This window comes from Pasteurella bettyae CCUG 2042, from assembly GCF_000262245.1.
Classification (GTDB): domain Bacteria; phylum Pseudomonadota; class Gammaproteobacteria; order Enterobacterales; family Pasteurellaceae; genus Basfia; species Basfia bettyae.
This window is the reverse complement of record NZ_AJSX01000047.1, coordinates 1-57671: the sequence shown is the minus strand read 5'-3', so window position 1 is coordinate 57671 and position 57671 is coordinate 1. Positions and strand designations below refer to the sequence as shown.

General features: G+C 36.1%; 57 protein-coding genes, 2 pseudogenes and 1 riboswitch (1 of these 60 running past the window's edge). Of the genes and pseudogenes, 35 read left to right on the top strand and 24 right to left on the bottom strand.

The window, feature by feature from the left end; translation table 11 throughout:
- The 8 genes from HMPREF1052_RS10260 to raiA all read left to right on the top strand — a co-directional run.
- A protein-coding gene (locus HMPREF1052_RS10260) for a GspE/PulE family protein (RefSeq protein WP_005761784.1) crosses the window boundary here: on the top strand, positions 1-584 show its 3' end. It extends 814 nt beyond the left edge of the window; 584 of the gene's 1398 nt are visible here — the last part of the coding sequence; its start codon lies beyond the left edge, outside the window; it ends in the stop codon at positions 582-584.
- On the top strand, positions 581-1795 hold the full coding sequence (locus HMPREF1052_RS10255; protein WP_005761717.1) for a type II secretion system F family protein: 1215 nt from the start codon (positions 581-583) through the stop codon (positions 1793-1795). Before HMPREF1052_RS10260 ends, HMPREF1052_RS10255 begins: the two co-directional genes overlap by 4 nt.
- Before the next feature lie 204 nt (positions 1796-1999).
- Positions 2000-2515, top strand: coding sequence for a prepilin peptidase (locus HMPREF1052_RS10985; protein ID WP_005761888.1), 516 nt, complete (start codon positions 2000-2002; stop codon positions 2513-2515).
- A 27-nt stretch (positions 2516-2542) separates the two neighbouring features.
- A complete protein-coding gene (gene coaE, locus HMPREF1052_RS10245; RefSeq protein ID WP_005761720.1) occupies positions 2543-3178 on the top strand; it encodes a dephospho-CoA kinase in 636 nt (211 codons plus the stop codon).
- Positions 3168-3377, top strand: coding sequence for a DNA gyrase inhibitor YacG (yacG, locus tag HMPREF1052_RS10240; RefSeq protein ID WP_005761676.1), 210 nt, complete (start codon positions 3168-3170; stop codon positions 3375-3377). Before coaE ends, yacG begins: the two co-directional genes overlap by 11 nt.
- A 3-nt stretch (positions 3378-3380) precedes the next feature.
- On the top strand, positions 3381-3647 hold the full coding sequence (locus HMPREF1052_RS10235; protein ID WP_040596618.1) for a GNAT family N-acetyltransferase: 267 nt from the start codon (positions 3381-3383) through the stop codon (positions 3645-3647).
- A 180-nt stretch (positions 3648-3827) separates the two neighbouring features.
- Positions 3828-3956, top strand: a riboswitch (glycine riboswitch).
- Between the two features lie 103 nt (positions 3957-4059).
- On the top strand, positions 4060-5460 hold the full coding sequence (locus HMPREF1052_RS10230) for an alanine/glycine:cation symporter family protein (protein WP_005761863.1): 1401 nt from the start codon (positions 4060-4062) through the stop codon (positions 5458-5460).
- A gap of 239 nt (positions 5461-5699) precedes the next feature.
- The gene (gene raiA, locus HMPREF1052_RS10225; RefSeq protein WP_005761739.1) at positions 5700-6017 is read left to right on the top strand and encodes a ribosome-associated translation inhibitor RaiA; all 318 of its coding nucleotides are present in this window, start codon (positions 5700-5702) and stop codon (positions 6015-6017) included.
- A gap of 44 nt (positions 6018-6061) precedes the next feature.
- Here the strand turns inward: raiA and mazG are convergent, their stop codons facing one another.
- The gene (mazG, locus tag HMPREF1052_RS10220) at positions 6062-6856 is read right to left on the bottom strand and encodes a nucleoside triphosphate pyrophosphohydrolase (protein WP_005761818.1); all 795 of its coding nucleotides are present in this window, start codon (positions 6854-6856) and stop codon (positions 6062-6064) included.
- Between the two features lie 184 nt (positions 6857-7040).
- Here mazG and uspA point away from each other — a divergent pair, with 184 nt between their 5' ends.
- The 15 genes from uspA (at position 7041) to HMPREF1052_RS10145 (ending at position 24395) form a co-directional block, all read left to right on the top strand.
- On the top strand, positions 7041-7469 hold the full coding sequence (uspA, locus tag HMPREF1052_RS10215) for a universal stress protein UspA (RefSeq protein WP_005761707.1): 429 nt from the start codon (positions 7041-7043) through the stop codon (positions 7467-7469).
- Positions 7470-7649: 180 nt separating this feature from the next.
- Positions 7650-10277, top strand: a complete 2628-nt coding sequence (gene alaS, locus HMPREF1052_RS10210; RefSeq protein ID WP_005761883.1) for an alanine--tRNA ligase — start codon at positions 7650-7652, stop codon at positions 10275-10277.
- 131 nt (positions 10278-10408) lie between these two features.
- Positions 10409-10600 (top strand): carbon storage regulator CsrA, encoded by a 192-nt coding sequence (csrA, locus tag HMPREF1052_RS10205; RefSeq protein WP_005761768.1) that lies wholly within the window; start codon positions 10409-10411, stop codon positions 10598-10600.
- A 20-nt stretch (positions 10601-10620) separates the two neighbouring features.
- On the top strand, positions 10621-11985 hold the full coding sequence (locus HMPREF1052_RS10200; protein ID WP_005761892.1) for a phosphohexomutase domain-containing protein: 1365 nt from the start codon (positions 10621-10623) through the stop codon (positions 11983-11985).
- Positions 11986-12067: 82 nt separating this feature from the next.
- Entirely contained in the window at positions 12068-12955 is an 888-nt protein-coding gene (gene galU, locus HMPREF1052_RS10195) for a UTP--glucose-1-phosphate uridylyltransferase GalU (RefSeq protein ID WP_005761754.1), read from the top strand.
- A 72-nt stretch (positions 12956-13027) separates the two neighbouring features.
- On the top strand, positions 13028-13645 hold the full coding sequence (locus tag HMPREF1052_RS10190; protein ID WP_005761850.1) for an HI_0552 family protein: 618 nt from the start codon (positions 13028-13030) through the stop codon (positions 13643-13645).
- A gap of 115 nt (positions 13646-13760) precedes the next feature.
- Complete coding sequence (locus tag HMPREF1052_RS10185; RefSeq protein WP_005761760.1) at positions 13761-14864, top strand: transglutaminase-like domain-containing protein; 1104 nt, start codon at positions 13761-13763, stop codon at positions 14862-14864.
- Positions 14839-15201, top strand: a complete 363-nt coding sequence (locus tag HMPREF1052_RS10180; protein ID WP_040596597.1) for a mercuric transporter MerT family protein — start codon at positions 14839-14841, stop codon at positions 15199-15201. The genes HMPREF1052_RS10185 and HMPREF1052_RS10180 overlap by 26 nt, the downstream gene beginning before the upstream one ends.
- A 14-nt stretch (positions 15202-15215) precedes the next feature.
- Positions 15216-15524, top strand: coding sequence for a heavy-metal-associated domain-containing protein (locus tag HMPREF1052_RS10175; RefSeq protein WP_005761884.1), 309 nt, complete (start codon positions 15216-15218; stop codon positions 15522-15524).
- Positions 15525-15711: 187 nt separating this feature from the next.
- Positions 15712-18294, top strand: coding sequence for a leucine--tRNA ligase (gene leuS, locus HMPREF1052_RS10170; protein WP_005761694.1), 2583 nt, complete (start codon positions 15712-15714; stop codon positions 18292-18294).
- 55 nt (positions 18295-18349) lie between these two features.
- Positions 18350-18862, top strand: a complete 513-nt coding sequence (locus HMPREF1052_RS10165; RefSeq protein WP_005761812.1) for an LPS-assembly lipoprotein LptE — start codon at positions 18350-18352, stop codon at positions 18860-18862.
- Positions 18863-19894: a DNA polymerase III subunit delta gene (gene holA / locus HMPREF1052_RS10160; protein WP_005761681.1), complete on the top strand. Its 1032-nt coding sequence runs from the start codon at positions 18863-18865 to the stop codon at positions 19892-19894.
- A gap of 292 nt (positions 19895-20186) precedes the next feature.
- Complete coding sequence (locus HMPREF1052_RS10155; RefSeq protein WP_005761780.1) at positions 20187-21149, top strand: TAXI family TRAP transporter solute-binding subunit; 963 nt, start codon at positions 20187-20189, stop codon at positions 21147-21149.
- A gap of 135 nt (positions 21150-21284) precedes the next feature.
- Positions 21285-23918: a TRAP transporter permease gene (locus HMPREF1052_RS10150; protein WP_005761697.1), complete on the top strand. Its 2634-nt coding sequence runs from the start codon at positions 21285-21287 to the stop codon at positions 23916-23918.
- A 51-nt stretch (positions 23919-23969) separates the two neighbouring features.
- Positions 23970-24395: a universal stress protein gene (locus HMPREF1052_RS10145; RefSeq protein WP_005761805.1), complete on the top strand. Its 426-nt coding sequence runs from the start codon at positions 23970-23972 to the stop codon at positions 24393-24395.
- A 94-nt stretch (positions 24396-24489) separates the two neighbouring features.
- Here HMPREF1052_RS10145 and mutT read toward each other — a convergent pair whose 3' ends face one another.
- From mutT to secM, 3 genes are all read right to left on the bottom strand, one after another.
- Positions 24490-24888, bottom strand: a complete 399-nt coding sequence (gene mutT / locus HMPREF1052_RS10140; protein WP_040596595.1) for an 8-oxo-dGTP diphosphatase MutT — start codon at positions 24886-24888, stop codon at positions 24490-24492.
- A 102-nt stretch (positions 24889-24990) separates the two neighbouring features.
- Positions 24991-27717, bottom strand: a complete 2727-nt coding sequence (gene secA, locus HMPREF1052_RS10135) for a preprotein translocase subunit SecA (protein WP_005761864.1) — start codon at positions 27715-27717, stop codon at positions 24991-24993.
- A gap of 96 nt (positions 27718-27813) precedes the next feature.
- Complete coding sequence (gene secM, locus HMPREF1052_RS10130) at positions 27814-28131, bottom strand: secA translation cis-regulator SecM (protein ID WP_081484413.1); 318 nt, start codon at positions 28129-28131, stop codon at positions 27814-27816.
- Between the two features lie 87 nt (positions 28132-28218).
- Here secM and HMPREF1052_RS10125 point away from each other — a divergent pair, with 87 nt between their 5' ends.
- On the top strand, positions 28219-28524 hold the full coding sequence (locus HMPREF1052_RS10125) for a DciA family protein (RefSeq protein ID WP_005761759.1): 306 nt from the start codon (positions 28219-28221) through the stop codon (positions 28522-28524).
- 11 nt (positions 28525-28535) lie between these two features.
- Here the strand turns inward: HMPREF1052_RS10125 and HMPREF1052_RS10120 are convergent, their stop codons facing one another.
- From HMPREF1052_RS10120 to pilM, 8 genes are all read right to left on the bottom strand, one after another.
- Complete coding sequence (locus tag HMPREF1052_RS10120) at positions 28536-29381, bottom strand: Dam family site-specific DNA-(adenine-N6)-methyltransferase (protein ID WP_040596594.1); 846 nt, start codon at positions 29379-29381, stop codon at positions 28536-28538.
- Between the two features lie 9 nt (positions 29382-29390).
- Positions 29391-30479 carry a 3-dehydroquinate synthase gene (gene aroB, locus HMPREF1052_RS10115; RefSeq protein WP_040596593.1) on the bottom strand — a complete coding sequence of 363 codons (1089 nt, stop codon included), beginning with the start codon at positions 30477-30479 and terminating at the stop codon, positions 29391-29393.
- Between the two features lie 27 nt (positions 30480-30506).
- Positions 30507-31034, bottom strand: coding sequence for a shikimate kinase AroK (aroK, locus tag HMPREF1052_RS10110; protein WP_005761783.1), 528 nt, complete (start codon positions 31032-31034; stop codon positions 30507-30509).
- Positions 31035-31216: 182 nt separating this feature from the next.
- The gene (locus tag HMPREF1052_RS10105) at positions 31217-32593 is read right to left on the bottom strand and encodes a type IV pilus secretin PilQ (protein ID WP_005761690.1); all 1377 of its coding nucleotides are present in this window, start codon (positions 32591-32593) and stop codon (positions 31217-31219) included.
- A gap of 8 nt (positions 32594-32601) precedes the next feature.
- Positions 32602-33003 carry a pilus assembly protein PilP gene (locus HMPREF1052_RS10100; RefSeq protein WP_005761866.1) on the bottom strand — a complete coding sequence of 134 codons (402 nt, stop codon included), beginning with the start codon at positions 33001-33003 and terminating at the stop codon, positions 32602-32604.
- Positions 33000-33506: a hypothetical protein gene (locus HMPREF1052_RS10095; RefSeq protein WP_005761770.1), complete on the bottom strand. Its 507-nt coding sequence runs from the start codon at positions 33504-33506 to the stop codon at positions 33000-33002. Before HMPREF1052_RS10095 ends, HMPREF1052_RS10100 begins: the two co-directional genes overlap by 4 nt.
- 2 nt (positions 33507-33508) lie before the next feature.
- On the bottom strand, positions 33509-34021 hold the full coding sequence (locus tag HMPREF1052_RS10090; protein WP_040596592.1) for a hypothetical protein: 513 nt from the start codon (positions 34019-34021) through the stop codon (positions 33509-33511).
- 3 nt (positions 34022-34024) lie between these two features.
- A complete protein-coding gene (pilM, locus tag HMPREF1052_RS10085) occupies positions 34025-34903 on the bottom strand; it encodes a pilus assembly protein PilM (RefSeq protein ID WP_005761714.1) in 879 nt (292 codons plus the stop codon).
- 143 nt (positions 34904-35046) lie between these two features.
- Between pilM and HMPREF1052_RS10080 the strand changes: the two genes are divergently transcribed.
- Together HMPREF1052_RS10080 and HMPREF1052_RS10075 are read left to right on the top strand one after the other, a co-directional pair.
- Positions 35047-37659, top strand: coding sequence for a penicillin-binding protein 1A (locus HMPREF1052_RS10080; RefSeq protein WP_040596591.1), 2613 nt, complete (start codon positions 35047-35049; stop codon positions 37657-37659).
- Positions 37660-37745: 86 nt separating this feature from the next.
- Entirely contained in the window at positions 37746-38591 is an 846-nt protein-coding gene (locus HMPREF1052_RS10075) for a 23S rRNA (adenine(2030)-N(6))-methyltransferase RlmJ (protein WP_005761712.1), read from the top strand.
- A gap of 64 nt (positions 38592-38655) precedes the next feature.
- On the opposite strand, the gene aspA is transcribed toward HMPREF1052_RS10075, so the two are convergent.
- Positions 38656-40077, bottom strand: coding sequence for an aspartate ammonia-lyase (aspA, locus tag HMPREF1052_RS10070; protein WP_005761797.1), 1422 nt, complete (start codon positions 40075-40077; stop codon positions 38656-38658).
- Between the two features lie 275 nt (positions 40078-40352).
- Between aspA and gorA the strand changes: the two genes are divergently transcribed.
- Positions 40353-41723, top strand: coding sequence for a glutathione-disulfide reductase (gene gorA / locus HMPREF1052_RS10065; protein ID WP_005761771.1), 1371 nt, complete (start codon positions 40353-40355; stop codon positions 41721-41723).
- 73 nt (positions 41724-41796) lie between these two features.
- Here gorA and HMPREF1052_RS10060 read toward each other — a convergent pair whose 3' ends face one another.
- The 3 genes from HMPREF1052_RS10060 to arsC all read right to left on the bottom strand — a co-directional run bounded on the left by HMPREF1052_RS10060 (position 41797) and on the right by arsC (position 42825).
- Entirely contained in the window at positions 41797-42093 is a 297-nt protein-coding gene (locus tag HMPREF1052_RS10060) for a DUF5377 domain-containing protein (protein WP_005761835.1), read from the bottom strand.
- A 48-nt stretch (positions 42094-42141) separates the two neighbouring features.
- Positions 42142-42399 (bottom strand): alternative ribosome-rescue factor A, encoded by a 258-nt coding sequence (locus HMPREF1052_RS10055; RefSeq protein WP_005761724.1) that lies wholly within the window; start codon positions 42397-42399, stop codon positions 42142-42144.
- A 75-nt stretch (positions 42400-42474) separates the two neighbouring features.
- Entirely contained in the window at positions 42475-42825 is a 351-nt protein-coding gene (arsC, locus tag HMPREF1052_RS10050; RefSeq protein ID WP_005761772.1) for an arsenate reductase (glutaredoxin), read from the bottom strand.
- Between the two features lie 164 nt (positions 42826-42989).
- On the opposite strand from arsC, the gene HMPREF1052_RS10045 reads away from it, so the two are divergent.
- Both HMPREF1052_RS10045 and HMPREF1052_RS10040 read left to right on the top strand, forming a co-directional pair.
- Positions 42990-44060: an AI-2E family transporter gene (locus tag HMPREF1052_RS10045; protein WP_005761881.1), complete on the top strand. Its 1071-nt coding sequence runs from the start codon at positions 42990-42992 to the stop codon at positions 44058-44060.
- A gap of 11 nt (positions 44061-44071) precedes the next feature.
- Positions 44072-44416 (top strand): DUF4870 family protein, encoded by a 345-nt coding sequence (locus HMPREF1052_RS10040; RefSeq protein ID WP_005761821.1) that lies wholly within the window; start codon positions 44072-44074, stop codon positions 44414-44416.
- An 88-nt stretch (positions 44417-44504) separates the two neighbouring features.
- Here the strand turns inward: HMPREF1052_RS10040 and glyS are convergent, their stop codons facing one another.
- The 6 genes and pseudogenes from glyS to aqpZ all read right to left on the bottom strand — a co-directional run bounded on the left by glyS (position 44505) and on the right by aqpZ (position 49830).
- Positions 44505-46571 carry a glycine--tRNA ligase subunit beta gene (glyS, locus tag HMPREF1052_RS10035; RefSeq protein ID WP_005761684.1) on the bottom strand — a complete coding sequence of 689 codons (2067 nt, stop codon included), beginning with the start codon at positions 46569-46571 and terminating at the stop codon, positions 44505-44507.
- Between the two features lie 20 nt (positions 46572-46591).
- Positions 46592-46966, bottom strand: a complete 375-nt coding sequence (locus HMPREF1052_RS10030; protein ID WP_005761817.1) for a DUF2185 domain-containing protein — start codon at positions 46964-46966, stop codon at positions 46592-46594.
- A gap of 164 nt (positions 46967-47130) precedes the next feature.
- Positions 47131-47556, bottom strand: a pseudogene (locus tag HMPREF1052_RS10025) (PDDEXK nuclease domain-containing protein); the annotation flags it as partial.
- 244 nt (positions 47557-47800) lie between these two features.
- Complete coding sequence (locus HMPREF1052_RS10020; RefSeq protein ID WP_005761827.1) at positions 47801-48058, bottom strand: hypothetical protein; 258 nt, start codon at positions 48056-48058, stop codon at positions 47801-47803.
- Positions 48058-48966, bottom strand: coding sequence for a glycine--tRNA ligase subunit alpha (glyQ, locus tag HMPREF1052_RS10015; RefSeq protein WP_005761698.1), 909 nt, complete (start codon positions 48964-48966; stop codon positions 48058-48060). Before glyQ ends, HMPREF1052_RS10020 begins: the two co-directional genes overlap by 1 nt.
- 171 nt (positions 48967-49137) lie before the next feature.
- Entirely contained in the window at positions 49138-49830 is a 693-nt protein-coding gene (aqpZ, locus tag HMPREF1052_RS10010) for an aquaporin Z (protein WP_005761819.1), read from the bottom strand.
- 281 nt (positions 49831-50111) lie between these two features.
- Between aqpZ and metJ the strand changes: the two genes are divergently transcribed.
- On the top strand, positions 50112-50429 hold the full coding sequence (gene metJ / locus HMPREF1052_RS10005; protein WP_005761702.1) for a met regulon transcriptional regulator MetJ: 318 nt from the start codon (positions 50112-50114) through the stop codon (positions 50427-50429).
- A gap of 83 nt (positions 50430-50512) precedes the next feature.
- Here the strand turns inward: metJ and pyrE are convergent, their stop codons facing one another.
- Both pyrE and rph read right to left on the bottom strand, forming a co-directional pair.
- The gene (gene pyrE / locus HMPREF1052_RS10000) at positions 50513-51157 is read right to left on the bottom strand and encodes an orotate phosphoribosyltransferase (protein ID WP_005761753.1); all 645 of its coding nucleotides are present in this window, start codon (positions 51155-51157) and stop codon (positions 50513-50515) included.
- 75 nt (positions 51158-51232) lie between these two features.
- Positions 51233-51949 carry a ribonuclease PH gene (gene rph / locus HMPREF1052_RS09995; RefSeq protein WP_005761756.1) on the bottom strand — a complete coding sequence of 239 codons (717 nt, stop codon included), beginning with the start codon at positions 51947-51949 and terminating at the stop codon, positions 51233-51235.
- 169 nt (positions 51950-52118) lie between these two features.
- Between rph and HMPREF1052_RS09990 the strand changes: the two genes are divergently transcribed.
- The 5 genes and pseudogenes from HMPREF1052_RS09990 to HMPREF1052_RS09970 form a co-directional block, all read left to right on the top strand.
- Complete coding sequence (locus HMPREF1052_RS09990; RefSeq protein ID WP_005761840.1) at positions 52119-52982, top strand: YicC/YloC family endoribonuclease; 864 nt, start codon at positions 52119-52121, stop codon at positions 52980-52982.
- A gap of 9 nt (positions 52983-52991) precedes the next feature.
- The gene (gene ygfZ, locus HMPREF1052_RS09985; protein WP_005761778.1) at positions 52992-53825 is read left to right on the top strand and encodes a CAF17-like 4Fe-4S cluster assembly/insertion protein YgfZ; all 834 of its coding nucleotides are present in this window, start codon (positions 52992-52994) and stop codon (positions 53823-53825) included.
- A gap of 260 nt (positions 53826-54085) precedes the next feature.
- The gene (gene pyrG, locus HMPREF1052_RS09980) at positions 54086-55714 is read left to right on the top strand and encodes a glutamine hydrolyzing CTP synthase (RefSeq protein ID WP_005761699.1); all 1629 of its coding nucleotides are present in this window, start codon (positions 54086-54088) and stop codon (positions 55712-55714) included.
- Between the two features lie 107 nt (positions 55715-55821).
- Positions 55822-57123 (top strand): phosphopyruvate hydratase, encoded by a 1302-nt coding sequence (gene eno, locus HMPREF1052_RS09975; RefSeq protein WP_005761692.1) that lies wholly within the window; start codon positions 55822-55824, stop codon positions 57121-57123.
- Between the two features lie 72 nt (positions 57124-57195).
- Positions 57196-57621, top strand: a pseudogene (locus HMPREF1052_RS09970) (NUDIX hydrolase); the annotation flags it as partial.
- Positions 57622-57671: the final 50 nt, after the last annotated feature.

The following is a 57671-nucleotide window of genomic DNA, read 5'->3' as shown; positions in this document are numbered from 1 at the left end:
CATTACAACACTTAAATACAACAAGCAAACACATTATGACCGCAGAAGATCCTATTGAAATAGAGCTTGAAGGTATAATTCAAACTCAAGTTCACACTCAAATTGGATTAGATTTCAGTACATTATTACGAACCTTCTTACGCCAAGATCCCGATATCATTATGCTCGGAGAAATTCGTGACGAAGAAAGTGCCGAAATGGCATTAAGAGCTGCACAAACAGGGCATTTAGTTTTATCAACTTTACATACCAATGATGCGAAATCTGCAATTTCCCGCCTTCTACAATTAGGCATAAAACAACATGAAATTGATCACAGCTTATTACTCGTAATTGCACAACGACTTGTTAGAAAATGCTGCCAAAAGTGCGGTCAAAATGAGAAAAATTTTCAGAAATGTGATTGTTATCAAGGTTACCGAGGACGTATTGGAATATACCAATTTCTTCATCCTATTTGGAATGGTCAAAAGTGGCAATATCAAACGGATTTTGATTCACTCCACCATGCTGCACAAATAAAACTTCAAAAAAACCTAACAGATGAAGCTGAATTACAACGTGTATTAGGAAAAATTCAATGAAATTAAAACGCTACCATTGGAAAGCAATTAATCGTTTTAAACAAATACAAAAGGGAGTATTGATTAGCGAATCAGAACGACACGCACGTCAACTATTACTTGCTCAAGGCTTACAACAAATCAAATTACAACAAGATTGGCAATTTCGCACTACTCCGAAAAAGACTGAAGTTTGTGATTTATTGATGCAGTTAGCGATGTTGTTAGATTCCCAAATAACCTTAAAAGAAAGCCTGTTTATCTTAATTCAAAATTCCTCTTCAATTGCACTTAATCATTGGCTACGTAAACTATTAGCTAATTTAGAATCTGGGCTCTCATTTTCTCAAGCATTAGAACAGCAAGGATTATATATCAGCCAACAAGAACAGCAATTAGTTAAAGTTGGTGAAATGACAGGAAAATTAGCATTAGTATGTCAACAAATTGCCTTACATCGTCAACAACAAATTGATTTAAAAAGAAAATTACAAAAAATTTTAATTTATCCTCTAGCCGTGTTATGTATTTCCATCAGCTTAACGGTTGGATTATTAATTTTTATCGTCCCACAATTTGCCGAAATGTATTCAGACCGCCAGCAATTACCTGTTATAACAGAATTACTGCTATCATTATCATCAATAACAACGCAATATTTTTGGCATATGTTGTTATTATGTTTACTGCTTATCATGCTCGTAAGAAAAAAATTACAATATTCGAGAAAACTTAACCATTATAAACAACAACTATTAAATTTTATTCCCATTTTTAATGAAATTAATCAACAAGCGAGACTGATCAATTTTTGTCAAGGATTACAATTAATGTTATCTGCTGGAATTCCATTACAGCAATCTTTGCAATCTTTTTTACCCAAAATAAAAACTTGGCAAACTACGCAAAAATTACAAGGGGACATGGTATTAACAGAAGAAGTCCAACTAATTTTAGAGGCGATTCATCAAGGCTATAAATTTTCAGAAAGTGTAGGATCTCGATTATTTCCTCAACAAGCTCGACAAATCTTACAAGTAGGAGAACGTTCGGGACAACTTGCGAATATTCTAGGCAAATTAGCTGAAAATTATCATCAACAACTCAGCCATAAAATTGATTTATTGTCACAATTGCTTGAGCCCATTTTGATGCTCATTATTGGAGCTATTATTGGTTTTATTATGCTAGGTATGTATTTACCTATTTTCACCATGGGAAATCTAATTTAATGTTATTTCTAGCTACATTAATGGGTGGAATACTAGGTGTTATCTGCCATAGTTATTTAAAATAATTTTGCAGTCAATCTCAGTACGGCTATTTATCAAAATTACTATGAAATATTTTCTCAACAGATACCGCAGTTTACAGCTAAGGATATTCACCAACATAGCCAACTTAAACCATTAAAACATAATGCGTTAAAATCGCATATGATTACTTTTGCAGGATTATTTTATATACTGCAATATACAACTAAAACATTTGCTATCACTGGTTTATTAGGCATATGTTTCAGTATTCTTTATATTATTGCTAGAATTGATTGGCAATATCAATTAATTATGCCTTTGCATTGCCAATCTCTACTTATATGTAGCCTGATTGGAAGTTATTTTCAATTTCTACCTAATCAGTTTGAAGCTACTACTTTGAGTGCAGCCATTGGGTTTATCGCATTCTATATTATCTACTTGAGCAGTTATTACTCCTATAAAAAAGAAGTCATTGGGCGAGGTGATTATTGGTTAGTCAGTGCCTTAGCAAGCTTCTTTGATTGGACCTTACTTCCCATGATGGTCACCTTATCTTGCTTCATTGCGTTAACATATGTTTGGCTATTCAAGGATAAATCCGACAATGCCATAAGTAAACAACTCATGATTCCCTTTGGACCTTTTCTCATTATTGGGGCGACTGTGAGCTTTTTCATAAACATGCTAACATAAGCAAAAATTTCATTTAAAGGTAACGTTATGGCTTATGTAGTAGGTTTAACTGGTGGTATTGGCAGTGGTAAAAGCACTATTGCCGATCTTTTTGTAGAATTAGGCGTAGTTGTGGTCGATGCTGATATTATCGCTCGTCAGGTGGTTGAAAAAGGCACAGTATTACTTGCTCAAATCGTAGAACATTTTGGTGAACAAATATTAACTGACACACAAACATTAAACCGCTCATTATTGCGAGAAATCATTTTTAATCAACCTGAAGAAAAAACTTGGCTCAATGAACTATTGCATCCCGCAATTCGAAATGAAATGCTTCATCAAATTAGCCATCAACAAGCACCTTATGTACTTTTTGTGGTGCCACTTCTGATTGAAAATAATTTAACTTCAATGTGTGATCGTATTTTGATTGTTGATGCCATGCCTGAAACTCAACTCATTCGTGCAAGTAAAAGAGATCAAAATAAGCGAGAACTCATTCAACATATTATGGACTCGCAAGTTAGTCGAGCAGAGCGTTTAGCCGTGGCAGATGATGTCATTAATAATGATGGAGAACTCTCTGAAACCTTAGACCAAATCAAGCAAAAAGTGCTAGAATTACACTATCAATATTTACGATTAGCTAAACAAAAAGAAGACAATAATCATGAAAGATAATGAAACTTTTAGTGTGAATTGCCCTATTTGCAAAAAACAAGTCATTTGGTCCCTTGAAAGCCCTTATCGCCCATTTTGTAGCAAGCGTTGCCAACTTATTGATTTAGGTGAATGGGCTGACGAAGAGAAATCAATTCCCTGTGAAACAGCTGATTTTGCCATGGATCCAAATGAACATGATGATTGGGCAAAACACTAAATGATAAATATTCAGCATCAAGAACAAGCTCAACAAGGTGAATTTTTTATCTTATCTGAAGCGGGTGAAAAAATTGCACATCTCACTTATTTTTATACTGATGATAAAACCATTAATGCTAACCATACATTTGTCTCTAACCAATTTCGTGGACAGGGTATGGCAGATAAACTTTATCAAGCGCTAATCCAATTTATTGATGAAAAACAATTAAAACTTATTCCAAGTTGTAGCTATATTGCCCTTAAATGGCAACGAGATCATCATTAAATTATATTTTTCCCTTAAAGTGCGGTTGAGATTTTAATAATTTATGCTAAAATCGACCGCACTTTTATTTTTAATCAAATAAAAGATAAGTTCGGATGAAGGTAGCTGGAGAGTAGAGAATTGACTCTACGCCGACGATGTAAAATCTTTCAGGCGCGATATTTCGCAGGGACTGTTACTGGACGAACCCTTGGAGAGATCCAATGTGCATAGCACAAAATGGACGCCGAAGGCGCAAAAGTGCGGTCTAAAATTCAAAAATTTTACCGATATCTTGAAACGCTCAGGCAAAAGGACAGGGGCAAGAGATATTTCGGTTGAAGCTAATCACTCAATCATTGAGCGCATTTCTTTTTTATCACTATATTCTTTTCGCCTCCTTGTAGAATTTTTAAATTTACGAGGAATCAATATGTCGTTCGAAGCGATTTTAAATACCATAGACTCTTTTATTTGGGGTCCACCACTCCTTATTTTACTTTCTGGTACAGGTTTATATTTAACCTTGCGTTTAGGTTTTATCCAGATTATTCATCTTCCCCGTGCATTAGCTTATCTTTTCAAAAAAGATAACGTAGGTAAAGACAAAGGCGATGTATCTGCTTTTGCCGCACTTTGTACGGCTCTTGCAGCAACAATTGGTACAGGGAATATTGTAGGGGTTGCTACCGCTGTTCAAGCTGGGGGACCTGGGGCTATTTTCTGGATGTGGCTGGTAGCATTATTAGGTATGGCAACTAAATATGCAGAATGTTTGCTCGCAGTAAAATATCGTGTTCGTGATAAAAATGGCTTTATGGCGGGTGGTCCAATGTATTACATTGAACGTGGCTTAGGCATTAAATGGCTAGCTCAACTATTTGCCGTATTTGGAATTCTAGTGGCTTTCTTTGGAATTGGTACCTTCCCTCAAGTCAATGCAATTACCCAAGCAATGCAAGATACTTTTAATATTCCTGTGATTATTACCGCAGTTATTATTACCGTACTAGTTGCTCTTATTATCTTAGGGGGAGTAAAACGTATAGCCATTGCATCTTCTGTTATCGTGCCATTTATGGCTATTCTTTATGTAGCTACATCCGTTGTTATTCTTGTGCTTAATTGGGGTCGAGTACCAGATGCATTAGGTTTAATTATCCACAGTGCATTTGATCCTCAATCAGCTATCGGCGGTGCATTAGGTTTCACAGTAATGAAAGCTATTCAATCTGGGGTGGCTCGTGGTATTTTCTCAAATGAATCAGGCTTAGGTAGCGCACCAATTGCTGCCGCTGCTGCACAAACGAAAGAGCCAGCTCGACAAGGTTTAATTTCCATGACGGGAACATTCCTTGATACTATTATTGTATGTACTATGACAGGTATTGTATTAGTACTGACTGGCACATGGCAAAATCCAAATGTCGCTGGCGCCGTTGCGACTAATCTTGCTTTTGCTCAAGGTCTAGGCACTTCTGTTGGAGCAACTATTGTAACTATTGGGTTACTCTTTTTCGCCTTCACAACAATTTTAGGTTGGTGTTACTATGGTGAGCGTTGCTTTGTTTATTTAGTGGGTATTCGAGGCATTAAATTATATCGTTTAACATTTATTATTTTAGTGGGGGCTGGTTCATTCTTACATTTAAATCTTATTTGGATTCTCGCCGATATCGTAAATGGTTTAATGGCATTCCCTAATTTAATTGCTTTAATTGGTTTACGTAAGGTGGTCATTGAAGAAACAAAAGATTACTTTGCACGCTTAAAACAAGATCATCATGATCGTGATGAAGAAAACGATGCTATCCCTCAAACAGCTAATCTTTAAATAAAAAAATGGGCATCTTATGTACAACATATTATGCCCATGTAACTGTTCAATAATAGCAACTTTCTTAAATAAAAAAACTACTTTTTTGTAAATTTTCTACCTAGATCATATTTTTAAAACTTTCTACAGGTATTCTCCATAAACTACTTGAAAAGTTATATCGAGGTCGTTATTTTGTAATTAAGGTTTCTAATCGAGTTATCAAACTCATCACTTCATAGAAAGAGGTAAATGCTATGACACTTAATATTACAAGTAAACAAATGGACATCACCCCTGCTATTCGCTCACATATTGAGGAGAGACTTGCTAAATTAGAAAAATGGCAAACCCAATTAATCAATCCTCATTTCATATTAAGTAAGTTACCCCAAGGCTTTGGCGTAGAGGCCTCTATTACTACACCTTCAGGCAACTTATTTGCTAGTGCTGAAGCTGATGATATGTATAAAGCAATTAATGATGTAGAAGAAAAATTAGAAAGACAATTAAATAAATTACAACATAAAGGCGAAGCTCGTCGTGCAGATGAACGCCTAAAAGACTCTTTCTAATAACAACTTAAATAATTTTAGGCGATTAACTTTAATCGCCTTTTTTATTCCTGATTTTCTTGCTTTTTCACTTCATCCCACAACATGTCCATTTCAGCTAATGTGGTATCTTCAAAAGACTTATTTTGCATTTGCAATTTGGTTTCTAATGCTCTAAATCGACGTTCAAATTTATGATTAGCCTTGCGTAAGCTTTCTTCTGCTTGTACTTTTAGATGACGGCTTAAATTAACTGTCGCAAAAAATAAATCCCCTACTTCCTCTTCAATTTTTTCTTGACTAGGTACTTTTTTATTGAGCTCTTGTTTGACTTCTTGTAACTCTTCTTCTACCTTTTCAATCACAGGGAGTAATTCATCCCAATCAAATCCAACCTTTGAACATTTTTTCTGTAATTTTTCCGCTCTTAACAATGCAGGAAAAGAAAATGGCACATTATCTAAAATAGATGTATGAGCCTGATTTTTAGCCTCTTTCGCTTTCATCATATTCCAGTTTTGCAAGGCTTCTTGTTCATTACTCGCAGATTTATCGCCAAATACATGAGGATGTCGATAAACTAATTTATTACAAATATCATTGATCACATCTTCTAAGGTAAATTTATTTTCCTCTGAAGCCAATTGACTAAGAAAGACCACTTGCATTAATAAATCACCTAATTCTTCACGCAAGTCTACAGTATTTTTCTGACGAATAGCTTCAATGACTTCGTAGCTTTCTTCAATTAAACAAGGGATCATGGTGTCATAGTTTTGTTTAAGATCCCAAGGACAGCCTCCATTTGGATCACGAAGCTTTGCTACAATCTGTTTTAATTTTTGAATATCTTGCGCCATGTGTTATTCCTGAACATGCTCTTATTTATGCTTGCAAATATCATATCATAAGGACTTTTATTTAGGATAAATAAAGGAAAAATAAAAATTTTTAAAACGTGATCTAGTGCAAATTTTTTACTTAAAACTAATGTTAATATATTGATAACAAATTAATTTAACCTGAAATGAAAAGGAGTAGATTATGTATAAACATGTATTAGTAGCAGTTGATCTTTCTGATGAAAGTAACATGATTTTAAAAAAAGCAGCAGAAGTTGCCAAAAGACATGATGCGAAACTTTCAATTATCCATGTGGATGTCAATTTCTCTGATCTTTATACTGGGCTAATTGATGTAAATATGTCTTCCATGCAAGATCGTATTTCCACAGAAACTCAGCAAGCACTCATGGAACTTGCTGAGCATGTTGGTTATCCTGTTGCAGAAAAACTCAGTGGCAGTGGCGATTTAGGTCAAGTACTTTCAGATGCGGTTGAAAAATATGAGGTAGATTTATTAGTTACAGGTCATCATCAAGACTTTTGGAGTAAGTTAATGTCATCTACTCGCCAATTAATGAACAGTATTAAAATTGATATGCTAGTCGTACCATTACGCGACGAAGATTAGTTTATATAAAATTTTTAAATTTTGAACCGCACTTTCAATTTCTATTGTTAGTGCGGTTTGTTTTTTTATTTATAGATGTCACCAATCCCTGAAATTCCTCAAAAAGGCGTTCTATAAATTCTAAAAATGTGTAACAATACAGCATATTAATAAACAAAGTAAAACCAGCAAGGTTTATAAATGAAAACAACAGCTCAAATCAGACAATCATTTTTAGATTTTTTTCATAGCAAAGGTCACCAAGTTGTTGAGAGTAGCTCTCTCGTTCCCCATAATGATCCTACCCTTCTTTTTACCAATGCAGGTATGAACCAATTCAAAGATGTTTTCCTCGGTATGGATAAACGCTCTTATAGTCGTGCAACTACTGCTCAGCGTTGTGTTCGTGCAGGTGGTAAACATAATGACTTAGAAAATGTTGGCTATACTGCTCGCCACCATACTTTTTTTGAAATGATGGGTAATTTTAGTTTTGGAGATTATTTCAAACATGATGCGATTCATTTTGCTTGGGAATATCTAACAGGACCACAATGGCTAGGCCTACCTAAAGAAAAACTATATGTTACTGTTTATGAAACAGATGATGAAGCTTATAACATTTGGAATCAACAAGTAGGCGTGCCTGCTGAACATATTATCCGTATTGGAGACAACAAAGGTGCACCTTACGCTTCAGATAACTTTTGGGCAATGGGCGATACTGGCCCTTGTGGACCTTGTACTGAAATTTTCTATGATCATGGCGACCATATTTGGGGTGGTTTACCAGGTTCACCAGAAGAAGATGGAGACCGCTATATTGAAGTATGGAATATTGTTTTCATGCAATTTAATCGTCTTGTTGATGGCACAATGGAACCATTACCTAAACCTTCGGTTGATACAGGTATGGGGCTAGAACGCATGACCGCAGTTTTACAACATGTTAACTCAAACTATGAAATTGATATTTTCCAAACTTTAATTAAAAAGACAGCTGAAATTATTGGCACTAAAGATTTAGATAATAAATCTCTACGAGTCATTGCTGACCATATTCGTTCTTGTGCTTACTTAATTGCTGATGGAGTGATTCCTTCGAATGAAGGTCGTGGTTATGTGTTGCGTCGTATTATCCGTCGTGCCGTACGTCACGGTCACTTATTAGGTGCACAAAATTCCTTTTTCTATAAATTAGTGCCAACACTTGCCCAAGTAATGGGCCATGCTGGTGAAATCATTACGGAAAAACAAGCGTTAATTGAGAAAACCCTAAAAGCGGAAGAAGAACAATTTGCTCGTACATTAGAACGTGGTTTAAGCCTTCTTGATGATGCATTAACACAAGTGAAAAATAATATGCTATCAGGAGATGTTGCGTTTAAATTATATGATACCTATGGTTTTCCATTGGACTTAACCGCAGATGTATGTCGTGAACGTAATATTGCCATTGATGAAGAAGGTTTTGATCGTGAAATGCAAGCACAACGTGCTCGTGCTCAAGCAAATAGTAACTTTAATGTAGATTATAATAATCTGATCAAAGTTGATGGTAAAACTGAATTTAAAGGTTACGAAACAACCTCTTTGTCAGAAGCCAAAGTTGTTGCCTTATTTGCTGATGGAAAATCAGTAGATTCTATTCAGTCTGGCGAAAATGCAGTGATTATTCTAGATCGTACTCCATTCTATGGAGAATCCGGTGGTCAAATTGGTGATACTGGTTATATATCAACAGATTTAGCTTCATTCCGTATAAACGATACGCAAAAATATGGTCAAGTTTTTGGCCATATTGGTCAATTACAATCAGGTGAATTATCTGTAGGTGAAATCGTTTCTGCTCAAGTAGATACTGAACGTCGCAAAGCTATCACCGCAAACCACAGTGCAACTCACTTATTACACGCAGCCTTACGTAAAGTATTAGGTGATCATGTTGCTCAAAAAGGCTCTCTGGTATCAGATAGTGCATTACGATTCGATTTTATTCAACCTGAGCCTATTAGCAAGACACAACTTACTGAAATTGAACGCCTTGTCAATCGTCAAATTCGTGACAATGATCTAGTCACAACGGATATTATGGATATCGAATCGGCAAAACAAAAAGGGGCAATGGCTTTATTTGGTGAAAAATATGGTGATATTGTACGTGTTGTCGGTATGACAGACTTCTCAATTGAGCTTTGTGGTGGTACTCACGTGCAACGAACCGGTGATATTGGATTATTCAAAATCGTTTCTGAGGGTGCCGTTGCTGCGGGAATTCGTCGCATTGAGGCAGTCACAGCAGAAAATGCAATGAATTGGTTATACGAACAACAAAATATTATTAACCAAAGCGCTGAACTATTAAAATCAGATGCCTCATCGCTTATCGAAAAAATTCAACAAGTTCAAGATAAAGCTAAAAAAACCGAAAAAGAATTACAACAATTAAAAGAAAAAGTGGCGATGCAAACTGGCTCCGATCTAGTAAAAAGTGCGGTTAAAATTAATGATATTTCCGTGATTATCCAACAACTAGATGGTATTGAAGCCAAATCACTACGTGTTATGGTTGATGATCTGAAAAACCAACTTGGTTCAGGGATCATTGTATTTGCCTCTGTGATTGAAGATAAAGTAAATCTCATTGTTGGAGTGACTACAGATTTAACGGCAAAAGTAAAAGCGGGCGAACTTGTTAACCTTATGGCACAACAAGTTGGAGGTAAAGGCGGTGGTCGTCCAGACATGGCAATGGCTGGCGGTTCTCAACCAGAGAATATTAATGCAGCCCTAACCGTATGCTCAAATTGGTTAAATGCCAATTTATAATTACTTTAGATTAATATCACTTTTAATGGAATAGCTCACTACCTAATATCTGTGTAGTGAGCGCTATATTTTAATCAATAATAAGGATATTACAGACACAAATAGGGATATTAATAGATGAGGAGGTCTGTATGCTAATATTAACCCGTAAAGTTGGCGAGAGCTTACTCATCGGCGATGATATATCTATCACAATTTTAAATGTTCGTGGAAACCAAGTAAAAATTGGGGTGAATGCTCCCAAAGATGTCTCAGTACACCGTGAGGAAATTTACCAACGAATCAAACACACAGTTGAAGTTGAAGATGATAAAAATGCTTAGACAGTCTAGTAGGAGAAGTTATGACTAAATTAACATGCTTCAAAGCTTATGATATTCGCGGTCGTTTAGGCGATGAACTTAATGCTGACATTGTTTATCGTATTGGTCGTGCTTTTGGTCAATTTTTAAAACCGAAAACCATTGTTGTAGGTGGTGATGTTCGTTTAACTAGCAAAGAATTAAAAAGTGCGGTAACAAATGGACTATTAGATTCAGGTGTAAACGTCATTGATTTAGGCGAAGTGGGTACAGAAGAAGTTTATTTTGCGACTTCCTTCTTACAAGCTGATGGTGGAATTGAAGTCACTGCCAGCCATAATCCAATGGATTATAATGGTTTAAAATTAGTACGCGAAGGTTCTCGTCCAATTAGTGCAGATACAGGGCTTGCCGATATTCAACGATTAGCTGAAGAAAATCATTTTGCCCCCGTTATCCAACGTGGGATATACAAACAACAATCTGTATTAAATGATTATGTTGAACATTTATTATCCTATATTAATTTAGATAACTTAAAACCAATGAAATTAGTTATCAACTCGGGTAATGGTGCCGCAGGTCACGTTATTGATGCTATTGAAGCACAATTTAAAGCTCGTAATATTCCTATTAGCTTTATAAAAGTACATAATAATCCAGATGGTAGCTTTCCTCATGGCATTCCTAACCCACTACTACATGAAAATCGCCAAGATACAATTGATGCTGTATTGGCAAATAACGCAAATATGGGAATTGCATTTGATGGTGACTTTGATCGTTGCTTCTTATTTGATGAAACCGCACAATTTATCGAAGGTTATTATATTGTCGGTTTATTAAGCCAAGCATTTTTACAAAAAAATAAAGGGGCAAAAATTATTTATGACCCTCGTTTAATTTGGAATACAATTCAATTAGTGGAAGAAAATGGCGGTGAGGCAATTATGTCTAAATCTGGTCACTCTTTCATTAAAGAGAAAATGCGTGCTGTAGATGCTATCTATGGTGGGGAAATGTCAGCGCATCATTATTTCCGTGACTTTAACTATTGCGATAGCGGTATGATTCCATGGTTATTAATGATTGAATTGATTAGCAGTACCGGTCAATCACTTGGTCAACTCGTCAACAATAGTATTGATACTTACCCATCTCCTGGCGAAATTAATAGTAAATTAACAGATGCAAAAGCTTCCATCGCTCGTGTACGTGCTACTTATGAAAAAGATGCGATAAGCGTAGATGAAACTGATGGTATTAGTATCGAATATCCGACATGGCGTTTTAACTTACGTAGCTCTAATACTGAACCTGTGGTTCGCTTAAATTTAGAAACACGTGGTGATAAAAAATTAATGGACGAAAAAACAAAGGAAATTTTGGCAATTCTTCGTCAATAGATTGTAAAAATTTGTAAAAAGTCTACCGCACTTTATGATTAACAGTTAAAGTGCGGCTGAGTTATTATTTGAAGGAAAACTGATGAAAGTTATTATTCCCGTTGCGGGCCTTGGAACCCGTATGTTACCGGCTACAAAAGCTATTCCTAAAGAAATGCTGACGTTGGTCGATAAACCTTTAATCCAATATGTGGTCAATGAGTGTATTGCGGCTGGTGTGAAAGAGATTGTATTGGTTACTCACTCTTCAAAAAATGCTATTGAAAACCATTTTGATACCTCTTTTGAACTTGAAACTATGTTAGAAAAACGTGTAAAACGTCAATTATTGGAAGAAGTTCGTTCTATTTGTCCAAAAGACGTTACCATTATGCATGTACGCCAAGGTAATGCAAAAGGATTAGGACATGCCGTTTTATGTGGTCGCCCAGTAGTAGGTAATGAACCATTTGCAGTAGTATTACCAGATGTATTACTCGCAGAATTTACAGCAAACCAAAAAACAGAAAACTTAGCAGCTATGATCAAACGCTTTAATGATACAGGTGCAAGTCAAATCATGGTGGCGCCAGTGGATCCTAAAGATGTAAGTAGTTATGGTGTGGCTGATTGTAATGGTGTTGAGTTTGTTGCTGGAGAAAGTGCTAAAATTTCTCGCATGGTAGAGAAACCAAAACCTGAAGAAGCCCCTTCAAATCTTGCCGTAGTTGGTCGTTATGTATTCTCGGCAAATATTTGGGATTTACTGGAAAAAACACCTGTAGGTGTCGGTGATGAAATCCAATTAACTGATGCAATTGATATGCTAATTGAAAAAGAAACTGTTGAGGCCTTTCATATGACAGGTGAAAGTTTCGATTGTGGTGATAAAATTGGTTATATGAAAGCCTTTATCGAATATGGTGTTCACCATGATAGACTGGGTGCTGAATTTAAAAACTTTTTAAAAGATTTTACTAAGTCACTCTAATTTCCGATCATAATAAACTAAGCTTTACACTGTAATGCTTAGTTTTTTTATATCTAAAATAAGGAAAATATTATGCTTACGTCTAAATCTTGTGAATTATTTAATATTCCTTACTTTCAATTTTCACAATTAAAGAAATATTGTACTGAGCTTATTCCTCAAATAAAACAAGATTATAAATTAGCTTGGAATGACTGGAAACAAACCATTCTACAAGTATCACAACAGCTTGGACAACCTTTTGCAGAACCTCATATTGAGAAATGGTGTAATGGTTGGCAAGTGAGAGCACATTTCTTTGCTTATTTTAAATATGAATTTAATCAAAACTCTGCTGCCATTTTCTCTGTTATTTTAAATCATCGAAGATTAAAAGTATGCTTAGATTGGCATTGTTATCGTGCAGATCGATCACAAATTAATGTACAACAATATAATCAATGGCTTAATCAATTTGATTTTAAACGATTCTCCAACTTTGATATTTGGCATTGTAATGAAAGTGAATATGATGACTTTCGACAAGTGAAACAACTTTCACCATCGACGCTTATTTTACAATCAGAAGAAGATTATTGGTGCATTGGACAAAATATCGAAGCAAAAGATCTCAATAACATAGATGCTGTTGAATTTATTACTCAAACGATTCGTGATCTAGTCCCCTTATATGAACGTTGCCATTGCTGATAAATTGAGTTGATTTTATTCGAATTTGCGTTATTCTTATAGCTAACTCATTCTGCCTGCAGCTCTGAGCGTTAAATATAACAAGTTTTGTTTATTTACTAATAGGGATTTTCCAATGAAAAAACTCTTCTTACTAACCGCACTTTCTTGTGCTGTGAGTTTAACTCAAGCTAATACGATTCCAGCAACCAATACAAATACACATACTTACGAATTCACGCAAACTTACAATTTAGTTGTTCCCCAAGGTTCCAAAGGTGAAACTAAATTATGGGTTCCACTCCCTTTCACTAATGATTATCAAGAAGTCAAAACCATTGAGTTTGATGGTAATTACAAACAAGCTTACATTACTGAAAATAACCAATATGGTGCCAAAACTTTATTTGCAAATTGGGATGAAAAAGCCGAAAAACGGGATCTTCAGGTGAAATTAGTGGTCTTAACTAAAGACCGTGAACCTATGCTTAAAGGCGCTTTAGATAATTATCAAGTACCAGAAAAAATTGAATATTCGGTGGATGTACAAGAATATTTGAAACCAACGGCACATATCAAAACCAATGGAATTGTGAAACAATTTGCGGAAAAAATTGTAGGTAATGAAAGCAATCCATTGAAAAAAGCTGAATTGATTCACACTTGGATCGTAAATAACATGGAGCGTGATAATTCTGTACTAGGATGTGGTGATGGTGATGTGGAAAAAATCTTAAAAACAGGTGTATTAAAAGGTAAATGTACTGATATTAATTCTGTTTTTGTAGCACTTGCTCGTGCATCAGGTATTCCTGCTCGTGAAGTTTTTGGTATTCGTTTAGGGCAAGCTGTAAAAATGGGAGAATATTCAAAAGCTGCATTTGGTGGGGCAAAAGATAAAATTGCTAACGAAAATGGCGGACAACACTGCCGTGCTGAATTCTATTTAGCTGGGTTTGGATGGGTTCCTGTAGATTCAGCTGACGTAGCTAAATATCGACTCACAGAGAAAAAATCGGTTGAAGATAAAGATACGCAAGCGGTAGCCAAATACTTGTTTGGTAATTGGGAAGCAAACTGGATGGGTTATAATCATGGTCGTGATTTCACGCTTTATCCGACACCAGAGCTAACACCATTAAACAACTTTGGTTATCCTTACGCAGAAATCGGAGGCGATCCACTTAACTCATATGATGCTAAAGAATTTGGTTATGAATTCGTTTCTAAAGAACTCTAACAATAAATTCATAGTCTCTTGTGTCACTGCGGTTATCGCTGCAGTGACCTCTACACTATGCTGTATTGCGCCACTGATTTATTTAGCCTTTGGGATTTCCTCTACTTGGTTAATCAAACTCAACCAATATGAATATCTACGTATTCCTATGCTAATAATTTCATTGGTAGCATTTGGCTATGGTTTTTGGCTATTAATGTTCTCTAAAAAAATAATTTGTAGCAAATATATTTCTCGTCGAGGTTTAATCATTCTCTACTGGATTGTATTTGTTGTGATTATTTTCTTTCTTTGTTATCCCACTATTCTCCCTTGGATTTTAGAATATTTGGAATAATCATAGGCATCACCATGAAAAAATTTATTTATATTTTATTTTTAACTTTGGGCTTAGCAAATGTTATGCCATTACAAGCATCTGAAACAGTAACTACACAAACGTTGACAGAACAGCGTGAAGTATCTTTATTTGTGGATGAAATGACTTGTCAACTCTGCGTTTATTTAGTCAATAAAGAATTGCGTGCAATTGACGGGGTTATTTCAACAAAAGCCACGATGAAAGATAAAATAGTTAAGGTTATCGTAAACAACCATGTCAGTAATGAGCAACTGATTAAAGCTATTCAAAAATTGAAATATACTGCTAAAGTTATCTAATTCAAATTTTTCAATTTTCTACCGCACTTTTTGCCCTTTATAATCTTGTTTCAACATAATAAAAGTGCGGTAATTTCTCTTAAAATTCTGTTAATTTTACTGATTTTAAGCTATCCTATTGGCAATTTTATAACTCCAAATTCACCGCAAAAGGCGGTTCATTTTTCAATAGTTTTAAGGTAATACTATGCAAGAACAATATCGTCCTGACCTACTTGAAGCAGAAGTACAAAAACATTGGCAGGATAATCACACATTTAAAGCAGTTAAAGACACGAGCAAAGAAAAATACTACTGTCTTTCCATGTTCCCTTACCCATCTGGTCGTTTACACATGGGACATGTGCGTAACTATACGATTGCTGATGTTGTGTCTCGTTATCAACGTATGAATGGTAAAAATGTATTACAACCAGTGGGTTGGGATGCCTTTGGTCTACCGGCAGAAGGTGCTGCTGTAAAAAACAAAACAGCACCTGCAAAATGGACCTATGAAAATATTGATTACATGAAAAACCAACTTAAGATGTTAGGTTTCTCTTATGACTGGGATCGTGAAATTGCGACTTGCAAACCTGATTACTATAAATGGGAACAATGGTTCTTTACTGAATTATATAAAAAAGGCTTAGTTTACAAGAAAACCTCAGTTGTCAACTGGTGTCCGAATGATGAAACTGTACTTGCTAACGAACAAGTACACGAAGGTTGTTGTTGGCGTTGTGATACGCCAGTGGAACAAAAAGAAATCCCTCAATGGTTCATCAAAATTACTGATTACGCAGAACAATTATTAGGGGATTTAGATACATTACCAGAATGGCCAGATATGGTGAAAACCATGCAACGTAACTGGATTGGACGTTCTGAAGGGGTAGAGATCACTTTCAAAATTGAAAACAGCGATGAAACTGTTGCTGTCTATACCACTCGTCCAGATACTTTCTATGGCGTGAGCTATATGGCGGTGGCCGCGGGTCATCCATTAGCAGAAAAAGCCGCTGAGAATAATCCTGCATTAGCCTCATTTATCCAAGAATGTAAAGGCACCAAAGTGGCGGAAGCTGAGCTTGCTACCATGGAGAAAAAAGGCATGGCGACAGGCATTAATGCTATTCACCCGATCACGGGTAAACTTGTGCCAATTTGGGTGGCTAATTTCGTATTAATGCACTATGGTACAGGTGCGGTAATGGCAGTGCCTGCCCACGATCAACGTGACTTTGAATTTGCTAGCAAATATGGCTTACCAATTAATCAAGTCATTACACCTATAAATGGTGAAGAAATTGATTTAACTAAAGCTGCTTTTACAGAACCAGGTAAACTGATTAACTCTGCGGAATTTGATGGCTGTGATTTTGATACTGCATTCAATGGGATTGCTGATAAATTAGAAAAAATGGGCGTAGGTAAACGCCAAGTGAACTACCGCTTACGTGACTGGGGTGTTTCTCGTCAACGCTATTGGGGAGCGCCAATCCCAATGCTTACTTTACCAAACGGTGAAGTCGTCCCTGTACCTAAAGAAGATTTACCAATTATTCTTCCTGAAAATGTCGTAATGGATGGTGTGAAGAGTCCAATTAAAGCAGATCCAGAATGGGCAAAAACAACTTATAACGGTCAGCCTGCATTAAAAGAAACTGATACTTTCGATACGTTCATGGAATCCTCTTGGTATTATGCACGCTATACCTGTCCACAATTCCAAGAGGACATGTTAGATAAAGAAGAAGCCAATTATTGGCTACCTGTTGACCAATATATCGGTGGTATTGAACATGCAACTATGCATTTACTTTATTTCCGTTTCTTCCATAAACTATTACGTGATGCAGGTTTTGTGAGTTCAGATGAACCCACTAAAAAATTACTTTGTCAAGGTATGGTATTAGCAGATGCATTCTATTACACCAGCCCAACTAATGAACGTATTTGGGTATCACCAACTAAAGTTAATTTACAACGTGATGAAAAAGGTCGCATTATTAAAGCAGTAGATGAAGAAGGTCACGAACTCGTTCATGCCGGCATGACCAAAATGTCTAAATCTAAAAATAATGGTATCGATCCACAAGAAATGGTAGAGAAATACGGTGCTGACACCGTGCGTTTATTTATGATGTTTGCATCTCCTGCTGAAATGACTCTTGAATGGCAAGAGTCTGGCGTAGAAGGAGCTAATCGTTTCTTACGTCGTTTATGGAACTTAGTGTTTGAATATAACAAAGCACCAACGACCGTTGCAATTGATGTGACTGCACTTTCATCTGCACAAAAAGCATTACGCCGTGATGTGCATAAAACTATTGCTAAAGTCAGTGATGACATTGGTCGCCGTCAAACTTTCAATACAGCAATCGCAGCCATTATGGAGTTAATGAATAAATTAACCCGAGCTCCGTTGGATACAGAACAAGATCGTGCCGTTATGGCTGAAGCACTAAGTGCTGTTGTACGTATGCTCTACCCAATCACACCACATATTTGTTTCCAATTATGGAAAGATTTAGGTCATACTGACAGTATTGATTTTACTGCATGGGTTCAAGCTGATGAAAAAGCAATGATAGATGATGAAAAATTAGTCGTTGTACAAGTGAATGGTAAAGTTCGTGCAAAAATCACTGTTCCTGCTGATATGAGTGAAGAAGATATTAAACAAGTTGCCCTAGCAGATGAAAATGTACAAAAATTCTTAGATGGCTTAAACGTGATCAAAGTTATTTATGTGCCAGGTAAATTATTAAGCTTCGTAGCAAAATAATCTAAAAATCCACCGCACTTTTATTAAAAGTGCGGTTATAAAACAAGGTTTTTCTATGTTAAAACGACTCAAAACCCTCTTTATGACAGCCTCTTTAGTAGCTTTAACTGCTTGTGGTTTTCATTTTCAAAACGGTCAATTAGTACCACAAGAATTACAAACCTTAACCCTTGAAAGTGCGGATCAATATGGCTATATGACCATTGCGATGCGTAAACAACTCCAAGTGAATAATGTAAAACTCGTTGATGCTAACGCAAATGTACCTGTGCTACGTTTAAATAAAATCAGTACAAACGATGAAGTGGTATCGGTATTTAAACAAGGTCGTGAAGCAGAAAAAATGTTAATTTTACAAGTGGAAGCTTCTGTAAAATTGCCTAACAAAGCCCCTTATCCAATTATTGCTAAAGTAAACCGCACTTTTTTTGATAACTCACGTGCAGCACTGGCTAAATCATCTGAAAAAGAAATTATGTGGAACGATATGCGTGAACAAGCAGCACGTCAATTAATCCAAAAAATGGTGGCACTGCAACATCAAATCAAACAAACAAATACTAAGTAAATGAATAGAATTTTTACTGAGCAACTTTCTCATTCCCTAAATAATAGACTCGCTCGAGTCTATTATTTAATTGGGCAAGATCCTTTATTGCTTAGTGAAAGCCTAGATCAGATTACCAAAATAGCCAATACACAAGGCTTTGATGAAAAAGTTGAGGTAATAATTGATAACATGACAGATTGGAATGATCTTTTTGAACGTTGCCAATCCATGGGGTTGTTTTTCAATAAACAAGTCATCATTCTAAAATTTCCTGAAAATTTGACCGCAGTTTTACAAAAAAACTTGATCGAACTCATTTCATTGCTTAATGAAGATATTTTGCTGATTTTACACTTTCTAAAGCTCACAAAAACAATGGAAAAACAAGATTGCTTTGTACAACTTGAACACTATGAATCACAATCTGTACTTATCAACTGCCAGACACCAACTGTAGAACAACTCCCTATTTGGGTGAGCAACCGTGTTAAAACAATGGGGCTGACAATTGAGCAAGATGCGCTTCAATTACTTTGCTATAGTTATGAAAATAATTTATTGGCTCTAAAACAAGCATTAGAGTTGCTTGCACTGCTACACCCTGATAACAAGTTGAGCTTTGTTCGTGTTAAAAATATTGTAGAACAATCCTCTATTTTTACCCCATTCCAATGGGTAGATGCGTTACTAGAAGGCAAAGAGGCTCGAGCCCAACGTATTTTAAATGGCTTACAAGCAGAGGATGTGCAGCCTATTATTTTATTACGCACACTACAACGTGAATTAATTATCTTATTAACTCTTACTAAACCACAACAGCGTCTTACCAGTATTGATGATAGCCTGCCTCTGAATCAATTAAGAGAAAATTTTGATCGCCTAAAAATTTGGCAAAATCGCCGCAATTTATACACTCAAGCCTTGAAGCGTCTGACATATCGAAAATTATACCTAATCTGCCAACAACTGGGTGAACTAGAACGATTAGCTAAACAAGAATTTAGCCATAATCTTTGGCAACAACTCTCAAATTTTGTTCTAAAGGGTTAATTTAGAATATATTTCTATAAGAAATATAGTAACACTTCATATAGCTACGATGTAGTCAAAACCTGCAATCATAAAATAAAGATAGGATTATTCTTAATTTATTTAAAATCATTTATCTCCATGCCATAAAACAAAATTTTATTATGCATTAATAAAATTTATATCTACGATAAAAATATCTATTGCAAAAGATTTTAAACTCTAGTATATCTGTAATTGTTCATTTTTTAATAAATTATGAATACATAACACAACATTACTCACATATTGCAATATGCACGGAGAGCTAACTATGAAAAAATTTTTAAAATTATCATTAGTAACAAGTATGGCAATGGCTGCATTCTCTGTTCAAGCAGAAGAAAGCTTTATTACTATCGGTACAGGTGGGCAAACAGGGGTATATTACGTTGTTGGTCAATCAATTTGCCAGTTAGTAAATCGTGATACTGCAAAAACCCAAATCAAATGTAATGCTCCATCAACAGGAGCTTCAGTGGCTAACTTAAATGCCATCGCAGAAAAACAAATGGATATGGGGATTGCTCAATCAGATTGGCAATTCCATGCATATAATGGTTCAAGCTCATTTGAAGGTAAAAAGAATGATAAACTCAGAGCAGTCTTTTCTCTTCACCCAGAACCCTTTACTTTAATGGCTCGTGATGATTCAGGAATCAAAAATTTTGATGATTTAAAAGGTAAACGAGTCAATGTGGGAGATCCAGGCTCTGGTACTCGTGCAACAATGAATGTTATTTTAGCGGCAAAAGGTTGGACAGATAAAGATTTCAAAGTAGCTTCAGAGCTAAAACCAGCTGAAATGGCATCTGTTATGTGTGATAACAACTTAGATGCAATTACCTATAATGTAGGGCATCCTAATGGTGCATTAAAAGAGGCTGCGGCATCTTGTAATGCTCATTTAGTTCCAGTCACAGGTGAAGCGATTGATAAATTAGTTGCAGATCATCCTTATTATGCTAAAGCGACCATTCCTGGCGGTTTATATAAAGGCTCCGATCAACCAGTAGATACATTTGGTGTCTATGCAACTCTCGTTAGCTCAAGTGATGTTGATGCAGATAAAGTTTATGCTGTTGTTAAAGCTGTTTTTGATAACTTCGATCGTTTCAAACGTTTACACCCAGCCTTTGCAAACTTGAAAGAAGAAGACATGATCAAAAATGCACTTTCTGCACCGCTACACGATGGAGCAGTGCGCTATTATAAAGAACGAGGCTGGATTAAATAACTTCTCAGTCTTAACTAATGACATATAGCCATTAATAAGTTACCACAGTTTGGATTACCCACTCTGTGGTAATTTAATTCATAACTATAAAAGTTATAGTTTTTTTATTTTTCATTATCTCGTGAGAATCAACCTATGTCAGAACCTAAAACAGCAATCTATGATGACCTCCAAGATATGGTAGCTTCTAATGATACGGGGGGGCGAACACCAACGGGTGTTGCAAAAAAAACCATCGTATATGTTGCTATTCTATGGTCTATTTTCCAAATTTATTATGCTTCACCACTCCCGTTTATACTTCAAGAATGGTTAAGTAGCTTAGGCATTAATTTGAATGTTGTCGTCGATGATACAAAAGCACGTTCAATTCATTTAGCCTTTGCCATGTTCCTTGCATTTTTATCTTATCCAGCTTTTGCCAACTCACCTAAGCACAAAATTCCTGCTTTAGACTGGTGCTTTGCATTTTTAGGTGCTTTTCTTGGTTTATACTATATTTTCTTTTATGAAGGATTAGTTAAACGTTTTGGCGCGCCCAATTTACAAGATATTATCGCAGGTTGTATTGGCGTGTTATTGGTTTTAGAAGCTACACGTCGTAGCCTTGGATTACCATTAGTCGTCATAGCTATTATCTTCTTACTTTATAACTTTTTTGGTCAATATTTTCCTAGTGATTGGTTAATTAGCCATCGTACCGGTTCCCTTGCACATATTATTAATCAACAATGGGTAACTACTGAAGGTGTATTCGGAATTGCCCTAGGCGTCTCTACTAAATATGTATTTCTATTCGTATTATTTGGCGCTTTACTAGACAAAGCTGGTGCTGGTAACTATTTTATTAAAACAGCTTTTGCTTATTTAGGTCACTTACGAGGAGGACCAGCTAAAGCAGCGGTTGTATCATCAGGTTTAACGGGATTAATTTCTGGTTCATCTATTGCAAATGTAGTTACCACGGGAACCTTCACCATTCCAATGATGAAACGTGTTGGTTTTACCAATGAAAAAGCAGGTGCTGTTGAAGTTGCCTCATCTGTCAATGGACAAATTATGCCTCCAGTCATGGGTGCAGCAGCATTTTTGATGATTGAATACATTAATATGCCATATAATGAATTAATTAAGCATGCCTTCTTGCCAGCATTAATTTCTTATATTGCACTAGTTTATATTGTCCACTTAGAAGCTTGTAAAATGAATTTACAAGGCTTAGCACGAGTTGAACCACCAAAGCCTTTTTTAATTAGTTTAATTCGTACTCTCGCATCTTTCCTAATTATTTGCATATTATATTTTGCTGTTAAGTTCGGTTTAGGATGGATTGATGAAGTTATCCCTCAACATTCTTTACTCATTGTCTGCATTATTCTGACAATAGTATATTTATTACTGATTCGTCGTGTGGCAAGTTTTCCAGACCTTGAAGTAGACGATCCAAACTCGCCTATTGCAACATTACCTGCCACCAAACCTACTGTAAATTCAGGTTTACATTATTTAATTCCTGTTGTGGTTTTATTGTGGTGTTTAATGGTAGAAATGTTATCTCCTGGTTTATCCGCATTCTGGGGAACAATAACGCTAATTGCTATTCAATTAACACAACGTCCACTATTAAATTTCTTCCGGAAACAACCTATTACAAAAGCCTTATTAAAACAAGGTTGGCAAGAATTATTAGAAGGTTTAGAAAGCGGTGGGCGTAATATGACTGGTATTGGTTTAGCTACCGCAACTGCAGGAATTATCGTAGGAGTTGTCGCTCTCACTGGATTTGGAGTACAACTTTCAGGTGTGATTGAGCTGCTTTCTATGGGCAATATCATCCTAATGTTAATTCTGGTGGCTATTTTCAGCCTAATTCTTGGTATGGGTTTACCAACCACTGCAAATTACATTGTTGTATCTTCCCTTATGGCAATCGTTATTGTAGAAGTTGGGCGTCAAAATGGCTTAATTGTTCCCCTCATTGCAGTACACTTATTTGTATTCTATTTTGGCATTATGGCAGATGTTACTCCACCTGTTGGTCTAGCTTCATTTGCGGCAGCTGCAATTTCTGGTGGTAGCCCAATAAAAACAGGGATGGTGGCTTTTATATATAGTTTAAGAACAGCCATTTTACCTTTCCTATTTATTTTTAATACGGACTTGCTCTTACTTGACGTAGGTTGGGCAAAAGGTATTTTAGTATTTATTAGTGCTACTACGGGGGTTTTACTATTTACAGCTGGAACCATGAATTATTTCTTTACCAAAAATAAATGGTGGGAAACTATTCTCTTATTAATCCTAGCATTTGCTTTATTTAGACCGGGTTTCTTTATGGAACGTATCATCCCATCAGAACGACATATTGAACCTGTTCAAATGGTACAACAATTACAAAATGTTAAGGTTGGTGAGAAATTCATGCTTAAAGTTTCAGGTGTTAACCCCTACGGTAAACCGATAGAATTTTATGCTCAATTACCAGTGCCAGAAGGTGCCACAGGTGAAGAACGAGTGAAAAAACTAGGCTTAACACTCATGCAAACGGATGACAAAATTACTATTGATGGTGTCGAAACACCTAAAGTAATCATTGACTTAGTAGAAATCGATTCTGAAGCAGCAAAAGCAGGATTAAACTGGGATCAAACCATTATAGATGTGGCATTACCGCAAGATGCACCTGCCAAAGAATGGATATTTATACCTGCATTTATCCTTGCTTTCTTAATCGGTTATAACCAACGTCGTCGTTTAAAACAACACTAATTTTATGGCACATATAGCTGTGCCATCAATAAATGAAAAAGGAAATTTACTATGTATAACAAGCTACTCATTGCAATTGACTTAGCCAATCTAGAAAGTGCAAAGTATGTGGTTAATACGGCCTTGAAGCTTACAGCGAATAACCCAAATGCAGTCTATCGTGTTGTGTCAATTATTGAGCCTGTGGATAATAGTTTAATTGCGGCATTCTTACCTAAGAACTTTGATAAATCTGTGTTAGCGGAAGCCAATAAAAAGCTACATGACTTTACACAAGCGACATTTCCTAAAGATGCAAAAGTACAACATATTGTTACCTATGGGACAATTTATGAAGAAATCTGCCATATTGCAGATGAGAAAGATGTTGATATTATTGTCATGTTAGCGAGCAGTAAACCTCATGCAGAAGGTTTAAGTGCAAATACTGTACGAGTAGCCCGTAATACGGATAAACCAATTCTTGTGCTACGTTAATTCAAACCAAAGATCAAAGCCCTGAATTTTCAGGGCTTTGCCTATCACGATAAAAGTGCGGTCAAGTTTTCAAAAATTTTCAAGTAAAATTTATCTAACTTTCTGCCAATAACCGTTGTACCAATTTTAAATTAGCTGGAGGAAATTTAGATTCATCTAAATCATGTTGCGCTATCCAAAATCCCTCTTGCCCTTCACGACCAAAAGGTTCACCAATCCATTCTTTGACTAAGTAAAAATAAAAATGAATAATTTTATTGGGGTATTCAAAAACAAACTGCTCATACATAACGGGGTTTAAAGCGACGATCCCAACTTCTTCCTCTAACTCTCTTTTTAGCGCTTGTTCTGGTGTTTCTCCCATATCAATTTTACCACCAGGAAATTCTAAGGATTGTGCAAAATCTTGCCCTTCTAAACGTTGTGTTAAATAGATCTGCCCAAACTCATTACGAATAATACCTGCTGCAACTTGGACTTGTTTCTTATTCATCATCATTTTCCTACTGAATGATTAGACTTATTCATAATTGACATTTATTCAATTAAAAAGTGCGGTTAAAAATTTTAAATTTTTAACCGCACTTACTTCATACTAAGATTCTTGTGTTACACGACTACCATGGCAATGCTTGTATTTTTTGCCAGAGCCACAAGGACAAGGATCATTACGACCAATACGATGTTCTCCCTGTGCGACAGCTCGCTGACCATCAACACTTTCACCTGTAGTGCTTGAATTACCATATTCAGCATCTGAAATTTGTTTTGCCGCTTGTTCCACCGCTGCCATGGCTTGCTGTTGTGCTTGAACTTCTTCTTGGGTGCGTACTTGAACACGACTTAATGTTCTGATCACAGAAAGTTTTAAAGCATCCAACATTTCCGTAAACATCTGGAATGACTCTTTTTTATATTCCTGTTTAGGATCTTTTTGTGCATAGCCACGTAAATGAATACCTTTACGTAATTGATCCATTGAAGATAAATGCTCTTTCCATAACTCATCAAGAGTTTGTAACATTACTCCTTTTTCAAAGTTACGCATAGTTTCTGCACCAACAATCTCTTCTTTACGTTGATATTCTTTAATTGCAGCTTCAACAATACGTTCACGAAGATTATCTTCATGTAAGTTATTATCTTCTTCTAACCATTTTGCAATTGGTAAATCTAAGGCAAAGTCTTGTTTTAAACGCGTTTCCAGTTCTGGAATATTCCATTGTTCTTCTAATGATTGCGGTGGAATATATTGATCAATCACCTCATTAAAGACATCTTCTCGAATCGCCACAATTGTCTCTGAAATATCATCATGATCTAATAAATCATTACGTTGGGCATAAATCGCATGACGTTGGTCATTTGCAACATCATCAAATTGTAATAAGTTCTTACGACCATCAAAGTTATGCGCCTCAACTTTTGCTTGTGCTGAAGCAATAACTTTAGCCAATAATTTCGATTCCATTGCTTCACCTTCAGTAGTGAAAGCTTTACGCATCATATTTAACTTACCTTCATTCAAGTAAATACGCATTAAGCTATCATCTAATGATAAGTAGAAGCGAGATGAACCTGGATCGCCTTGACGACCTGAACGACCACGTAACTGATTATCAATACGACGAGATTCATGTCGTTCTGTACCAATAATATGTAAACCACCCGCTTTCATTACGGTATCATGACGTTGTTGCCATGCATTTTTTAGCGCTTCAATTTGTTCTTCTGTTGGATTATCTAGCTTAGCTGCTTCCGCTTTCCAGTTGCCGCCCAACATAATGTCCGTACCACGCCCTGCCATATTGGTTGCAATAGTTACTGCACCAGGATACCCTGCATTAGCAATAATTTCCGCTTCCTGAGCATGGAATTTTGCATTCAATACATTATGTGGAATGCCTGCTTTATTTAATTCATGAGACAGTAATTCTGACTTTTCAATAGATGCTGTACCCACCAATACTGGCTGACTACGTGCAACACATTCTTTGATATCATCAATAATCGCTTTAAATTTATAAGCTTCATTTTCAAACATCACGTCTGTTCGGTCATCACGAATCATCGGTCGATTAGTTGGAATAACGATGGTTTCTAAACCGTAGATTTGTTGAAATTCAAATGCTTCGGTATCAGCTGTACCAGTCATACCTGCTAATTTTTCATACAAACGGAAATAGTTTTGATAAGTAATCGAAGCAACTGTTTGATTCTCACCTTGAATTCTCACATGCTCTTTTGCTTCGATAGCTTGGTGTAAACCATCCGACCAACGGCGCCCAGCCATTGTACGGCCAGTGTGTTCATCAACAATAACAATCTCACCATCTTTAACAATATAATCCACATCTCGTTCAAATAAAGTATGAGCACGCAATGCAGCATAAATATGATGTAATAAGCCGATTTTTGCTGGTGAATATAAAGATTCATCCTCGCCCATAAAACCATTACTGGTTAGCCAATTCTCACATTTTTCTTGGCCTCGTTCGGTTAAATAAGCTTGTTTAGTTTTTAAGTCTAAAGTGAAGTCACCATCTCCCTGATATTCATCACTGTCTTCTTTATCTTGTTTGATTAATAATGGGATTAATTTATCAATCGCCATATAAAGTTCAGAACTATCTTCTGCGGGGCCTGAAATAATTAAAGGTGTACGTGCTTCATCAATTAAGATGGAATCCACTTCATCTACTAATGCATAATGTAATTGGCGTTGAAAACGATCTTCCGCAGAATGTGCTAAGTTATCCCGTAAATAATCAAAACCTAATTCACTGTTTGTTGCATAAGTAATATCTGCTTTATAGGCTTCACGCTTTGCTTCTGGCGATAAACCTGGCACATTCACGCCTACTGTCATCCCCAAAAATTCAAATAATGGACGGTTAGTTTCTGCATCACGACCTGCAAGATAGTCATTTACAGTCACCACATGAACGCCCTTACCTGTTAACGCATTTAAATAACAAGGTAAAGTTGCGGTTAAGGTTTTACCTTCACCTGTACGCATTTCAGCAATATTACGATTAGTTAATACCATTCCACCGACAAGCTGTACATCGAAATGGCGCATACCAAGTACACGTTTACTGGCTTCACGAACAGTTGCAAAAGCTTCTGGCATTAAACTTTCTAAGCTTTCAGCTTTTTCTAATCTTGCACGAAACTCTGCTGTCTTCGCTTTTAACTCATCATCAGTTAAAGCTTCAAAACTTGGTTCTAATGCATTAATTTTTCTTACAATTTTGTTTAATCTACGTAGTACACGATCATTGCGACTACCAAAAATTTTTGTTGCGATAGTTTTTAACATAAATCTTATTTCTCTTTTCAATAAAGGGCCAAGATGAGATTATTCATCAGGATAAATTATATTGATAATGCTCGATAGCATTGACTTACATCTGCATTAAAGAGAAGGACTACCACGAATTGGAGGAGAGAACTCGCATAAAGAAGAGACAAATAAGTGCGGTTCACTTTTAGAAAATTTTACCTGTTCAATATGACGTTGTTGCACATCAGAATAAGGTGCAATCGCTTGATGAACAAGTGCTACTTTTTTTAATAATTGTTGCTGAAAGTGATGTGATTGTTGTTGATAATTTTCTGTAGTTGATTCGCTATATTCAATGCCTTGAACGTTAGGCAAAGCAAACATCGCAATCATACTTACCAGAAGTTGCGACCAAAATGTATGCTTAATTTTATGAGAAATTATCATCATTATACAAACAGCTAAAAAAGTTTTTCGTATTGTAACGGAAATTCGCTACAATGTCCTTTATTAATTGGGATCAATTTAGGAAATTCAATGCCACGTAACCAGAAAGTAATGAATATTAAAGATCTGTTAGAAACCTCTGACTTATCAAAGATCATGCAAAAAGGATTATTCCTAAATCAATTAAACCAACAGCTTCAACAAATTTTCCCTGCACAATGTAAAGGCTTATATCGCCTTGCCAACTTTACTCAAGATAGCCTAATTATTGAAGTAACGAATGCTGTTGTACGCCAAAGCCTACTATTTAAACAACAAGATTTATTAAACTTAATTCAAAAAGATTATCCAGAAATTATCAAATTAACTTTTAAAATTAATCCTGAAATTGGCTAAAAAAACTTATCCTATTTAAAAAGAGCAATTAACTCATTAACTTTAATACGTCGTTCTGAAGTTTGACTAATAGAACGTTGCACTTTAATACGTTTGAATTTTGCCCCATTATAAATTTCACGAGTAAATTTAGTATCATGATTAGATATCAATACTGGAATATGACGTTCTTGAGATATCTGTTTAGCAAGCATAGCCAAATGATGTTGATGTTCTAATGAAAAATCATGAGATGAATACTTGGTAAAATTGGTTTCTTGTATAAGAGGAGCATAAGGTGGATCACAATAGATGACCGAATCCTCGTCTGCGAGCGCAAAAGTTTCTTGAAAATCTGCACAAATAAAGACCGCACTTTGTGCTTTTTCCGCAAAATAGCGTAATTCTTGTTCAGGGAAATAATGAGTTTTATAAGCACCAAACGGCACATTAAATTCATTTTGTGAGTTATAGCGACATAAGCCGTTAAAACCAAAACGATTTAAATAAAGAAATAATACTGAACGAACAAAAGTGTCTTCCGATGCATTAAAATCAGCTCGTCGTTGATAATAATAGTTAGCAGTATTTGCCTGAGGATGGAAAAAAATAGGTTTTAAGGCACTAATATAAGCCTCTACATCTAGTTTAACCGCATTAAATAAATTAATTAAATCAGGATTAATATCGGCAAGGACATATCTCTCAAAATGGCTATTAAGAAATACTGAACCAGCCCCGACAAAAGGCTCGACTAAACATTTTTTACGTTTAGGAAGTAAACGATTAATATCATCCATTAACCGAAACTTCCCCCCCGCCCATTTTAAAAATGAACGGTGTTTTAAGTAATGTTTAGTTTTTGCACGAGAAGACATTGAGTGGCACTAATCGTTTTGAGTACAAGCCTGGATTGCAGCAAGAACCAGTTGTTGATTCATATCTGTAGCAACATAAGCTTGCCCGAGTGACTTTAATAAAACAAGACGTAATTTACCTGCTAACACTTTTTTATCGCGCATCATATGCGGTAAATAATCTTCTGGTTGCATCGTATCAGGTGAAACCGTTGGCAAATTTGCACGAGCAAATAATTTTTCTAAGCGGCCAACATCTTGACGAGTGATATTTCCTAATTTTTCAGATAATGCTGCCGCCATCATGGAGCCTACGGCTACCGCCTCACCATGTAACCAATTTCCATAACCTAAATGAGTTTCAATAGCATGCCCGAAAGTATGACCAAGGTTTAATAAAGCACGATCTCCTTTCTCAGTTTCATCACAAGCAACAATATCTGCTTTAATTTGGCAACAACGAGCAATACAGAACTTTAGGTCTTGTTGTTTTAATGCGACTAAATTATCAATATGCTCTTCTAGCCATTCAAAGAATGCTAAATCTAAAATAGCGCCGTATTTAATCACTTCAGCTAAGCCTGCGTTCACTTCTCGTTTAGGTAAAGTATTCAGGGTTGTGGTATCAATAATCACTGTAATAGGTTGATAAAACGCACCTATCATATTTTTACCTAACTCATGATTAACAGCGGTTTTTCCACCTACTGAGGAATCCACTTGAGCCAGTAAAGTAGTTGGTATTTGAATAAAGCGAATACCACGTTGATAACTCGCAGCTGCATAACCTACAATATCACCAATCACCCCACCTCCCAAGGCAATTAGCGTAGTATCACGACCATGATTTTCTTCTAATAATGCGGTAAAAACCCTATTTAATGAGTCTAGATTTTTATATTTTTCTCCATCTGGAAGTAAAACATGGCTTACTTTACAACCTATTTTTTCTAAGGTTTCAGTTACGGGTTTTAGATAATATTGTGCAATTGTTGGATTACTCACAATCATCACTTTATCTTCAGCTTGAAGAGGATAAACTGCTACATTGGTTAATAAAGACTCACCAATGTAAATGGGATAACGGCGTTCTTTTAATTCAACATTTACACATTCCATAACTTACAACCTTAATTTATAGATTATTTACCCGTTAAAATTATCAATTAACTCAACAATATGACTCGCCATTAATTTCGCACTTTGTTCATCTGTTGGTAAAGTAATATCCGCTATTTCTTCATATAATGGATTACGGATTTTTGCTAATTCTTCTAAAACTTGACGAGTATCATCAACGCCTTGCAGAAGAGGGCGTTTTTTATCTCGTTGAGTGCGTTCAAACTGTTTATCGACTGTAGTTTGTAAATAAATAACAATACCACGAGCGGAAAGATGATTACGGGTTTCTTTTGAAACGATAGAACCGCCACCAGTAGAAAGCACGATGCCTTGTTTCTGAGTAAGTTCATTAATCACTCGAGCTTCACGTTTACGAAAACCAGCTTCTCCTTCGATATCAAAAATCCAACTAATATCTGCCCCCGCTCGCTGCTCTATTTCGTTATCAGAATCAATAAATTCCATATTTAAAAGTTGAGCAAGTTGGCGACCAATGGTACTTTTACCAGCGCCCATTGGACCCACTAAAAAAATATTACGTTTTTCTGCCATTTTTTATTCTTCTTAAAATATTCTAATCGGTTAAAAAAATCCTTAATCGTTTCCATCACCAACGATAAATAAACGGATCACCTAAACTGATAGATTATCTCAATAAACCCCCCCTATTTTCAACCTTAGGAAGAAATTTATTGTAATTATTTAATAAAACAGGGGCAAAATAGCGAATTATTTTATTTTTTTAAGTCGCTAATAGGATATTCGAATCGTTTTTGAATCTGTTCTAAAGTTTCACCCTGTTTGAGAATATGCGGAGTAACAAAAATCACTAATTCACGCTTTTGATGCTTTTTACTTTCTTTACTAAATAGGCGTTTAATAATAGGAATATCTCCTAGCACAGGAACTTTATCTTCACCCTTAGTAATCGTATCGTTAAATACACCACCTAATACAATAGTTTCACCATCTTTTGCAAAAACTTGAGTATTAATTTCCTGTTTATCAATAGCAATCAAATTACTATTGCCATATACAATATTTGCACTTGGTGAATTTTGGCTGACAATTAAATCTAATAGAATCGAATTATCTTTAGAAATATGAGGGGTGACTTCTAAGCCTAACACTGCATCTCGAAATTCAACATACTCTGTATCATTTTTTCGATTGACTGTCACATAAGGAATTTCTGTTCCCTGTTTAATACTTGCACTCTTTTTATTTGTCGTGAGCAAACGAGGACTAGCAATAATTTTTACATTATGTTCCTGTTCTAATGCGGTTAATTCAAGATCTAATAATCTACCGTGAATTTTAGCCACTTGTAATGCTATTGAACCTGCTGGTGTGGAGCTAGTTGGGAAATTAATATTAAGATTTTCTGCAATATTTAACAATCCATTACCCTCTAAACTGCCTGCAACACGATGTGCGGTATTTACCCCCTCTAATAGCCCCCACCGAACACCTAGCTCTTTCAAACTTTCATCATTCATTGTAACAATTCGAGCCTCAATAGCGATTTGTTCAATAGGCTTATCTAGTTGAGCAATCATTTTCTTAATATTTTGTATAGAAACATTATCATCTTGAATTAAAAGTTGATTACTCCGTTCATCAAAACTAATAGCACCTGTGGGTGAAAGCAATGATCCCGTCCCTGAAGTCAAAGATTTCATCACTTCTGAGGCTTTAGCAAAATGCAATTTTATCGCACTGGTTACAATTTTTGGTTCAGCTAAAAGTGCGGTAGGCTTTTCAAAAATTTTATCTTTAGGAAGTGATGTAGATTGCTCGACTAAATTATGTTTACTCAAATAATAAATGCCTTTATCTTGCCATAAAGAAAGCTGTTTTAATTTTGCAACAGATGTTAAAAGTTGAGGAAAATCAACTTTATCTAATTGTAATGACAAGGTACTATCTAGTTCATCATCAAGAATCAAATTGATATTTTGTTCAAGCGCTAATTGTTGTAGTGTTGGTACTAAAGGTGCCCTTTTTAAACGAATTGAAAAAGTTGAATCAATCTTTTCAGCCATAGCAATAGGCATCAAAAGCCCTAAACAAAGCCCGAATTTAACTATAAATAATATTATTCCTTTCATATTTCGCCCTAAAATTTTATGTTAACTACTCGTGTTTGCTGACAATTTCCTGCCTCATCCCAGGCTAATAATTGGATGTTCTTACGGCTAATTTGCTGTAATTTTAATTGCTCTTTACTGATCAGATTACCTACCATAGCGGTATAAATATGTTTTTCATTATCCATAAAAAATGCTTTCCAAGTTGTTGTATATTGCATCATGCCAATTAACTTTAATTGCTGAAAAGAAATATGCTCTGCAACCACTGTTGATTCTGTATCACAATGATGTCGAACTTCATTACTTGATTCTGTTGATAAAGCATGTGCTAATCGCTGCTGTTTATCAAAAGGATCTGCTTCAGCATTTAAATTTTCTAGCCAAAATAAATTTATTATCAATAATGCAAAAATAACCCTTAGTCTCATTCAGGCTCCTTATGATGTAATTGGCAAGTGAGTTGACTATAGATACCTGGCTCATCATCTTTTTTATAAAGATGTAATGTCGTTAGTTGAAGAGGCTTAAATTTTTGTAATAACTGAATTAAAAATCGATTAATAGTTGAGAAACGCCCCTGTATCTGTAATTTTAAAATCGGAGATTGTAAAAAGCTCCATTGGGAAGAATGAATAATAAGTTGTTTTGATGTTAATTGAATATGTTGATTAATAGGAGATAATGCGAGTGTTAATTGAGGCGTGAATGACTCATACTGCATCTTTTTTTGTAATACATTAAGTAATTTTTGTTGATGTTCTACTTGTTGCTGCTGTGCAAATACCTCTTGTTCAAGTTGCCTAATTCTATATTGCATCTGCAAGAATTGATAACTTGGAAAAGATAAACTTAATACCAAAACACCGATCAACAGAAAATTCTGTTTAGTCGGCGAAGCTTTGACACAACTTCGCCATAATTGTTGTTCCATAACTATTTCCAATAAATATCAAATCCAAATTCAATGGTGCTATCTGATAGCGTAATAAAATGATTCAATTGGTGTGTTTGAATAAATGATGATTGACTAATATATTGCTGAATATGATCAAACTCAGACTGCTGAGTCACCCTTCCCTTGAGCTTGATCCGTTCTTTTTCAACATAAAATTCTGTGAGTTCACCTTGAATAAATGGTAAATCTTTTAACCATGTCATTAATTGCAAAACTTCATTTGAAGATACCAGCAGTTGCCCTTCTCCCCATTCTTGTTCTTGCCTCAATTGCGTTAATTGATATTCTAGTTTAGAAAGCATTGTCTGTTGTTGTTGAAATTGATGTTGTTTTATAACAATCATTTGTTGTAAATGCTGATTCCAATAACTTAATCCAACATAAGTCAAGCAAAGTGCGGTGATAAAGCCCCAAATTTTAAACACCAATCGTCGTTGTTGTTGACGAAACAAACGCGCTCTCCATGGCAAAAGATTTATCCATTGTTTCATTAACTAGTGCTTCACTCCGATACCTAATAAACCTGCTTGTTCAAGTTCTTCAAGAGCCTCAAGTTCTTCTAAATCTAACTGTAAGACATTTTTATTTTCAGGCTCTTCTGTCCATAAAGCAGCACCTAACGCCATTAGTGGTAAATCGGTTTCAATTAATTGCCAATCACTAGAGTGTGAGGCATTTGTTGCACTGTAAGCGTAACAATATTCTGGAATATCTTGGTATCTTGCACAAAATTGTTCATAAAGCTCACTTAGACTGGTTTCAGCTAATTGTAATACACGAAGTTGTTGACCCTTACGTTGTACCGCTAATGAGTAAAGCTCATCTTGATAAAGCATTGCAGCCTCATCATTAAATTGTGCTTTTAAAATAAACCGATAAGCTCGTTCAATAGCATAAATGGCACTATCTAGTACATCTAAACCAAAAGGCTCAAACATCATAATTTGATGTTCTGCGACTTTACGCATAATGGCAAAAATATCCAAACGAGTGCCACCTTTCAAATGGCTTGCACAATAATCATACCAAACCTCTTCTAAAGAAATTGGTAAATCACGTTGTAGGAAAAACTCACATTGTTGTTCACATTCTTGTTCATTGAGCGTATCTGGTAAAAATAATGTTTGATTCCATAATTGATTTGGCAAAGCCGCAGTAATAAGTTTAAGCTCTAATTTTTGCTTATCAGAATACTGCCCAACCTGTCGAATAAGGTTTTCTAAAGATTGAGTTCTATCAAACATATCCCATAGCACGTGATAAGCTTGCCCATATTCATCAAACCAAATGGCATCTAATAATTCTTTACCATGTTGGCGATTCAAAAATAATCCTACATTTAGGTTTTTCGTTGTATTCCTTGTCATTTTCATCATAATTTCCTATTTTTTACTGACTAATTTATTTTTTAACTTTAGATTTATTGAACTAATCTTTATACTTAGTTGTTTAATAAAGGGGAAAGTAGTGTTTCTTACTTTTTCATAAAACGCATCAATAAAGAGTGAATTTTGGAATGAAGATCGCAAAATTAATATTAAGTACTCTATTAACTATGATTATTTTAGGGTGCATTGCTGGGGGTTTATTATTTTTCCACATAAAATCTCAGTTACCAGATGTACAAAGTTTAAAAACCGTAGAATTGCAACAGCCGATGCAAATTTATACCGCAGATGAAAAACTGATTGGAGAAGTCGGTGAGCAGCGTCGCATTCCTGTAAAACTTGAAAATGTTCCCCAAACCTTAATTAAGGCGGTACTTGCCACCGAAGATAGCCGTTTTTATGAACATCATGGTTTAGATCCTATTGGTATTATTCGGGCGGTTTCTGTTGCTATTAATAATGGTGGAGCATCACAAGGTGCAAGTACCATCACACAACAGTTAGCCAGAAACTTCTTCTTAACCCCTGAGAAAACAATTATACGTAAAGCTAAAGAAGCGATTTTAGCTATTGAAATAGAAAATGCGCTTTCCAAAACTGAGATTTTAGAACTTTACCTCAATAAAATTTATTTAGGTTATCGTTCTTATGGTGTAGCTGCCGCAGCAAAAACCTATTTTGGTAAAAATTTAGATGAATTAACCTTATCTGAAATGGCTATCATTGCTGGTTTACCTAAAGCACCATCAACCATGAATCCACTTTACTCTCTAAAACGTGCAGAAGAACGCCGTAATGTTGTACTGGGCCGCATGTTAGAAATGAATTTCATCACTAAATTACAATATGATGAAGCACGTAAAGATCCTATTAAAGCCTCATATCATGGAGCACAAATTGAATTCCGAGCAGATTACGTAACTGAAATGGTTCGCCAAGAAATGGTTAAACGCTACGGAGAAGAAAATGCTTATAATAGTGGCTATAAAGTTTACACAACCATTCTTTCAAAAGATCAAGCTAATGCACAAAAAGCGGTGCGTAATAATTTAATCGCTTATGATATGCGTCATAGTGGCTATCGTGGTTCCACATCACTTTGGAATAAGTCTGAGACTGCTTGGGAAACTGATAAAATCTTAGATACTTTACGTAAATTACCAAACTCAGAGCCATTTTTCCCAGCAGTAGTATTATCTACTGATAAAGCTAATACTACTGTACTCATGGTATCTGGTGAAAAAATCAGCTTAAATGCGAGCATTTTACGTTGGTCAGGAAAATCAATTGCAGTCAAACCTGGCGATCAAATTTGGTTAAAACAAACAAATAAAGGAGAATGGAGTTTAGGTCAAATTCCTGAAGCAAATTCCGCCTTAGTATCTCTCAATAGTGATAATGGTGCAATTGAAGCCTTAGTAGGTGGTTTTAGCTTCGAACAGAGTAAATTCAACCGTGCCACTCAATCTATGGTTCAAGTGGGTTCTTCCATTAAACCTTTTATTTATGCAGCAGCTTTAGAAAAAGGATTAACGTTGTCCAGTATTTTACAAGATACTCCAATTTCTATCCGAAAACCTGGGCAAGCAGATTGGAATCCAAAAAACTCACCAGATCGTTATGATGGTCCAATGCGTTTACGTGTAGGATTAGGACAATCTAAAAATATGATTGCTATCCGTGCGATGCAAACAGCAGGAATTCCTTATGTTGCTGATTTCCTACAACGTTTTGGTTTTAAACGTGACCAATATTTTGCAAGTGAGGCTTTAGCATTAGGGGCTGCCTCTTTTACTCCGTTAGAAATGGCACGTGGCTACGCTGTGTTTGATAACGGTGGTTTTTTAGTCGACCCATTTATTATTAATCGTATCGTTGATAATACGGGTAAAGATTTATTTATTGCTAATCCTAAAATTGCCTGTACGACTTGTGATGACATTCCAACAATTTATGGACAAACCCAAGACAAACTAGATGCGAATGCATTAAAAACTAATGAAAATACCAATGACAATTTAAATTTAGCTAAAACAGATGATAGTACTAATGGTGAAGAAGGCGATGGTTCTGAAAATGCTGATGAACCTGCTGAATTGAAAAATCAAGGCGGTAAAATTAGTGAAGACGAAGTTAATCTTATGGTAGAAGATAAAACTGAAGCTCCACAAATTCAATATGCACCTCGAGTCATTAGTGGTGAGCTTGCTTTTCTTATTCGTAGTGCATTAAATACTGCTATTTATGGTGAACCTGGCTTAGGCTGGAAAGGTACTAGCTGGCGTATGGCAAATGAAATTAAACGTAAAGATGTCGGTGGTAAAACAGGTACAACAAACAATTCAAAAGTAGCTTGGTATGCGGGCTTCGGTGCTCACCTAACTACAGCAATTTATGTTGGTTTTGATGATAATAAACGTACGCTAGGTCGAGGTGAAGCTGGTGCCAAAACTGCAATGCCAGCTTGGATTAACTATATGAAATTTGCACTTTCAGATATTCCTGAACGTACCTTACCTACACCGACAAATATTGTAGAAAAACGGATTGATATAGGTTCTGGACTACTTGCAAATGGTGGTGGACGTGTCGAATATTTTATTAAAGGCAGTGAACCTAAACGTGTTTTCGTAGAAGAACGTGGTTATTATGTACCACCTGAATTACAACAACGGTTTGGAAGTAAACCAGGCAATCCTGGCGAGTCTGCTCCATCGCAACAACGTCAAGAATTGTTCTAACTAAACAATCTAACTTAACCTTATTTACCGCACTTTTCCTAAAAGTGCGGTTTATTTTCCAAAAATTTTATTTAAAAAGGCTTATTATGCTCAGCTATCGTCATAGTTTCCATGCCGGCAATCATGCGGATGTGGTGAAACATATCGTAGAAATGTTAATTATTGAAAACCTTAAACAAAAAGAAAAAGGGTTTTATTACTTAGATACTCACTCAGGTGTCGGGCGTTACCGTTTATTTAGTGAAGAAGCCGAAAAAACAGCAGAGTTTAGAGAAGGAATTGCACGTTTATGGGAGCGAGATGATCTCCCAGAAGAAGTTCAACGCTATATAAACATGATCAAAAAGCTCAATTATGGGGGTAAAGAACTGCGTTATTATGCTGGCTCACCTTTAATTGCGGCACAAATGTTACGTACTCAGGATCGTGGGTCACTTACTGAATTACATCCTGCTGACTATCCAATCTTACGGAATAACTTTAAAGAATTCCATAATATCATGGTTAAGCGTGATGATGGCTTTCAACAGCTTAAAGCCACTTTACCTCCGAAAGAACGTCGTGGTTTAGTTCTCATTGATCCACCTTATGAAATGAAAGAAGATTATGATCTTGTCGTTAATGCTATTGAAGAAGGTTATAAACGTTTTGCTACGGGAATTTATGCTATTTGGTATCCAGTGGTATTACGTCAACAAACTAAACGTATGGTGAAAGGATTAAAAGACACGGGCATTCGGAAAATCTTACAAATTGAATTAGCTGTACGTCCTGATTCTGATCAACGTGGAATGACAGCAAGTGGTATGATTGTCATTAATCCGCCATGGCAATTAGAAGCTCAAATGAAAAAAATCCTACCGTATTTAGTAAATGTATTAGTCCCTGAAGGTACAGGCAGTTGGTCTGTAAATTGGATTACCCCTGAATAAATTTTCCTATAAAAAACCGCACTTTATAAAGATAAAGTGCGGTCTGTTTTCACAAAATTTTCAATTATTTATTTAATTTTGCTTTATATGTTGGGTTCATTAAGTTTTCTACTGAAAGAATGTCATCCAATTCAGCTTCAGTTAATAAACCACGTTCTAATACTACTTCACGTACACCGCGGCCTGTTGTTGCACAGATTTTACCAACAATATCACCATTATGGTGACCGATAAATGGATTCAAATAAGTCACAATACCAATTGAATTAAACACATAGTTTTTACAAATTTCTTCGTTGACAGTGATGCCATCAATACATTTATCACGTAAGTTCACACATGCATTGGTTAAAATATCAATTGATTCAAACATTGCTTGACCAATAACAGGTTCCATTACATTTAATTGTAATTGACCAGCTTCAGCTGCGAAAGTCACTACCGTATCATTACCAATAACTTTAAAGCATACTTGATTTACAACTTCTGGTACCACTGGATTAACTTTAGCTGGCATAATTGAAGAGCCTGCTTGTAATTCAGGTAAATTAATTTCATTTAAACCAGCACGAGGGCCTGAAGATAATAAACGTAAGTCATTACATACTTTAGAAAGTTTTACTGCAGTACGTTTTAATGCGCCATGTACCATAACATAAGCACCACAGTCTGAAGTTGCTTCAATCAAGTTATCTGCATTGACACATGGTAAACCTGTGACTTCAGATAATTTTTTAACCACTAATTCTGAATAACCTGTCGGAGTATTTAAACCTGTACCAATCGCAGTTGCACCAAGGTTAACTTCAAGTAATAATTCTGCTGTACGTTTTAAATTACGCACTTCTTCTTCAAGTAATACTGCAAATGCTTTGAATTCTTGACCTACAGTCATTGGAACAGCATCTTGTAATTGAGTACGTCCCATTTTTAAAACTTTTGCAAATTCAACTGCTTTTTTATCAAAACCATCATGTAAATATTGAATTTTCTCAATTAATTTCATAATGCTGTTATATACGGCAATGCGGAAACCTGTAGGATAAGCATCATTAGTAGATTGGCTTGCATTCACATGATCCATTGGGTTAATTACATCATATTCGCCTTTTTTATGACCAATTTTTTCTAATGCAAGGTTTGCCACAACTTCATTAGTATTCATATTTACAGACGTACCCGCACCACCTTGATAAACATCTGATGGGAATTGATCTAAACATTTACCCGTAGTTAAAATTTCATCACATGCGGCAACAATGGCTGTTGCGATATCAGCAGGAATCGCACCTAATTCACCATTTGCAAGCGCAGTTGCTTTTTTCACTGCAACCATACCTTTAACAAATTCAGGAACATCTGAAATAGTGACATTAGAAATATTAAAGTTTTCCACTGCTCTTAAGGTGTGAATTCCCCAATATGCATCCATTGGTACTTCACGTTCACCTAATAAATCTACTTCTTTTCTTGTTAGCGTTGTCATAATTTTCTCCTTCTAATGACCTTTTGCTTTTTTAATATTATAGTAAGTCAAACATTCTTAATTTGTGATCTAAATCATAAATTTTATGTGCATCACAGACATATTATTTATGGTATTCATTAGTTTTTCTAATGCGTAATTAATTTTTTTATGCCAAATATTCAATGATTAGATTGATAACACCAATTAGACTAATTTATTAACCCATTTTGATTTCCACAAAAAATTTGTGGCAAAATAGTAACCAATACTTCGTTCAAAAATAGGACAATAAAATGACTAAACATTATGATTATTTAGCTATCGGTGGCGGTAGCGGCGGTATTGCCTCTCTCAATCGTGCAGCAAGTTATGGCAAAAAATGTGCAATTATTGAAGCAAAACATTTAGGTGGTACCTGTGTAAACGTCGGTTGTGTACCGAAAAAAGTGATGTTCTATGGTGCTCATATTGCCGAAGCAATTAACAGTTATGCTCCTGATTACGGATTTGATGTGACGGTGAATAACTTTGATTTCAAAAAATTAATTGACAGTCGCCAATCTTATATCGGTCGCATTCATAATTCTTACAACAATGTATTAGCCAAAAATAATATTGATGTATTAAATGGTTTTGGTCGCTTTATAAATGCGAAGACAGTAGAAGTTACTTATGCAGATGGTACATCTGAACAAGTAACCGCAGATCATATTTTGATTGCTACTGGTGGTCGTCCAAGTATTCCTAATGTAAAAGGCGCAGAATATGGTATTACCTCTGATGGTTTCTTTGCATTAACCGAATTACCTAAACGTGTTGCGGTTGTTGGTGCGGGTTATATTGCCGTAGAACTTGCTGGTGTATTCAATAGCCTAGGTACTGAAACTCATTTATTTGTACGTAAACATGCTCCATTACGTAATCAAGATCCTCTCATTGTTGATACTTTAGTTGAAGTTTTAGCACAAGATGGTATTCACTTACATACCAATGCGATTCCTCAAGAAGTCACTAAAAATCAAGATGGTTCATTAACCTTAAAACTGGAAGATGGACGTGAAACTAATGTTGATACAGTAGTATGGGCGATTGGTCGAGAACCAACAACAGATAAAATTAATCTTCAGGCAGCGGGAGTCGAGACCAATACTCGCGGTTTTGTTAAAGTAGATAAATACCAAAATACCAATGTAAATGGTATTTATGCAGTGGGTGATATTATTGAAGGTGGTATCGAGTTAACACCTGTGGCAGTTGCTGCTGGTCGTCGTCTGTCCGAACGTTTATTTAACAATAAGCCTAATGAATATTTAGATTACAATTTAGTGCCAACGGTAATTTTCAGCCATCCACCAATCGGTACTGTAGGTTTAACTGAACCTAAAGCGATTGAACAATATGGTGCAGATAATGTGAAAGTTTACACATCCTCTTTCACGGCGATGTACACAGCAGTAACTCAACATCGTCAACCCTGCAAAATGAAACTTGTATGTGCGGGGCCAAATGAAAAAGTGGTTGGCTTACATGGTATTGGTTTTGGTGTAGATGAAATGATCCAAGGCTTTGCTGTTGCAATCAAAATGGGAGCAACTAAAGCAGATTTTGATAATACCGTAGCGATTCACCCTACAGGTTCTGAAGAATTTGTGACTATGCGTTAAGATGTAGTCAGTCAGCATAAAAGTGCGGTTTAAATTTTTAAAATTTCTACCGCACTTTTCGTTTATTTTATCTTCATTCCTTTGCTAAACCTAACTGACCAATTTTTACCCCTAGATTACCAAGAGCAACAGGATCTAAATAATCTGCTAAGAATTTAAATAATGTTTCTAATTCTGTGAAACGGCGTTTAATTTTCACCTCATCTTCCACTTTACGAATAAATTCATAAACTACATTCCCCGCTGTAATATGAGCATCTAAGGTAATATAAATAGTTTCAAAGAAATGGCTATGTGCACCTTCTTCACCTGGATCGCTAATACGAACATTCAATGTATTTGAGAACAAAAGTATTGTGTTAACTGACATATTTACCTCTATTATTTTTATTGTTTGCTATTTATTGTAATTAATCATTTAAATAAAAAACCCGATTATAAAATCTCTATTAATAAAAATCTTATAATCGGGCTTTTCAAAATATTTATTTGGATGTTTTGCCTTTCGCTGATAACTTCCTTTACCTTTCAACTTTTTTTCAACTCGTTGATGAAATAAACGATCATGCAATAAGGCTTTAACTGCATTATCTTGAATGATACCCCGAGTATGTTGATACACCACCTGAGTGGCTTCAGAAATCAACATTGGTGCCTTTTGAATTTTCTTTACCATAATTTATCTCTTTCTATATAAAATAATACCGCTCTAAATTTGAGCGATAGTTATTATACGGTTTTCATCTACAAATTACAAAATACTCAATACGGCTTCTGGCGGACGACCAATTTTTGCTTTATCCCCATTAATCACTATCGGGCGTTCTAACAATGCAGAATGTTCACTAATCGCTTGCAATAGTTGTTCTTCAGTCACCTTTTGTGCATCTAATTGAAGATCTTTATATAAATCATCTTTCACACGCATCATTTCACGAGCACTGACAATACCAAGCTTTTTCATTAAGTCTTTTAATTGATCAATAGAATAGCGATTTTCAAGATAAAGCTCAATTTTAGGTTCAATATGTTGTTCTTGTAACAGTTTTAAGGTTTCGCGGCTCTTTGAACAACGGGGATTATGATAAATAATAACAGACATAGTTTCCTCATATAAAATTAACCAATCTATGTAAGAATAATATAATTAAACATTTTATAGAACAAGCTTATGGGTTATTTGATTGAAACTTTCAACAAACCTTATCAATCTAGTACGTTTTATTTTATAATCCATTTAAGCGTAATGAAGAATGAGGAAAAGTTATGATTGAGATGCTAAAAACTTGGTATATTCGCCGTTTTAGCGATCCCCAAGCCATGGGACTGGCTGCAATTTTATTATTTGGCTTTATTGCTATTTATTTCTTTAGCGATTTAATTGCCCCTTTGCTAATTGCAGTCGTGTTGGCTTATTTATTAGAAATTCCAATTCGCTTTCTGTCAAATAAATTAAAATTACCTCGTTCATTAGTCATTATTTTAGTTCTAGGCAGTTTTATCAGTCTAACTCTGCTTATGTTCTTTGGTTTAGTGCCAACCTTACTAAACCAAACAGCAAATTTATTTAGTGACTTGCCTAATATGATGAACAAACTTCATCAGTGGCTAATATCACTACCAGAACATTATCCAGAATTAGTGGATTATCAAATGATCAACAGCTTATTTAACACCATACGTGACAAAACAGTTGCCTTTGGTGAATCCGCTGTAAAATTTTCTATTTCTTCTATTATTAACTTAGTTAGTTTGGGAATTTACGTCTTTTTAGTCCCCTTGATGATGTTCTTTATGTTAAAGGACAAAACCGCATTACTAGCATCTATTAGTCAATATTTACCGAAAAATCGCACTCTTGCCTCAAAAGTTTGGGTTGAAATGCAACAACAAATTGCTAACTATATTCGTGGCAAATTATTAGAAATTGCAATTGTTGCCGTTGTGACTTACATCATCTTTTTATTCTTCGGATTAAGATATCCATTGTTATTAGCGGTGGCTGTTGGTTTCTCTGTCTTAGTTCCTTATGTTGGAGCCGTTATCGTCACCATTCCAGTCGCATTAGTTGCCTTTTTCCAATTTGGTGACCATTCTACTTTCTGGACATTAATGATCGTATTTGTTGTGAGTCAATTATTAGATGGTAATTTATTAGTGCCATTTTTATTCTCAGAAGCAGTAAATTTGCATCCACTCACAATTATTGTATCTGTGCTGATTTTTGGCGGATTATGGGGATTTTGGGGTGTGTTTTTTGCTATTCCACTAGCTACATTAGTAAAAGCAGTCGTAACCTCTTGGCCTTCCAGTGAAGACATTATAGTGAGTAAATAACAGGAAAGACAATGAACGAACATATTGAACAAGAATTGAATAAATTAGGTCAAGATAAAGACCGCACTTATATGTATATCATTTATGGATTATTTATCTTTGCAGTGGTATTTCATCCTTTAGCGATCATTGGTGTTGTATTAGCTTTTATGAAACGTGATGAATTAACAGCGGAATATAAAAGTCATTGTAATTATTTAATCAAAACCTTTATTGTGTCATTTATTGGCACTTTGATAACATTTTTTGCCCTTATCTTTTGGATAGTCTTTGCTTGGTATATTTACCGAGTTGCCAATGGTTTCCAAAATTTCTATTCTAATAAATCAGTGAATGGAGACAGTTGGTTTAAATAATTTATTGTGAACATAAAAAAGGCTTGGTGATTATTATCTAACGCCTAAAGTTAGACTATTATCCAAGCCTTTTATGATTGATTAAATTTTATTGTAATAACGAAATATCTGCTACTTGTAAGAATAATCCTTGTAATGTATTTAAAATTGCCAAGCGATTTTGGCGTAATGCAGGATCTTCAGCATTCACCATTACATTATCAAAGAAATTATCCACAGGCTGGCGTAAGCTGGCAAGCTCATCTAACACTTCCGTATATTCACCTTTAGCAATTAATGGCTTAACTTTGGTTTGTAATGCAATTACTGCTTCCGCTAATACTTTTTCAGCTGGTTCAATACAAGCATTGAGTTTAATTTCACCAATATTACCCTCTGCTTTGGCTAAGATATTGCTTACACGCTTATTAGCTGCTGCCAACGCTTCTGCCGCATCTAATGTACGGAAGTGAGCTACCGCACGCACACGAGCATCAAAGTCCGCTGGTTTGGTTGGACGACGAGCCAAGACGGATTGGATCACATCCACTGCAATGCCTTCGCTTTCATACCACGCACGGAAACGTCCAAGCATAAAATCAACCACTTCTTCTACCACATTTTTGTTGGTCAGTTTATCGCCAAAAAGTGCGGTCGCTTTTGTCACAATTTCCGTCAGATCAAGTGATAAGTTTTTCTCTACAATAATCCGTAATGCCCCTAACGCTGCTCGACGCAGTGCAAATGGGTCCGCACTGCCTTTCGGTGCTTGTCCGATACCAAAAATTCCTGTCAGCGTATCAAATTTATCCGCCAACGCTACCGAACACGCCACCAGCGATTTTGGTAATTCATCGCCTGCAAAACGTGGCATATATTGTTCATTCAACGCCACAGCAACTTCTTCGTCTTCACCGTCATGACGAGCATAGTGCATTCCCATCACACCTTGAGTATCGGTAAATTCAAACACCATATTGGTCATTAAATCACATTTTGATAATAACCCCGCACGTTGTGCTTTCGCTTTATCTGCACCAATTTGAGTCGCGATTTCGCCTGCCAATGCTTGAATACGGTCAGTTTTGTCACGTAATGTGCCGAGTTGTTGCTGGAACAACACCGTTTCCAAACGTGGCAATAAATCTTCTAAACGTTGCTTTTTATCTGTATTAAAGAAGAATTCTGCATCCGATAAACGAGGACGAACCACTTTTTCATTACCTTCGATAATTGGCGTTGGATCTTCTGGATTAATGTTAGATACAAAAATAAAGTGCGGTAATAATTTCCCATTTTTATCATAAATTGGGAAATATTTTTGGTCGCCTTTCATCGTATAAACCAAGGCTTCCGCTGGCACGGCTAAGAAACGTTCTTCAAATTTGGCGGTTAATACATTTGGAAATTCTACCAAAGAAGTCACTTCTTCCAGTAAGTCCTCTTCAACATCTGCCACGCCACCTAACGCCGTTGCTTTTGCTTGAGAATCAGCAAGAATAATCGCTTTACGCTCGTTGAAATCAGCAATCACAGAACCTTTATCTTTTAAAATTTGTGGATACTCATCGGCATGAGTAATTTGCAATTCAGGTTGCCCCAAGAAGCGATGGCCACGAATTGTTGTCGCAATTTTAATACCTAAAATTTCACCTTCAATTAATTCGCTACCTAATAATAAAGTCACCGTATGTACAGGGCGCACAAATTGTTCTGTTTTATCCCCCCAACGCATGGTTTTTGGAATAGGTAATTTTGCTAATGCGTTACTGATGATACCTACTAATAAATTTTTAGTTGGTTGACCTTCAATAACTGCCCGATGCACTAACCACTCACCTTTATCTGTGGTTAAACGCTCAGCTTGAGCTACGGTAATTCCACATCCTCGAGCCCAACCTTCAGCCGCTTTGGTTGGCTTGCCTTCGGCATCAAACGCCGCCGACACCGCTGGCCCACGCTTTTCAATCTCTTTACTCGGTTGCGCTGTTTGTAAGGCTAAAACTTTCACTGCTAAACGACGAGGAGCCGCAAACCATTGCACTTTCTCAAAAGAAAGCCCAGCTTGGCTCAGCTCTTGTTCAACATTCTCCGCAAACGCGGTCGCTAATTTTTTGAGTGCCTTCGGTGGCAGCTCTTCTGTACCGATCTCGGCAAGGAAATTTTGTGTTGTCATTTTGATCTCTTTATTTTAATTTATTCATTAGGAATAGGCCAATCAGAAACCGCTTCAAATTGATCACTCCCTGGTTTTTTTTCAAATACAGATCCTATTGGGCTATATAACATATCGCCACTAATTTCTGGTTGAAAGTTAGCTAAACAAGTAAGGCTGTAAATAGAAAAGTTATCAGGGTTATTAGTATATTTTTCATCTTCATATCCTGAAAAAAAACGCCAACCGCTATCAGGATAACTTTGACTAGGTTTCTCTCGATATAAAAATCTAATTGGTAGTTTTTCCTGAGATATTTTGTGAGAAACAATAACTAGCCCAAAAGGAACATCTTCAACCAATAGATCATCTTCGGCTATATCAAAAGCATTTTTATTCAGAGTTTTTTCTGTCATAGATTTTCCTTGTATATTTCGGATGAGTAAGAATAAAAGAATTATAAAATTTAATAGCTTATTTAACGATCTAATCAACTATTTTTCATTATTTACAGTCATCAAAGACAATAGTCATTAATCTTTATAAGAATTTGTAAAATTCCTAAGAAAACAACTTCTTATCACTTCACTAAAAACCGCTCTTTCGCCCTTTCTACTGCCAAATGCAGGCGTTGTTCCAACACTTCTTTACTCGGCAAAAAAGTCATATATTCGGCGATATGAATATCTCTGTTTTTCAAATCCAGTAATTCCTCCTGTTCCTGCTTTTTACTGGTGCAGAGAATAATCCCAAGCGGTGGGTTTTCATCAATTTCTTGCTCATATTTCGCCAACCACGCTAAATACAGCTCCATTTGGCTTTTGTGCGAATGTTTGAAACTTTCGGTTTTCAGCTCAATCGCAATCAGGCGTTTAAGTTTTCGATTATAAAACAGCAGATTAATATAAAAATTATCGTTATCAATCTGAATCCGTTTTTGGCAAGCAATAAAGGTAAATCCAGCCCCAAGTTCTAGCAAAAATTACTCAATTTCTCGCAAAATATAGCCTTTAAACGATAAATCATCATAACAATCTCTTATCCCTAATAATTCTAAATCTGTTACTGTTTTATCTTTTTCTGTAAAAATGGCGTTTATCTCATTTTTCAAAAAAGAAGCCATTCGCTGTTTAGACGAATGAATCAACTGCGAAATCTCGCCGATAAATTCGGCGGAGTTATCTGTTGAAATCAGATTTTGTAAATCTCATAAGCCACCTTGCAAAATTTTCCTAAAATCTGACCGCTTGTTAGCCGTAAATCCCTTCCAACTCCGTCAAATCCAGCACCACTTTTTCGCCCACCACCAACGCAGGAATGCCGATGTAGCCGTTGGCTTTGGCGTGGTTGAAGGCTTCGTGGCAGTCACGCAATCGTAAAAAAGGTTTGAAATTTGCACCGCTCTTTGTGATGTCTATCGCCTCGTAATCAATGCCGAGGCGGTCAAGTTCTGCCACGAATGGGTCGGTGTCAGGACACCAGTGGGCGAAATATAAAACAGGTTTCATTATTTCTTACAACCAGGGAACCCTAACGCTTCACGGCTGGCGTAATAGGCTTCCGCCACGCCTTTGGTTAAGGCACGAATGCGTAAGATGTAGCGTTGACGTTCGGTGACCGAAATCGCTTTGCGAGCATCTAGCATATTGAAACTGTGCGCTGCTTTTAATATACGCTCATAGGCTGGTAGCGGCAGCGGTTTTTCCAGTTCTAGCAAGGCTTTGGCTTCTTTTTCGTATTGTTCAAAGCATTGGAATAGGAAATCTACATCCGCATATTCAAAGTTATAAGTGGATTGTTCTACTTCATTTTGATGGAATACATCGCCATAAGTTGTTTTGCCTAAAGGACCATCTGAATAAACTAAATCATAAACAGAATCTACGCCTTGAATATACATTGCTAAACGCTCTAAACCATAAGTGACTTCACCAGTCACAGGTTTGCATTCTAAGCCACCAACTTGTTGGAAATAAGTGAACTGCGTGACTTCCATGCCGTTTAACCACACTTCCCAGCCTAAGCCCCAAGCACCTAGCGTTGGATTTTCCCAGTTATCTTCCACGAAACGGATATCATGTTGGGTTGGATCAAAACCTAACATTTTTAATGATCCTAAATAAAGCTCTTGAATATTATCTGGTGAAGGCTTAATAACAACTTGGAATTGATAATAATGTTGTAAGCGGTTGGGATTCTCACCGTAACGACCGTCTGTCGGGCGACGTGATGGTTGTACATAAGCAAACGCCATTGGTTCAGGACCTAATGCACGTAATGCAGTCATAGGATGAGATGTCCCTGCTCCCACTTCCATATCAAATGGTTGAACAATCGTGCAACCTTGTTGTGCCCAGTAATCTTGAAGGGCAAGAATCATACCTTGGAAGGTTTTTACATTAAATTTTGAGCTCATAATTATATATCTGTGAAATGGTTAAATAAATGCTGTTTATTATACTGCAATTTAGCCTATTATCCCACTGGTTAACGTATAAAAAGTGCGGTCTATTTTTCATAAATTTTGCTGAAAAAAAAAGGGCGGATATCATATTCGCCCTTCTGTTTTTAAATGTTTTTCTAAAAATTAGTCTTTAGATTCAAGTAAACCACGATAAATTAATCCACCGAGGATTCCACCAATAATTGGCGCTACCCAGAAAATCCATAATTGTTCTAATGCCCATCCACCTTGGAAGATAGCCACAGCAGTACTACGAGCTGGATTAACAGAAGTATTAGAAACAGGAATGCTAATTAAATGGATTAAGGTTAAAGCTAAACCAATGGCGATTGGTGCAAAACCTGCTGGTGCTTTTTTATCTGTTGCACCATGGATAATAATTAAGAAAAATGCAGTTAATACGATTTCAGCAATCACAACAGCGGCAAATGAATAACCGTTTGGCGAATGTTCACCAAAACCATTTGATGCAAAACCGCTCGCAACGGCATCAAAACCAGCTTTACCCGAAGCGATAGCATAAAGTGCTGCAGCACCTAAGATACCACCTACAACTTGAGCGATAATGTAACCTAAAGCATCTTTAGCTTGAAAACGTCCACCCGCAACTAAACCTAGAGTAACTGCTGGGTTAAAATGACCACCAGAAATATGTCCTACAGCATAAGCCATGGTTAACACGGTTAAACCAAATGCTAAAGCAACACCTGCAAAACCAATGCCTAATTCAGGGAATGCAGCTGCTAATACTGCACTACCACAACCGCCAAACACTAACCAAAATGTACCAAAAATTTCAGCAAAAAGCTTTTTCATTATATAAACCTCTATTATTAATAAGAAATATAGCTAAAACTTGCCTTAGCAAGGTAGGCTATTGTAAGCCTCACCTGGTCTTAGTCAATGAAAGTCATTGGAAAGTTGTGTAAAACTATGTAAAGCAGTCTTTACTTAACTAATTTCAACTTAAATATTATTAGACTAGTGAATATTTCAGCGATTTATTGTAGCCGTCTTAACGGCTAGATTGAGATTTTATTGATTTTTTATTAAAATACCTGACGAACTTAAGGTTATTCATAGGATTAGGATATTGTATGGCAAATTGGGACGGCAAATATATCAGCCCTTATGCAGAACATGGTAAAAAAAGTGAACAAGTAAAAAAAATTACGGTATCTATTCCGATTAAAGTTTTAGAAATTTTGACCAATGAGCGTACCCGTCGTCAAATTAAGAATTTACGTCATGCCACGAATAGTGAATTACTTTGTGAAGCCTTTTTACATGCATTTACAGGGCAACCACTCCCAACAGATGAAGATCTTCTAAAAGATCGTCATGACGAAATTCCCGAAGATGCCAAAGTGATTATGCGTGAAATGGGTATTAATCCTGATGAATGGGAATATTAATTCACTGAACTCATAAAAAAAGTGCGGTAGAAATTTTGGAAATGTTAACCGCACTTTATACTTTTTATTGATAAATAATCAGCTTAACCTATGCCATATTGCTCACGATAAGCTTTCATGGTAGGTAAATACTGACGATATTGGCTATCCTGTTCGATAAATTGCATAAGATCATCTAAATCAATAATAGAAAGCACTTCACATTGATAATCACGTTCGACTTCTTGAATCGCTGATAATTCACCTTTACCTCGTTCTTTACGATTTAACGCAATAACCACCGCACTTAATTCCGCATTATTAGCAGAAATAATATCCATTGCTTCACGAATTGCCGTTCCAGCAGTAATCACATCATCTACCAACAATACTTTTCCTTCTAATGGCGAACCAATTAAATTACCGCCTTCGCCATGATCTTTAGCTTCTTTGCGGTTAAAACAAACGGGCTTGTCTAAGCCAAACTTATTATAAAGTGCTATAGCAATTGTTGTGCCAATTGGGATACCTTTATAAGCTGGACCAAAAATGACATCATAATTCAAACCACAATTTTGGATCGCAGATGCATAAAATTCACCTAAACGAGCTAAATCATAGCCTGTGTTAAATAGTCCCGCATTGAAGAAATAAGGGCTGATACGACCTGATTTTAGTGTAAATTCTCCAAAACGTAATACATTACGACTCAAAGCAAATTTAATAAATTCAATTTTATAATCTTGCATACAATAACCTATGTGATATTCATTAGCTTAGTTGAGTTAAAAGAAAGGCTCGTTATTAACTAACGAGCCTCAACACTATTCAACTAATGCATGACGTTGTGCTTCAAAAATAATATTACAACCTTGTTTTGCCAACGCTAATAATTTAAGTAATTCTTCATGTGAAAATGGTTCTCCCTCTGCAGTTCCTTGCACTTCGATCATACGTCCATCTTCCATCATCACCACATTCATATCCGTTTCAGCTGCAGAATCTTCAATATATTCCAAATCACATACAGGCGTTCCATCCACGATCCCCACTGAAATAGCCGCCACTAATCCCTTAAGTGGATTATTTTTTAATGTGCCATTTTCCACTAAGTGATTAATGGCATCGGTTAATGCCACACAAGCACCTGTAATTGAGGCTGTACGTGTACCACCATCTGCTTGAATGACATCACAATCTAAAGTAATCGAACGTTCACCTAATGCAACTAAATCCACCATTGCACGTAATGAACGAGCAATTAAACGTTGAATTTCCATTGTGCGTCCGCCTTGTTTCCCTTTAGCTGCTTCACGTTGCATACGGCTGTGAGTTGAACGAGGTAACATTCCATATTCTGCAGTTACCCAGCCTTGTCCTTGCCCTTTTAAAAAACGTGGTACAGTATCTTCTACTGTGGCAGTACAAATCACTTTAGTATCACCAAATTCGACTAATACTGAGCCTTCAGCATGTTTTGTATAATTACGAGTAATTTTAATTGGACGGGGTTGGTTATTGGCTCGTTCATTTGGACGCATAAGGAATTCCTTCTCTTTTTCTTTAATTTCAAACAGCATATATTTTAACATTCAATAGCAAGTTCTGCACTTGTTTATTCCGTTCCCATGTAAACTACATGGTTTTTTTCTGTCTCATTTATCAGTACAATAATCTCAGTAAATTGATATCAAATATGAGGAAAACAATATGATTTACAGTATGACCGCCTTTGCACGCCACGAAATTAAAAAAGATTGGGGAGATGCCGTTTGGGAAATTCGTTCAGTGAACCAACGCTATTTAGAAAACTTTTTTCGTTTACCTGAACAATTCCGTGGTTTAGAAAATAGCCTACGTGAGAAACTTCGTCAAAATCTAACTCGAGGTAAAATCGAATGTAGTTTACGCATTGAGACCAAAAAACAAACCACCGCTGAATTGAATCTAAATAAAGAATTAGCTGAGCAAGTTATCCAGTCTTTGAAATGGATCAAACAACAAGCAGGTGAAGGTGAAATCTGTTTAAATGATGTATTACGCTACCCTGGCGTAGTGGAAACACCCGAACAAGATTTAGATGCTATCAGTCAAGATTTATTAACTGCTTTTGATGAATTACTCAAAGAATTTATTGCCATGCGAGTCCGTGAAGGTGAGAAATTACAAGTAGTTATTCAACAACGCTTAGATAGCATTTCTGCAGAAGCAAATAAAGTGCGGGCACAAATGCCAGAAATTTTGCAATGGCAACGTGAGCGTATTCTACAACGTTTCGAAGAAATTCAAATACAACCTGATCCATCTCGTTTAGAACAAGAAATGGTATTATTAGCACAACGGGTAGATGTCGCTGAAGAACTCGATCGCTTACAAATGCATGTAAAAGAAACTTCTTCTATTTTGAAAAAAGGCGGGGCTGTAGGGCGTAAATTAGACTTTATGATGCAAGAACTTAACCGTGAGTCTAACACTCTTGCATCCAAATCGATTAATGTAGACATCACTGCTTCCGCTGTAGAATTGAAAGTATTAATTGAACAAATGCGTGAACAAATCCAAAATTTAGAGTAAGGCAAATCCATGACAACCTTAATCAATTTAACCCAATTTACGCTAATTGAAGCCACTGGTCTAGATGCAGAAAAATTCCTGCAAGGGCAATTAACCACCGATGTAACTAAATTAGCGGTGGGTGATTCCACAATCACTGCGCATTGTGATGCAAAAGGTAAAATGACCTCCATATTCCGTTTAATGCGGATAGCTGAACAGCAATTCTATTTACTGTTCAGAACTGAGCTTTTACCCTTTGCGCTGGATCAACTAAAAAAATATGCAGTTTTCTCAAAAGTGAGCTTTACGCCATTAAATGTTCAAATCGTCGGCATAATCGGTGAAAACTGCGGTGAAATTTCAGCAAATTTTAACGTCAAATTGGCTAATGCGGAACTGTTGATTAATCCAAAGGATAATCTTGAATTTAATGGCTCTGTGGTAGATTGGGATCTATTTGAAATTCAACAAGGCATGCCTATTTTGTCGGCTAAAACCCAAAGTGAATTCATTCCACAAGCAGTAAATCTTCAATGTGTAGAACATGCAATTTCTTTCCAAAAAGGCTGTTATATTGGGCAAGAAACTATTGCTCGGGCGAAATATCGTGGTGCCAATAAACGTGCAATGCATATTTTCACTGCAAAAACTGAGTTTCAGCCTGAAATTGGTAGCGAAATTGAAATGCAGTTAGCCTCTGGCTGGCGAGCAACTGGCACAATTCTAAGTGCGGTGCATTCTGCAGAAATTTTATGGCTGCAAGTGGTATTAAATCACCCATTAGAAGAAGGTCAACAATTCAGATTAACCACGGACCATTCTATACTAGAAAGACAACCTTTACCTTACGACTTAAATTAACCTTTATGCAAAAGTGCGGTCAAATTTTGGAAAAATCCACCGCACTTTTGCTATCTAATGATTGAGTTAATAGGCTGTTTGCTATATACTATATTCCCGTCTTGAATAGCTAATCATCTTTAAAATAATTTCATTCTACTCAAGTAAAGCAATATACAGTAATCCAGTTATCTTAATAATATGGATAGATATTTATTGTATTAAAGATGATTGGCTATAATTTTTTATATTCATTCCACTAGATAAATTTAGGTTTCATTATGGCTACAAATTATATTTTCGTAACAGGCGGTGTAGTTTCTTCGCTCGGTAAAGGTATTGCAGCTGCCTCTTTAGCTGCAATTTTGGAAGCACGTGGCTTAAACGTGACAATGATGAAACTTGATCCCTATATCAATGTTGATCCAGGCACAATGAGCCCAACCCAACACGGGGAAGTTTTTGTTACTCAAGATGGTGCAGAAACAGACTTAGATTTGGGTCATTATGAACGTTTTATTCGAACAAAAATGACTAAACGTAATAACTTCACAACAGGTAAAATCTATTCTGAAGTATTACGTAAAGAACGTCGTGGTGATTACCTCGGTGCAACAATCCAAGTCATTCCACATATTACCAATGAAATTAAAGCGCGTGTTATTGATGGTGCGGCAGGTCATGATGTTGCAATTATTGAAGTGGGTGGTACTGTAGGAGATATCGAATCATTACCGTTTTTAGAAGCACTTCGCCAGTTAGCCGTACAAGTAGGGCGCGAAAATACTTTATTTATGCATTTAACGCTAGTGCCTTATATTCCAACTGCTGGAGAAGTCAAAACTAAACCAACTCAACATTCTGTCAAAGAATTACTTTCTATCGGTATTCAACCAGATGTATTGATATGCCGTTCAGATCGCATGATCCCACCAAATGAGCGGGCAAAAATTGCTTTATTCTGTAATGTGCCAGAAAAAGCTGTGATCTCATTAAAAGATGTCAACTCAATCTATCAAATTCCTGCATTACTGAAATCACAAGGTCTAGATGACTTTATTTGTCAACGCTTCCATTTATCTTGCCAAGAAGCAGATCTTTCTGAATGGGAACAAGTACTTTACCGTGAAAGTAATCCAATAGGCGATGTAACTATCGGTATGGTGGGTAAATATATTGAATTACCAGATGCTTATAAATCTGTTAATGAAGCCTTAAAACATGCAGGATTAACAAATCGTTTAAGCGTTCATATTAAATATGTAGATTCTCAAGATGTAGAAACCAAAGGTGTGGAAGTCTTAAAAGGATTAGATGGTATTTTAGTTCCAGGTGGTTTTGGCTACCGTGGTGTAGAAGGTAAAATTTTAACGGCACAATATGCTCGTGAAAATAAAATCCCTTATTTAGGTATTTGCTTAGGCATGCAAACTGCCTTGATTGAATATGCACGTAATGTAGCTGGTTTAACTCAAGCAAACTCTTCAGAATTTGATAAAGCTTGTCCACAACCTGTAGTTGGTTTAATTACTGAATGGCAAGATGCAGAAGGAAATGTTGAAAAACGTTCTGACAATTCAGATTTAGGTGGCACCATGCGTTTAGGAGCTCAACAATGCCATTTAGTAGAAGGTTCATTAGCTCGTCAACTTTATGGTAAAGAAACCATTGAAGAACGTCACCGCCACCGCTATGAAGTAAACAATAAATTGCTCCCTCAAATTGAAAAAGCGGGGTTAAAAGTCACAGGTTTATCTGCAGATCGTAAATTAGTGGAAATTATTGAAGTACCTAACCATCCTTGGTTTGTTGCTTGCCAATTCCACCCAGAATTTACCTCAACCCCACGCGATGGTCACCCATTGTTTGCAGGGTTTGTGAAAGCAGCAAAGGAAAATCAAAAAAAGTAGTGATTTGATCAAAAGATCATTAAGTTTTGCAAGACAAACTACATAAATATAGATACTATATCTAAATCATATACCTATTTTAGATTAACTATAGAAGGAAAACAAAAATGGCAAAAATCGTTAAAGTCATTGGCCGTGAAATTATTGACTCACGTGGTAACCCAACTGTTGAAGCTGAAGTTCATTTAGAAGGTGGCTTCGTAGGCCTTGCAGCCGCTCCATCTGGCGCATCAACAGGATCACGTGAAGCATTAGAATTACGTGATGGCGATAAATCACGTTTTTTAGGTAAAGGTGTATTAAAAGCCGTTGATGCCGTAAATGGTCCAATCGCTCAAGCTGTAGTTGGTAAAGATGCAACTAACCAAGCTGAAATCGATCAAATTATGATTGATCTAGATGGTACAGACAATAAATCTAAATTTGGTGCAAATGCAATCTTAGCTGTATCTTTAGCAAATGCGAAAGCGGCAGCTGCATCAAAAGGCTTACCACTTTATGCTCACATCGCTGAATTAAACGGTACTCCAGGTCAATACTCAATGCCATTACCAATGATGAACATCATCAATGGTGGTGAACATGCTGATAACAACGTTGATATTCAAGAATTCATGATCCAACCAGTTGGCGCAAAAACTTTACGTGAAGCATTACGTATTGGTGCAGAAGTATTCCACAACCTTGCTAAAGTATTAAAATCTAAAGGCTTAAGCACAGCTGTTGGTGATGAAGGTGGTTTTGCACCTAACTTAGAATCAAATGCAGCAGCCCTTGCTTGTATTAAAGAAGCTGTTGAAAAAGCAGGTTATGTGTTAGGTAAAGATGTGACTTTAGCAATGGACTGTGCATCTTCTGAATTCTATAACAAAGACAACGGTTTATACGAAATGAAAGGTGAAGGTAAATCATTCACTTCTCAAGAATTTACTCACTACCTTGAAGGTTTATGCAAAGAATACCCAATCGTGTCTATCGAAGATGGTCAAGACGAATCAGACTGGGAAGGTTTTGCATACCAAACTAAAGTGTTAGGTGACAAAGTTCAATTAGTGGGCGATGATTTATTCGTAACTAACACCAAAATCTTAAAAGAAGGTATCGAAAAAGGTATCGCAAACTCAATCTTAATCAAATTCAACCAAATCGGTTCATTAACTGAAACTTTAGCTGCAATTAAAATGGCTAAAGATGCTGGTTACACCGCAGTTATTTCACACCGCTCAGGTGAAACTGAAGATGCAACTATCGCAGATTTAGCAGTGGGTACCGCAGCAGGTCAAATCAAAACTGGTTCTATGAGCCGTTCAGACCGTATTGCGAAATACAACCAATTAATCCGTATCGAAGAAGCATTAGGTGACAAAGCACCATTCTTAGGTCGTAAAGCGATTAAAGGTCAAGCATAGTTGCTGATTAAAATTTTCTAAAATCGAACCGCACTTACAAAGTGCGGTTTTTTTCTACTAGAAATTACAAATATGAATGAACAATTACTCCATGAGCCTTGGCTCACATGGGCAATGCAAATCCAAGCGATTGCACAAAATGGGTTGACTTATTGTAAAAATGTGTATGACATTGAACGTTATGAACAGTTGCGTGATATTGCGGCGAAGATGTTGAGTTATAAAACGGCAATTCCGAAAGATAAAGTGAAACAATTATTTTGCCATGAGCAGGGCTATCAAACCCCGAAAATAGATACCCGTGCAGCAATTTTTAAAGATGATAAGATTTTGTTAGTGCAGGAATCTAATGGGCTTTGGTCATTGCCTGGTGGTTGGTGTGATGTACTAGAAAGCATTAATTCAAATACCATAAAAGAAACGCGTGAAGAAGCGGGGCTTGATGTAGTACCACAATTTATTATTGCAATTCATGATCAACATAAACGCAATTATCCTATAAGTTCGCGAATCTTTTTGCATAAAATCGAAATTTATTTTGCATAAAT

Bases quoted from the DNA above. Each gene is read 5' to 3' on its own strand.
- HMPREF1052_RS10255 (WP_005761717.1), top strand. From the start codon at position 581: ATGAAATTAAAACGCTACCATTGGAAAGCAATTAATCGTTTTAAACAA.
- HMPREF1052_RS10985 (WP_005761888.1), top strand. From the start codon at position 2,000: ATGATTACTTTTGCAGGATTATTTTATATACTGCAATATACAACTAAA.
- coaE (WP_005761720.1), top strand. From the start codon at position 2,543: ATGGCTTATGTAGTAGGTTTAACTGGTGGTATTGGCAGTGGTAAAAGC.
- yacG (WP_005761676.1), top strand. From the start codon at position 3,168: ATGAAAGATAATGAAACTTTTAGTGTGAATTGCCCTATTTGCAAAAAA.
- HMPREF1052_RS10230 (WP_005761863.1), top strand. From the start codon at position 4,060: ATGTCGTTCGAAGCGATTTTAAATACCATAGACTCTTTTATTTGGGGT.
- raiA (WP_005761739.1), top strand. From the start codon at position 5,700: ATGACACTTAATATTACAAGTAAACAAATGGACATCACCCCTGCTATT.
- mazG (WP_005761818.1), bottom strand. From the start codon at position 6,856: ATGGCGCAAGATATTCAAAAATTAAAACAGATTGTAGCAAAGCTTCGT.
- uspA (WP_005761707.1), top strand. From the start codon at position 7,041: ATGTATAAACATGTATTAGTAGCAGTTGATCTTTCTGATGAAAGTAAC.
- alaS (WP_005761883.1), top strand. From the start codon at position 7,650: ATGAAAACAACAGCTCAAATCAGACAATCATTTTTAGATTTTTTTCAT.
- csrA (WP_005761768.1), top strand. From the start codon at position 10,409: ATGCTAATATTAACCCGTAAAGTTGGCGAGAGCTTACTCATCGGCGAT.
- HMPREF1052_RS10200 (WP_005761892.1), top strand. From the start codon at position 10,621: ATGACTAAATTAACATGCTTCAAAGCTTATGATATTCGCGGTCGTTTA.
- galU (WP_005761754.1), top strand. From the start codon at position 12,068: ATGAAAGTTATTATTCCCGTTGCGGGCCTTGGAACCCGTATGTTACCG.
- HMPREF1052_RS10190 (WP_005761850.1), top strand. From the start codon at position 13,028: ATGCTTACGTCTAAATCTTGTGAATTATTTAATATTCCTTACTTTCAA.
- HMPREF1052_RS10185 (WP_005761760.1), top strand. From the start codon at position 13,761: ATGAAAAAACTCTTCTTACTAACCGCACTTTCTTGTGCTGTGAGTTTA.
- HMPREF1052_RS10180 (WP_040596597.1), top strand. From the start codon at position 14,839: ATGAATTCGTTTCTAAAGAACTCTAACAATAAATTCATAGTCTCTTGT.
- HMPREF1052_RS10175 (WP_005761884.1), top strand. From the start codon at position 15,216: ATGAAAAAATTTATTTATATTTTATTTTTAACTTTGGGCTTAGCAAAT.
- leuS (WP_005761694.1), top strand. From the start codon at position 15,712: ATGCAAGAACAATATCGTCCTGACCTACTTGAAGCAGAAGTACAAAAA.
- HMPREF1052_RS10165 (WP_005761812.1), top strand. From the start codon at position 18,350: ATGTTAAAACGACTCAAAACCCTCTTTATGACAGCCTCTTTAGTAGCT.
- holA (WP_005761681.1), top strand. From the start codon at position 18,863: ATGAATAGAATTTTTACTGAGCAACTTTCTCATTCCCTAAATAATAGA.
- HMPREF1052_RS10155 (WP_005761780.1), top strand. From the start codon at position 20,187: ATGAAAAAATTTTTAAAATTATCATTAGTAACAAGTATGGCAATGGCT.
- HMPREF1052_RS10150 (WP_005761697.1), top strand. From the start codon at position 21,285: ATGTCAGAACCTAAAACAGCAATCTATGATGACCTCCAAGATATGGTA.
- HMPREF1052_RS10145 (WP_005761805.1), top strand. From the start codon at position 23,970: ATGTATAACAAGCTACTCATTGCAATTGACTTAGCCAATCTAGAAAGT.
- mutT (WP_040596595.1), bottom strand. From the start codon at position 24,888: ATGAATAAGAAACAAGTCCAAGTTGCAGCAGGTATTATTCGTAATGAG.
- secA (WP_005761864.1), bottom strand. From the start codon at position 27,717: ATGTTAAAAACTATCGCAACAAAAATTTTTGGTAGTCGCAATGATCGT.
- secM (WP_081484413.1), bottom strand. From the start codon at position 28,131: ATGATGATAATTTCTCATAAAATTAAGCATACATTTTGGTCGCAACTT.
- HMPREF1052_RS10125 (WP_005761759.1), top strand. From the start codon at position 28,219: ATGCCACGTAACCAGAAAGTAATGAATATTAAAGATCTGTTAGAAACC.
- HMPREF1052_RS10120 (WP_040596594.1), bottom strand. From the start codon at position 29,381: ATGTCTTCTCGTGCAAAAACTAAACATTACTTAAAACACCGTTCATTT.
- aroB (WP_040596593.1), bottom strand. From the start codon at position 30,479: ATGGAATGTGTAAATGTTGAATTAAAAGAACGCCGTTATCCCATTTAC.
- aroK (WP_005761783.1), bottom strand. From the start codon at position 31,034: ATGGCAGAAAAACGTAATATTTTTTTAGTGGGTCCAATGGGCGCTGGT.
- HMPREF1052_RS10105 (WP_005761690.1), bottom strand. From the start codon at position 32,593: ATGAAAGGAATAATATTATTTATAGTTAAATTCGGGCTTTGTTTAGGG.
- HMPREF1052_RS10100 (WP_005761866.1), bottom strand. From the start codon at position 33,003: ATGAGACTAAGGGTTATTTTTGCATTATTGATAATAAATTTATTTTGG.
- HMPREF1052_RS10095 (WP_005761770.1), bottom strand. From the start codon at position 33,506: ATGGAACAACAATTATGGCGAAGTTGTGTCAAAGCTTCGCCGACTAAA.
- HMPREF1052_RS10090 (WP_040596592.1), bottom strand. From the start codon at position 34,021: ATGAAACAATGGATAAATCTTTTGCCATGGAGAGCGCGTTTGTTTCGT.
- pilM (WP_005761714.1), bottom strand. From the start codon at position 34,903: ATGAAAATGACAAGGAATACAACGAAAAACCTAAATGTAGGATTATTT.
- HMPREF1052_RS10080 (WP_040596591.1), top strand. From the start codon at position 35,047: ATGAAGATCGCAAAATTAATATTAAGTACTCTATTAACTATGATTATT.
- HMPREF1052_RS10075 (WP_005761712.1), top strand. From the start codon at position 37,746: ATGCTCAGCTATCGTCATAGTTTCCATGCCGGCAATCATGCGGATGTG.
- aspA (WP_005761797.1), bottom strand. From the start codon at position 40,077: ATGACAACGCTAACAAGAAAAGAAGTAGATTTATTAGGTGAACGTGAA.
- gorA (WP_005761771.1), top strand. From the start codon at position 40,353: ATGACTAAACATTATGATTATTTAGCTATCGGTGGCGGTAGCGGCGGT.
- HMPREF1052_RS10060 (WP_005761835.1), bottom strand. From the start codon at position 42,093: ATGTCAGTTAACACAATACTTTTGTTCTCAAATACATTGAATGTTCGT.
- HMPREF1052_RS10055 (WP_005761724.1), bottom strand. From the start codon at position 42,399: ATGGTAAAGAAAATTCAAAAGGCACCAATGTTGATTTCTGAAGCCACT.
- arsC (WP_005761772.1), bottom strand. From the start codon at position 42,825: ATGTCTGTTATTATTTATCATAATCCCCGTTGTTCAAAGAGCCGCGAA.
- HMPREF1052_RS10045 (WP_005761881.1), top strand. From the start codon at position 42,990: ATGATTGAGATGCTAAAAACTTGGTATATTCGCCGTTTTAGCGATCCC.
- HMPREF1052_RS10040 (WP_005761821.1), top strand. From the start codon at position 44,072: ATGAACGAACATATTGAACAAGAATTGAATAAATTAGGTCAAGATAAA.
- glyS (WP_005761684.1), bottom strand. From the start codon at position 46,571: ATGACAACACAAAATTTCCTTGCCGAGATCGGTACAGAAGAGCTGCCA.
- HMPREF1052_RS10030 (WP_005761817.1), bottom strand. From the start codon at position 46,966: ATGACAGAAAAAACTCTGAATAAAAATGCTTTTGATATAGCCGAAGAT.
- HMPREF1052_RS10020 (WP_005761827.1), bottom strand. From the start codon at position 48,058: ATGAAACCTGTTTTATATTTCGCCCACTGGTGTCCTGACACCGACCCA.
- glyQ (WP_005761698.1), bottom strand. From the start codon at position 48,966: ATGAGCTCAAAATTTAATGTAAAAACCTTCCAAGGTATGATTCTTGCC.
- aqpZ (WP_005761819.1), bottom strand. From the start codon at position 49,830: ATGAAAAAGCTTTTTGCTGAAATTTTTGGTACATTTTGGTTAGTGTTT.
- metJ (WP_005761702.1), top strand. From the start codon at position 50,112: ATGGCAAATTGGGACGGCAAATATATCAGCCCTTATGCAGAACATGGT.
- pyrE (WP_005761753.1), bottom strand. From the start codon at position 51,157: ATGCAAGATTATAAAATTGAATTTATTAAATTTGCTTTGAGTCGTAAT.
- rph (WP_005761756.1), bottom strand. From the start codon at position 51,949: ATGCGTCCAAATGAACGAGCCAATAACCAACCCCGTCCAATTAAAATT.
- HMPREF1052_RS09990 (WP_005761840.1), top strand. From the start codon at position 52,119: ATGATTTACAGTATGACCGCCTTTGCACGCCACGAAATTAAAAAAGAT.
- ygfZ (WP_005761778.1), top strand. From the start codon at position 52,992: ATGACAACCTTAATCAATTTAACCCAATTTACGCTAATTGAAGCCACT.
- pyrG (WP_005761699.1), top strand. From the start codon at position 54,086: ATGGCTACAAATTATATTTTCGTAACAGGCGGTGTAGTTTCTTCGCTC.
- eno (WP_005761692.1), top strand. From the start codon at position 55,822: ATGGCAAAAATCGTTAAAGTCATTGGCCGTGAAATTATTGACTCACGT.